This is a genomic window from Pseudomonas sp. BN417 (genome assembly GCF_029871205.1).
In the GTDB taxonomy this organism is placed as follows: Bacteria; Pseudomonadota; Gammaproteobacteria; order Pseudomonadales; family Pseudomonadaceae; genus Metapseudomonas.
This window is the reverse complement of record NZ_SSOJ01000128.1, coordinates 1-57,671: the sequence shown is the minus strand read 5'-3', so window position 1 is coordinate 57,671 and position 57,671 is coordinate 1. Positions and strand designations below refer to the sequence as shown.

General features: G+C 62.6%; 49 protein-coding genes and 2 pseudogenes (1 of these 51 running past the window's edge). 29 read left to right on the top strand and 22 right to left on the bottom strand.

The genetic code is table 11. The features are described from left to right. On the bottom strand, positions 1-477 hold the 5' portion of the coding sequence (locus E8F11_RS16645) for a diguanylate cyclase (protein WP_280289943.1). Its footprint begins 417 nt before the window's first position; the window shows 477 of its 894 coding nt (coding positions 1-477); it begins with the start codon at positions 475-477; its stop codon lies beyond the left edge, outside the window. Positions 478-982: 505 nt separating this feature from the next. Between E8F11_RS16645 and E8F11_RS16640 the strand changes: the two genes are divergently transcribed. From E8F11_RS16640 to E8F11_RS16625, 4 genes are all read left to right on the top strand, one after another. After that, positions 983-1,510, top strand: coding sequence for a hypothetical protein (locus tag E8F11_RS16640; protein ID WP_280289942.1), 528 nt, complete (start codon positions 983-985; stop codon positions 1,508-1,510). A gap of 68 nt (positions 1,511-1,578) precedes the next feature. Next, positions 1,579-2,427, top strand: coding sequence for a DUF692 domain-containing protein (locus E8F11_RS16635; RefSeq protein WP_280289941.1), 849 nt, complete (start codon positions 1,579-1,581; stop codon positions 2,425-2,427). Continuing rightward, complete coding sequence (locus E8F11_RS16630) at positions 2,420-3,178, top strand: putative DNA-binding domain-containing protein (protein ID WP_280289939.1); 759 nt, start codon at positions 2,420-2,422, stop codon at positions 3,176-3,178. Before E8F11_RS16635 ends, E8F11_RS16630 begins: the two co-directional genes overlap by 8 nt. 47 nt (positions 3,179-3,225) lie before the next feature. After that, positions 3,226-3,648 carry an organic hydroperoxide resistance protein gene (locus E8F11_RS16625; protein WP_280289938.1) on the top strand — a complete coding sequence of 141 codons (423 nt, stop codon included), beginning with the start codon at positions 3,226-3,228 and terminating at the stop codon, positions 3,646-3,648. A gap of 721 nt (positions 3,649-4,369) precedes the next feature. On the opposite strand, the gene E8F11_RS16620 is transcribed toward E8F11_RS16625, so the two are convergent. The 3 genes from E8F11_RS16620 to E8F11_RS16610 form a co-directional block, all read right to left on the bottom strand. After that, complete coding sequence (locus E8F11_RS16620) at positions 4,370-4,867, bottom strand: DoxX family protein (protein ID WP_280289937.1); 498 nt, start codon at positions 4,865-4,867, stop codon at positions 4,370-4,372. Positions 4,868-4,989: 122 nt separating this feature from the next. Further along, positions 4,990-6,297 (bottom strand): HAMP domain-containing sensor histidine kinase, encoded by a 1,308-nt coding sequence (locus E8F11_RS16615; protein ID WP_280289936.1) that lies wholly within the window; start codon positions 6,295-6,297, stop codon positions 4,990-4,992. Further along, on the bottom strand, positions 6,297-7,037 hold the full coding sequence (locus E8F11_RS16610) for a response regulator (protein WP_280289935.1): 741 nt from the start codon (positions 7,035-7,037) through the stop codon (positions 6,297-6,299). The genes E8F11_RS16615 and E8F11_RS16610 overlap by 1 nt, the downstream gene beginning before the upstream one ends. 281 nt (positions 7,038-7,318) lie before the next feature. Between E8F11_RS16610 and E8F11_RS16605 the strand changes: the two genes are divergently transcribed. The 3 genes and pseudogenes from E8F11_RS16605 to E8F11_RS30190 form a co-directional block, all read left to right on the top strand. Beyond that, positions 7,319-8,536 (top strand): redoxin family protein, encoded by a 1,218-nt coding sequence (locus E8F11_RS16605; RefSeq protein WP_280289934.1) that lies wholly within the window; start codon positions 7,319-7,321, stop codon positions 8,534-8,536. A gap of 197 nt (positions 8,537-8,733) precedes the next feature. After that, positions 8,734-9,822, top strand: coding sequence for a class C beta-lactamase (gene ampC / locus E8F11_RS16600; RefSeq protein WP_280289962.1), 1,089 nt, complete (start codon positions 8,734-8,736; stop codon positions 9,820-9,822). 165 nt (positions 9,823-9,987) lie between these two features. Continuing rightward, a pseudogene (locus tag E8F11_RS30190) lies at positions 9,988-10,080 on the top strand (NAD(P)-dependent oxidoreductase); the annotation flags it as partial. A gap of 60 nt (positions 10,081-10,140) precedes the next feature. Here E8F11_RS30190 and E8F11_RS16595 read toward each other — a convergent pair. The 11 genes from E8F11_RS16595 to E8F11_RS16545 form a co-directional block, all read right to left on the bottom strand. Then, entirely contained in the window at positions 10,141-11,013 is an 873-nt protein-coding gene (locus E8F11_RS16595) for a CAP domain-containing protein (protein WP_280289933.1), read from the bottom strand. 427 nt (positions 11,014-11,440) lie between these two features. Then, on the bottom strand, positions 11,441-11,665 hold the full coding sequence (locus tag E8F11_RS16590) for a VF530 family protein (protein WP_280289932.1): 225 nt from the start codon (positions 11,663-11,665) through the stop codon (positions 11,441-11,443). Positions 11,666-11,851: 186 nt separating this feature from the next. Next, complete coding sequence (locus E8F11_RS16585) at positions 11,852-13,051, bottom strand: NAD(P)/FAD-dependent oxidoreductase (protein WP_280289930.1); 1,200 nt, start codon at positions 13,049-13,051, stop codon at positions 11,852-11,854. A 458-nt stretch (positions 13,052-13,509) separates the two neighbouring features. Then, the gene (locus tag E8F11_RS16580; protein ID WP_280289929.1) at positions 13,510-14,538 is read right to left on the bottom strand and encodes a GlxA family transcriptional regulator; all 1,029 of its coding nucleotides are present in this window, start codon (positions 14,536-14,538) and stop codon (positions 13,510-13,512) included. A gap of 214 nt (positions 14,539-14,752) precedes the next feature. Next, positions 14,753-16,162: a GABA permease gene (gene gabP / locus E8F11_RS16575; protein WP_280289961.1), complete on the bottom strand. Its 1,410-nt coding sequence runs from the start codon at positions 16,160-16,162 to the stop codon at positions 14,753-14,755. Positions 16,163-16,422: 260 nt separating this feature from the next. Continuing rightward, positions 16,423-17,337 carry a DMT family transporter gene (locus tag E8F11_RS16570; protein ID WP_280289928.1) on the bottom strand — a complete coding sequence of 305 codons (915 nt, stop codon included), beginning with the start codon at positions 17,335-17,337 and terminating at the stop codon, positions 16,423-16,425. Between the two features lie 237 nt (positions 17,338-17,574). Next, a complete protein-coding gene (locus tag E8F11_RS16565) occupies positions 17,575-19,068 on the bottom strand; it encodes an aldehyde dehydrogenase (protein WP_280289927.1) in 1,494 nt (497 codons plus the stop codon). Beyond that, positions 19,061-19,972, bottom strand: coding sequence for a dihydrodipicolinate synthase family protein (locus E8F11_RS16560; RefSeq protein WP_280289926.1), 912 nt, complete (start codon positions 19,970-19,972; stop codon positions 19,061-19,063). Before E8F11_RS16560 ends, E8F11_RS16565 begins: the two co-directional genes overlap by 8 nt. A 77-nt stretch (positions 19,973-20,049) precedes the next feature. Then, positions 20,050-21,375, bottom strand: a complete 1,326-nt coding sequence (locus E8F11_RS16555) for an MFS transporter (protein WP_280289925.1) — start codon at positions 21,373-21,375, stop codon at positions 20,050-20,052. Between the two features lie 164 nt (positions 21,376-21,539). Then, the gene (locus tag E8F11_RS16550; RefSeq protein ID WP_280289924.1) at positions 21,540-22,859 is read right to left on the bottom strand and encodes an FAD-binding oxidoreductase; all 1,320 of its coding nucleotides are present in this window, start codon (positions 22,857-22,859) and stop codon (positions 21,540-21,542) included. Positions 22,860-23,259: 400 nt separating this feature from the next. Beyond that, complete coding sequence (locus tag E8F11_RS16545) at positions 23,260-24,210, bottom strand: LysR family transcriptional regulator (protein ID WP_280289923.1); 951 nt, start codon at positions 24,208-24,210, stop codon at positions 23,260-23,262. A 237-nt stretch (positions 24,211-24,447) separates the two neighbouring features. Between E8F11_RS16545 and E8F11_RS16540 the strand changes: the two genes are divergently transcribed. From E8F11_RS16540 to E8F11_RS16500, 9 genes are all read left to right on the top strand, one after another. Next, positions 24,448-25,659, top strand: coding sequence for an aromatic ring-hydroxylating dioxygenase subunit alpha (locus E8F11_RS16540; protein ID WP_280289922.1), 1,212 nt, complete (start codon positions 24,448-24,450; stop codon positions 25,657-25,659). A 73-nt stretch (positions 25,660-25,732) separates the two neighbouring features. Then, positions 25,733-26,680: a DMT family transporter gene (locus E8F11_RS16535; RefSeq protein ID WP_280289921.1), complete on the top strand. Its 948-nt coding sequence runs from the start codon at positions 25,733-25,735 to the stop codon at positions 26,678-26,680. Positions 26,681-26,927: 247 nt separating this feature from the next. Then, complete coding sequence (proV, locus tag E8F11_RS16530) at positions 26,928-28,100, top strand: glycine betaine/L-proline ABC transporter ATP-binding protein ProV (protein ID WP_280289920.1); 1,173 nt, start codon at positions 26,928-26,930, stop codon at positions 28,098-28,100. Between the two features lie 52 nt (positions 28,101-28,152). Then, complete coding sequence (proW, locus tag E8F11_RS16525) at positions 28,153-29,106, top strand: glycine betaine/L-proline ABC transporter permease ProW (protein WP_280289919.1); 954 nt, start codon at positions 28,153-28,155, stop codon at positions 29,104-29,106. A gap of 56 nt (positions 29,107-29,162) precedes the next feature. Then, positions 29,163-30,203, top strand: coding sequence for a glycine betaine/L-proline ABC transporter substrate-binding protein ProX (proX, locus tag E8F11_RS16520; protein WP_280289918.1), 1,041 nt, complete (start codon positions 29,163-29,165; stop codon positions 30,201-30,203). A gap of 68 nt (positions 30,204-30,271) precedes the next feature. Next, positions 30,272-31,618, top strand: a complete 1,347-nt coding sequence (locus E8F11_RS16515) for an MmgE/PrpD family protein (protein ID WP_280289917.1) — start codon at positions 30,272-30,274, stop codon at positions 31,616-31,618. Positions 31,619-31,762: 144 nt separating this feature from the next. Then, positions 31,763-32,800 carry a GlxA family transcriptional regulator gene (locus E8F11_RS16510; protein WP_280289916.1) on the top strand — a complete coding sequence of 346 codons (1,038 nt, stop codon included), beginning with the start codon at positions 31,763-31,765 and terminating at the stop codon, positions 32,798-32,800. 121 nt (positions 32,801-32,921) lie between these two features. Continuing rightward, positions 32,922-33,806 carry a DMT family transporter gene (locus E8F11_RS16505; RefSeq protein WP_280289915.1) on the top strand — a complete coding sequence of 295 codons (885 nt, stop codon included), beginning with the start codon at positions 32,922-32,924 and terminating at the stop codon, positions 33,804-33,806. A gap of 438 nt (positions 33,807-34,244) precedes the next feature. Then, entirely contained in the window at positions 34,245-35,156 is a 912-nt protein-coding gene (locus E8F11_RS16500; protein WP_280289960.1) for a LysR substrate-binding domain-containing protein, read from the top strand. A 148-nt stretch (positions 35,157-35,304) separates the two neighbouring features. Here the strand turns inward: E8F11_RS16500 and E8F11_RS16495 are convergent, their stop codons facing one another. Beyond that, the gene (locus E8F11_RS16495) at positions 35,305-37,011 is read right to left on the bottom strand and encodes a BCCT family transporter (RefSeq protein ID WP_280289914.1); all 1,707 of its coding nucleotides are present in this window, start codon (positions 37,009-37,011) and stop codon (positions 35,305-35,307) included. Positions 37,012-37,412: 401 nt separating this feature from the next. Between E8F11_RS16495 and E8F11_RS16490 the strand changes: the two genes are divergently transcribed. The 7 genes and pseudogenes from E8F11_RS16490 (at position 37,413) to E8F11_RS16460 (ending at position 44,346) form a co-directional block, all read left to right on the top strand. Then, positions 37,413-38,600, top strand: a complete 1,188-nt coding sequence (locus E8F11_RS16490; protein WP_280289913.1) for an aromatic ring-hydroxylating dioxygenase subunit alpha — start codon at positions 37,413-37,415, stop codon at positions 38,598-38,600. 10 nt (positions 38,601-38,610) lie between these two features. Continuing rightward, positions 38,611-40,056 (top strand): aldehyde dehydrogenase family protein, encoded by a 1,446-nt coding sequence (locus E8F11_RS16485; RefSeq protein ID WP_280289912.1) that lies wholly within the window; start codon positions 38,611-38,613, stop codon positions 40,054-40,056. Between the two features lie 12 nt (positions 40,057-40,068). Then, positions 40,069-40,230, top strand: a pseudogene (locus E8F11_RS16480) (rubredoxin); the annotation flags it as partial. After that, positions 40,219-41,454 carry an FAD-dependent oxidoreductase gene (locus E8F11_RS16475; protein ID WP_280289959.1) on the top strand — a complete coding sequence of 412 codons (1,236 nt, stop codon included), beginning with the start codon at positions 40,219-40,221 and terminating at the stop codon, positions 41,452-41,454. The pseudogene E8F11_RS16480 and the gene E8F11_RS16475, both read left to right, overlap by 12 nt. Before the next feature lie 10 nt (positions 41,455-41,464). Beyond that, positions 41,465-42,793, top strand: coding sequence for an FAD-dependent oxidoreductase (locus tag E8F11_RS16470; protein WP_280289911.1), 1,329 nt, complete (start codon positions 41,465-41,467; stop codon positions 42,791-42,793). Further along, positions 42,790-43,161 (top strand): ethanolamine utilization protein EutQ, encoded by a 372-nt coding sequence (locus E8F11_RS16465; RefSeq protein WP_280289910.1) that lies wholly within the window; start codon positions 42,790-42,792, stop codon positions 43,159-43,161. The genes E8F11_RS16470 and E8F11_RS16465 overlap by 4 nt, the downstream gene beginning before the upstream one ends. Positions 43,162-43,182: 21 nt before the next feature. Beyond that, positions 43,183-44,346 carry an MFS transporter gene (locus E8F11_RS16460; protein WP_280289909.1) on the top strand — a complete coding sequence of 388 codons (1,164 nt, stop codon included), beginning with the start codon at positions 43,183-43,185 and terminating at the stop codon, positions 44,344-44,346. 320 nt (positions 44,347-44,666) lie between these two features. Here the strand turns inward: E8F11_RS16460 and E8F11_RS16455 are convergent, their stop codons facing one another. Together E8F11_RS16455 and E8F11_RS16450 are read right to left on the bottom strand one after the other, a co-directional pair. Beyond that, a complete protein-coding gene (locus tag E8F11_RS16455) occupies positions 44,667-44,984 on the bottom strand; it encodes an MATE family efflux transporter (protein WP_280289908.1) in 318 nt (105 codons plus the stop codon). Positions 44,985-45,258: 274 nt separating this feature from the next. Beyond that, positions 45,259-46,179: a LysR family transcriptional regulator gene (locus tag E8F11_RS16450; protein WP_280289907.1), complete on the bottom strand. Its 921-nt coding sequence runs from the start codon at positions 46,177-46,179 to the stop codon at positions 45,259-45,261. A gap of 84 nt (positions 46,180-46,263) precedes the next feature. On the opposite strand from E8F11_RS16450, the gene E8F11_RS16445 reads away from it, so the two are divergent. The 4 genes from E8F11_RS16445 (at position 46,264) to E8F11_RS16430 (ending at position 50,286) form a co-directional block, all read left to right on the top strand. Next, complete coding sequence (locus tag E8F11_RS16445) at positions 46,264-47,325, top strand: LLM class flavin-dependent oxidoreductase (protein ID WP_280289906.1); 1,062 nt, start codon at positions 46,264-46,266, stop codon at positions 47,323-47,325. A gap of 64 nt (positions 47,326-47,389) precedes the next feature. Continuing rightward, positions 47,390-48,388 (top strand): flavin reductase family protein, encoded by a 999-nt coding sequence (locus tag E8F11_RS16440; protein WP_280289905.1) that lies wholly within the window; start codon positions 47,390-47,392, stop codon positions 48,386-48,388. Positions 48,389-48,461: 73 nt separating this feature from the next. Further along, complete coding sequence (locus E8F11_RS16435; RefSeq protein WP_280289904.1) at positions 48,462-49,847, top strand: MFS transporter; 1,386 nt, start codon at positions 48,462-48,464, stop codon at positions 49,845-49,847. 25 nt (positions 49,848-49,872) lie between these two features. Then, positions 49,873-50,286 (top strand): GFA family protein, encoded by a 414-nt coding sequence (locus tag E8F11_RS16430; protein ID WP_280289903.1) that lies wholly within the window; start codon positions 49,873-49,875, stop codon positions 50,284-50,286. Positions 50,287-50,642: 356 nt separating this feature from the next. On the opposite strand, the gene E8F11_RS16425 is transcribed toward E8F11_RS16430, so the two are convergent. From E8F11_RS16425 to E8F11_RS16410, 4 genes are all read right to left on the bottom strand, one after another. Continuing rightward, entirely contained in the window at positions 50,643-50,975 is a 333-nt protein-coding gene (locus tag E8F11_RS16425; RefSeq protein WP_280289902.1) for a YMGG-like glycine zipper-containing protein, read from the bottom strand. After that, positions 50,882-51,262 (bottom strand): hypothetical protein, encoded by a 381-nt coding sequence (locus E8F11_RS16420; RefSeq protein ID WP_280289901.1) that lies wholly within the window; start codon positions 51,260-51,262, stop codon positions 50,882-50,884. Before E8F11_RS16420 ends, E8F11_RS16425 begins: the two co-directional genes overlap by 94 nt. 189 nt (positions 51,263-51,451) lie before the next feature. Next, the gene (locus E8F11_RS16415; protein ID WP_280289899.1) at positions 51,452-52,999 is read right to left on the bottom strand and encodes a lytic transglycosylase F; all 1,548 of its coding nucleotides are present in this window, start codon (positions 52,997-52,999) and stop codon (positions 51,452-51,454) included. A gap of 439 nt (positions 53,000-53,438) precedes the next feature. Next, complete coding sequence (locus E8F11_RS16410; RefSeq protein WP_280289898.1) at positions 53,439-53,912, bottom strand: DUF2252 family protein; 474 nt, start codon at positions 53,910-53,912, stop codon at positions 53,439-53,441. Positions 53,913-54,267: 355 nt separating this feature from the next. Between E8F11_RS16410 and E8F11_RS16405 the strand changes: the two genes are divergently transcribed. Both E8F11_RS16405 and sulP read left to right on the top strand, forming a co-directional pair. Beyond that, positions 54,268-55,356 (top strand): hypothetical protein, encoded by a 1,089-nt coding sequence (locus tag E8F11_RS16405; protein WP_280289897.1) that lies wholly within the window; start codon positions 54,268-54,270, stop codon positions 55,354-55,356. 226 nt (positions 55,357-55,582) lie between these two features. After that, complete coding sequence (gene sulP / locus E8F11_RS16400) at positions 55,583-57,349, top strand: sulfate permease (RefSeq protein WP_280289895.1); 1,767 nt, start codon at positions 55,583-55,585, stop codon at positions 57,347-57,349. Positions 57,350-57,671 lie beyond the last annotated feature (322 nt).

Here is a 57,671-nt window from a genome sequence, read left to right as displayed (position 1 = left end):
CAATCGCTGCCGCCGATGCCGCTCGAACTCCAGCGACAGAGCTTCATCGAAGTAGCGGCGGTTGTACAACCCGGTCAAGCCGTCACGGTTGGCGAGCTGGCGCATCTGGGTCGTCTGTCGTTGCAACCGCAGGTGCGTCTGAACCCGAGCCCGCACCACGGGCGGATTGAACGGCTTGGTGATGAAATCCACCGCACCGGCCTCCAGCGCCCTGATCTCACACTCCATGCCGGTGTTGGCGGTGACGATGATGACAGCGCAATCCTGGGTGGCCGGATCGTTTTTCAGCACAGCACAGACCTCGTAGCCGTTCATGCCGGACATCTCGACATCCAGCAGGATCAAGGTCGGCTGCTGCTGTTGCGCCAGCCGTATACCCGTTTCCCCGCTGGTGGCGAACAGGATCTGTCCCTGATCCTTGAGCATGCTGCTCAGCAGGCGAATGCTATCGGCGCTGTCGTCGATGATCAGGATCACGCTCGGTCCATCGTCAAGCCCAGACATAAGGGCATCCCTTTTGCGAAGTTTGCTGGCGGTTTCGACTGAATCGCCAGGCGCATTGTAGTTGTTGTTCTGTGAGCGTAGGGACCGGCTTCATACCCTTTGCCACTGTCGCCTGACCCGCCCCCAGCAGGGTAATGCCTGCCGGAATGCCTTGGTAGAGCTCGTGAGGCGGTATTCACACGGTAGCAAAAAAGGGGCTGGTCCATCATTCCTGCTCCACGAGTCTCCCCCGCAAGCCATCTGGAGGTGCAACCGCTTCGTGGACGGGCGCCGCGTTCGATGTATCGCTGTGTATCCGGCCCCGGCGCGCGGCGACTGGCTTACAAATGCTCCTGGCGGCGGATACGTCGTGGATACATGGCTACGGCGAAATGGCCACACCCGATCGAGGACCGCCCAGGCGCCTCGCTCCAGGGTTCCAAGGCCGTTTTGGCATGACCCGCGCGGTCTGGCCGCGCCCAGTATCCGGAGAAACACCATGTCCCGTTCCCATATCTCGAACAAGACCCGTATCGGCCTGATCGCTGTCGCCCTGGCCGGCGGCATCAACCTCGCCTCATCCACCGCCTTCGCCGTGGAGGCGTTGCCCCAGGGCTACCTGCTGGCTGCTGCCGACAAGGCGGGTGAAGGCAAGTGTGGCGAAGGCAAGTGTGGTGCCGCCGAGGCCAGCGACAAGGCCACCAACGCCGAAGGCAAATGCGGGGAAGGCAAGTGCGGTGCCGCCGAAGCCAGCAGCGCCAAGGCGGCCGAAGGCAAGTGCGGTGAAGGCAAGTGCGGCGACGCCTCCTTCGCCCGTACCGACACCGATGACGACAGCCGCGTTTCGCTCAAGGAACTCCTGGCCGTGGCCCCGAAGGGTGGTGCGGAATTCAAGGCGATGGACACCAACGCGGACGGCTTCCTCTCTGAGGGCGAGGTCTACAAGTTCCGCACCAACCAGTACATCTCCAACGGTAAGAAAGTCCCCACTGAGCTGTTCACCAAGCTGAGCCAGGCGAAGAACTGATTCGACATCGATGGTCCATCCTCCCTGTGCCCGTGGCCGGGGAGGGTTCCACTCCCTGGAGAATGCCCATGACCACTGCCTCCTTCCCCCATGGTGCGGGCCTCGGCTTGCGCCGCGCATTGCTGCCGGAACTGCTGGCGATGGATGCCGGTGCCGTGGATTTCCTGGAATGCACACCGGACAACTGGATCAAGGTCGGTGGCCGCCATGGTGACGGCCTGGCGCGCCTCGCCGAGCGTTTCCCGCTGGCCTGCCACGGACTGTCGCTGTCCCTTGGCGGTCCGGCACCGCTGGATCGCGAGCTGCTGCGGCGCACCCGCGATTTCCTCGACAGTCATAAGGTGGCGTTCTTCAGCGAGCACCTGAGCTATTGCTCGGACGACGGACAGCTCTACGACCTGCTGCCGCTGCCCTTCACCGACGAAGCGGTACACCATGTCGCCGCGCGCATCCGCCAGGCACAGGATGCCCTGGGGCGGCGCATCGCGGTGGAGAACATTTCCTACTACGCCGCGCCCTACCAGGCGCTGCAGGAGATCGATTTCCTCCGCGCGGTACTGGAGGAGGCCGACTGCGACCTGCTGCTGGACGTCAACAACCTCTACGTCAACTCGATCAACCACGATTACGACGCCACCGAGTACCTGGCTGCGCTTCCGCTCGAGCGAGTCGTGTACATGCATGTGGCCGGCCATTACGACGAAGCGCCGGACCTGAAGATCGATACCCACGGCGCCAGGGTCAAGGGTGACGTCTGGGCCTTGCTGGAACAGGCCTACCAGCGCTTCGGTGCGCTGCCGACCCTGCTGGAGCGCGACTTCAACTTCCCGCCCCTGGCGGAACTGCTGGGCGAGGTCGAGCAGATTCGCGTGCGGCAGCAGGCAGCCATCGCATGGCCGGAGGTGCGTCGTGCATGAGGTACTGCAAGACCAGCTCATGAGCATGGCGCGCTATGTGCGCGACCCGCAGCACAACGCGCCGCCGCCCGGTATCGAGGCGCGGCGCCTGGCGGTGTACCGGCAGTTGTTCTTCGGCAATGTGGAATCCCTGTTGTCCGGCGGCTTCCCGGTGCTTAGCGCCAGCCTCGGGCCGAAACGCTGGCAGGCGCTGATCGAGTCCTTCTACGCCGACTACCGCTGTCAGACGCCCCTGTTCACCGAAATTTCCGGGGAGTTCGTCGATTATCTGGCGGAGGGCGGAGGGGACGCCCTGGACCTGCCGCCCTGGGTGGTGGAACTTGCCCACTATGAGTGGGTGGAGGCCGCGCTGCTCCTGAGCGACCAGCGCGAGCCCGGCCACGACCCCGAGGGCGGCCTGCTCGAAGGGGTTCCGCTGCTGTCGAACCTGGCCTGGCCGCTGGCCTACCAGTGGCCGGTGAGCGAAATCGGCCCCGACTACCTGCCGCATGAGGCCCCGGAGCAACCGACCCTGCTGCTGGCCAGTCGCGGTAGCGACCTGAACGTGCATTTCTCGCGCCTGGCGCCCCTGGCCCATGCGCTGCTCGATTCGCTTCAGGCGCAGCACTGGACTGGCCACCAGCACCTGCAGGCGCTGGCCGAAGCCCTCGGTGCCGACAGCGCCAGCATCCTGCCGCAGGGTCTTGCCTTGCTGGAAAACCTGCGCGCGCAGGGCGTGGTGCTCGGCACCCGCGCCCTGCGTGCAACCTGACGCCGGCTCCCGCCGGCACTATCCCGTACTCCCCAAGGAGACTCAGCGTGACAGATACCCTGGATAACATCATTTACACCGCTCAAACCCGCACCACCGGGGGTCGCGATGGACGCGGCGCATCCTCTGACGGCGAGTTGGATGTACGCCTGAGCAAGCCCGGCTCGGGGCGTCCGGGCAGCAATCCCGAGCAGCTGTTAGGCGTTGGCTGGTCGGCCTGCTTCATCGGTGCCCTGCATCGCGCCGGTCAGAGCTTCGAAATCCGCCTGCCGGAAGATGTGGCGGTGGCCGCCGAGGTGTCGCTGGGCACCGCCGTCGGCGGCGGTTTTGCCCTGGCGGCCAAGCTGACCGTTGAGCTGCCCGGGCTGGCGACCGAGGACAAGGCGCGGCTGGTGGAGGCAGCGCACCAGCTCTGCCCGTACTCCAAGGCCACGCGCGGCAATATCGAGGTGACGTTCGATATTCCCTGATTGGCTTGTACGGAGACCGAAGCCCGCGCGCCCTTCCAGGCGCGCGGGCTTTCTGGTTTTTGTGGGAGTGAATTCATTCGCGAAGGGCGGCGCAGTTGCCCCCTGAGACGCCAAAGGGCGAACCTGCGGTCCGCTTCGCGATTGAAATCGCCCCCACAATGGTTGGTGCTTCCACCTGCGGGAAATGGCTCGGCCCGGGCTTTCTGCTCTTTGTGGGGGCGAATTCATTCGCGAAGGGCGGTGCAGTTGCCCCCTGAGAAGCCGAAGGGCGAACCTGCGGTCCGCTTTCGCGATTGAAATCGCCCCCACAATGGTCGGTGCCACCCCGTGGAAGACGGCTCGGCCCGGGCTTTTTGCTCTTCGTGGGGGCGAATTCATTCGCGAAGGGCGGCGCAGCTGCCCCCTGAGAAGCCGAAGGGCGAACCTGCGGTCCGCTTTCGCGATTGAAATCGCCCCCACAATGATGGGTGCCCCCGGTGGAGGATGGCTCGGCGTGGGCTTTCTGCTTTTTGTGGGGGCGAATTCATTCGCGAAGGGCGGCGCAGCTGCCCCCTGAGAAGCCGAAGGGCGAAGCTGCGGTCTGCTGTCGCGATTGAAATCGCCCCCACAGTGTTGGGTGCCCCCGTGGAAGATGGCTCGGCGTGGGCTTTCTGCTCTTCGTGGGGCCAATGAAAAAGCCCGCGCATCCGTTGGGAGCGCGGGCTTTTCCTGCTTGACGGGGTCAGGCCTTGCGGCGCAGCAGGGCATCCAGGCTGAAGCGCCCGGCGCCCTTGAGCAGCAGGGGCAACAGCGCCACCAGGTAGATCAGCGGCAGCTTGTAGTTGCCGAAGCCCTTATCGCTGATGGAGTAGCCCAGGGCGAGCTCCGACAGACTCGACCAGTGCGCCGGCCAGTGTACGGCGGCGATGGCCACCAGGGTCAGCACCATCAGCACTAGAGTGGCGAAGCGGGTACCGAGGCCGAGCAGCAGGAGAACGGGCGCGATCAGCTCGGCCCACATCGACATCTGCCAGCTCAGGTCGGCCGGGAGCAGGTTGAAGGGGAACGGGAAGGCGGACTGGATATCAACGAACCAGTTCTGGCCATTCCATTTCTCCAGGCCGGACTCGAAGAACTCCCAGGCGAGGAACAGGCGCAGCGGCAGGTCGGCGCTCCAGGCACCGACACGGTCGAGTTGATTGAAGGCGAACTTGAACGGGGAGGATGCAATGCTGGTCATGGGCCGGCTCCTTCGAGCTGGGCGCATCGGCGGGATGCCGTTGCTCTTGTGCCCATGCTGGCAAGGGGGCTTGTCCCGGGTGTGTCTGCCGCAGCCCGTCGTGTATCGCTGTGTACCTTGCCTCAGGCGCTGGCACCGAGCTCCAGTTGTGCGCAGAGGCCGCCGCTGTCGCGATTACGCAGGGTCAGGCGGCCGCCCAGGGCCTGGCTCAGCTGCAGGGCGATGGCCAGGCCGAGGCCCGTCCCGCCGGTGCTGCGGTTGCGTGAGCTCTCCACCCGATAGAACGGCTTGAACACCTCTTCCAGTTCCTCTTCGGCGATGCCCGGCCCATTGTCCAGCACCTGCAGCTGTACCTTGCCCTGTTCATCGCGTTGCACTTCCACCCGGGCGCTGCCACCGAATTTCAGGGCGTTGTCGATCAGGTTGGTGAGTACCCGGCGCAAGGCATGGGGACGGGTTTCCAGCAGCGCGCCACTGGAACCGCCGAAGCTCACCGCCTGGCCGCTGTCCTGATAGTCGCAGACCAGGCTATCGAGGAAGGCGTCGAGGTCCACTCGGCACAGGGCCTCGCTGCTGCCGTCCATGCTGCGCGCGTAGGCCACGCCTTCGCGCACCAGGTGCTGCATTTCGTTCAGGTCGCTCCACAGGCGTTCCCGTTCCAGCGAGGCGTCCATCTGCTCGACCCGCAGTTTCATCCGCGTGATGGGGGTCTGCAGGTCGTGGGAAATGGCGGCCAGCAATTGCATGCGTTCCTTCAGGTACGCGCCGATGCGTCCCTGAAGCGCGTTGACGGCGCGGGCGGCGTAGGCCACTTCCCGTGGGCCGCGATCGTCCAGCACCGGGCCGGAAGCGTCCGGGTCGAGATGGTCGACGGCCTGGGCCAGGCGGGTCAGCGGACGGACTGCCAGGCGCACTGCCAGCCAGGTGCAGAACAGCAGCAGCGCCAGTTGTAGCACCAGGACCAACGGCAGCCACCGGGCCACCGGGATGGGGCCAGGGGTGACGTCCACCGTCAGCGGGCGACCATCGCTCAGCACCAGGTGCGCCTGGAAGTGGGAGATCGGTCCGGGAATGTTCTCGAAACGAAGGGCGTAGCGTTCGCCGATGGCCCGTTCGATGGAGGTGGCGGCCATATGGGCCTGGTGCATATCCATGGGCACGCCGGGCTGGCCTTCGTCGAGCCGATAGCGGTAGTTGCGCCGCTCCAGCAACGCAAGCCAGGTGGCGCGCTCCTCCGCCGGCAGGCGATCGATCAGGGCCACGGCGGTGCTGACGTCGTGCTCCAGGTTGCCGAGCATGACATTGCGCCCGGTCTGGTAACGCTCGTAGAACTGCGAGCTGAACGACAACCCGTAGGCCAGCACCAGGCCGGTGAAGAAGATCAGCGCCAGGCGTGCGGCCAGGGTCTGCGGCCAGCGGGGCAGGGCCATCACGCCCTCGGCTCGAGCAGTTGCACGGGCAGGGCGAAGACATAGCCCTCGTTGCGCACCGTCTTGATGCAGGCCGGCTCGCGGGCGTCGTCCTGCAGGCGCTGGCGCAGGCGGCTCACCAGCAGGTCGATGGAGCGGTCGAAGACGTCCGCCTCGCGACCCTGGGTCAGGTTCAGCAACTGCTCGCGGCTGAGCACCCGTTGCGGATGGTCGAGGAACACCCGCAACAGGCGGTATTCGGCGCCGCTCAGGGCGACCAGGGTGTCGTCGGTGTCCAGCAGGTGCCGCGCGGTAGTGTCCAGGCGCCACTTGCCGAAGCCGATCAGCCGACTGCTATCGCTGATCTGCAGGTTCGGCGGCAGCATGCGCGTGCGCCGCAGCACGGCGTTGATCCGCGCTAGTAGCTCGCGGGCCGAGAAGGGTTTGGTCAGATAGTCGTCGGCGCCCATTTCCAGGCCGATGATGCGGTCGGTCTCCTCGTTGCGGGCGGTGAGCATCAGCACCGGCGTGGCCTTGTGCTTGCCCACGCGCAACTCGCGGCACAGGCGCAGGCCATCGTCGCCGGGCATCATGATGTCGAGCACGATCAGGTCGACCACGTTGGCTTCGAGAAAGGCACGCATCTGCCGGCCGTCCGCGGCCAGGCTGACGCGCAGGCCGTTCTTCTTCAGGTAATTACCGACCAGCTCGCGGATTTCCCGGTCGTCGTCGACGATCAGGATGTGATCGATATGCTCCATGGGAGGTCCTCGCTCAGGTATCCGGGGCTAGTGTATCGGGCCCGCGCGCGCTTGCCCGCTGCCCTTTGTATTGCAGTGTATCCAGCGTCGGCCTGATACCTGCGCTTGCACGGCCGGCGCGCGTATCCGTCTGTATCCGGGACAGCCGCCGACACCTTGCGCGGCAATGGCCGCTGACGCCGGACATATCGGCGATACCTCCCGCCACTGAAATGGGCACCCTGCGGATGCCGTGGCGCATCCGTTCGCATACTCACTATCTTGCCCATACGAGGTGCCCCATGCTGCTCGTCGCCTTTCTCGGCGGGGTGCTGACCCTGCTCAGCCCCTGCATCCTTCCCGTATTGCCGCTGTTGCTATCGCGTGCCGGTGGTCCGGCCTGGTCGCCACTCATGACTCTGGCCGGCCTGGCCTCGGGCTTTGCCGTGCTGGCAAGCCTGGCGGTGGTTTCCAGTGCGTGGGTGATCGAGGCCAGCCAATGGGGCCGCTACCTGGCGCTGGGCCTGCTGGCCGTATCGGCGCTGGCCTTGCTCTCCGCTCGTTTCGGTACCTGGGTATCGCGGCCCTGGCTGTGGCTGGGCGATCGGCTGCAGGGTGATGCCCGCCGGCTGTCCCCGGCACTGTCGGCTTGGTTGATGGGGTTCGCCGCAGGTCTGCTGTGGGCGCCCTGTGCCGGCCCCATCCTCGGGCTGATCCTTTCCGGCGCCATGCTCAACGGGCCGAGCGCTTCCACCAGTCTCTTGCTGCTGAGCTTCGGGCTGGGCAGTGCCGTGGCGCTGGGGGCCGTGGTCTTCCTGGGCCGTGGTTTGTACCAGCGCCTGCGGCCGTCGTTGCACCTGGTGGAATGGCTGCGGCGCGGCGCCGGCGCCTTGGCCCTGCTGGCGGTCGTCGGTATTGCCAGCGGTACCAGTGCCCAACTGGCCGGCCTCGGCTCCTCGCGGCTGGTCACCGGGTTGGAGCGCAAGGTGGTCGAGGGTGTGCCGGCCTTGCTGGAGCAGTTGGTGGGCAGTGCCCGCGCCGACAGCATCGAGCAGCTGCCGGACCTGGGCCCAATGCCTTCGCTGGAGGGTGCCACCCAGTGGCTCAACGGCCCGTCGCTCGGCAACGAAGACCTGCGCGGCAAGGTGGTGCTGGTGGACTTCTGGACCTACGACTGCATCAACTGCCGCAATAGCCTGCCGTACGTGAACCAGTGGGCCGAGCGCTACGCCGACCAGGGCCTGGTGGTGATCGGCGTGCACACGCCCGAGTATCCCTTCGAGCGGATCATCGACAACGTTCGCGAGGCGACCGTTCGCCTGGGCGTCAAGCACCCGGTGGCCATCGATAACCAGTACCGCATCTGGAATGCCTTCACCAACCAGTACTGGCCGGCACATTACTTCATCGATGCCAAGGGACGAGTCCGCCATCTGCACATAGGCGAGGGCGATTACGAAGAGCAGGAGGCCATCATCCAGCAGTTGCTGCGGGAAGCCGGGGAGGGCGGCGCTCACTGACCATCTGCGGATGAACGCGCGGCGCGCCGGGGTGGCACGCTTGAGCCTGGCGATGAAGGCCTTGGGAATCCCGTGGCCGAAATGCTAGGTTCCCCCACCCCATTCATCAGCAAAGGACGACATCGATGCGCCCGATAGGAAAGTTCTGCGCACGGCTGCTCCTGATTGCCTGCGCTTGCCCGCTTGGCAACTTCGCGATGGCGGGTGCCGGACCGCGTGAAATCGACGCCACCGTGCAGCAGGCCGCCCGCGCGGTCATGCAGCAGTACGGCATTCCGGGCCTGGCCATCGCGGTGACCGCCAACGGCGAGCAGCGGTTCTACAACTACGGCGTTGCGTCCCGGGAAATCCGGCAAGCCGTCACGGCCGATACGCTTTTCGAAGTCGGCTCGGTCAGCAAGACGCTGACCGCCACCCTGGCCACCTATGCCGAGGCCCGCGGGCGGTTGTCGCTCACCGACAGCCCCGGCAAGTACCTGCCACAGCTCCAGGGGAGCAAGCTCGACCAGGTGACGCTGATCAACCTGGCCACCCATACCGCCGGCGGCTTTCCCCTGCAGGTTCCGGAAGAGATCCGCAACGAACAGCAGCTGATGGACTACTTCAGGTCCTGGCAGCCGCAATTCGCCCCGGGCACCCACAGGACCTACGCCAACCCCAGCATCGGGTTGCTCGGGGTGATCGCGGCGAAGAGCCTGGACATGCCGTTTGTAACGGCGATGGAAGCCGAGCTTTTCCCGAAGCTCGGCATGCGCAGCAGCTATATCGAGGTGCCGGCCAGCGCAATGCCGCGCTACGCCCAGGGCTACAACAAGGAAGATGCTCCGGTCAGGCTGAATCCCGGTGTGCTTGCCGCTGAAGCCTACGGGGTCAGGACCAGCAGCAAGGACCTGCTTCGCTTCATCGAGGCCAACCTCGGCCTCGTCGATACCGGCTCCACGCTGAAACGCGCTATCGCCGCCACCCGGACGGGGTACTTCAAGCTGGGCCCGATGACGCAGGACCTGATCTGGGAACAGTACAGCTACCCGGTGGAACTGGAGGCGCTGCTGGAAGGCAATGGCAGCAAGATGGCCTACCAGAGTCATGCCGTCACGGCGCTGACTCCACCGATGCCGGCCCAGGATGCCGCCTGGGTGAACAAGACCGGCTCGACCAACGGCTTCGGTGCCTACCTGGCCTTCGTGCCGGCGAAGAAGCTCGGCATCGTGGTGCTGGCCAACAAGAACTATCCGAACGAGGACAGGGTTCGGCTGGCCCATGAAATCCTTAGCGAACTGGACTGAGTTCGACTGGCTGATTTTCGGCTCTTCACGAATGGCGGGGGAGGGTCGCACCGGATTGGCAAACCGGTGCTATGGGGCTTTAGGTTCTGTTGTTCAGCTCATTGCCGAGTGGGCTTCGGGTCTCTGTTTCGCTTCGCCGGGCGAGCTTGTGGCACGGCTGGAGGTGCGGAAAAAGTGTCGAGATTCGGCCAGGACTCCCCGATGGGCTGTCCTGGCCAGCCGGCCGAAGTGGCGCCGGCGTTCGTCCACCTGGCCAGCGGGGCTCGTCCTGCATGAGCGCATGTGAATGGCGGGGCGGTGGTCAACGGATGACACGCCTTATCGGCCGCCCAGCAGCAGCGTCCAGTAGATGCCGGCATCACTGCGCGGATTGGTCGCGTAGGCGGCGCCCATCTCCGTGAACATCGGGTTCATCAGGTTAGCGCAGTGTCCGGGGCTGGCCAGCCAGCCTCGCACCGCGCTGTCCGGCGAGCCGTGCCCTGCGGCGATGTTCTCACCCAGCTTTCGGCCGCTGTAGCCGGCGGCCCGCGCGCGATCCTTCAGGCTGCGCCCGTCGCTGTCGCGGTGGGCGAAGAAGTTGTTCCTGGCCATCGCCCGGCTGTGCCCTTCGGCCGCCTCGCTGAGGTTGTTATTCCAGCGTAACGGCGCCGCTGCGGCGAAGGACCTGGCACCGCAGCGCCTTGGCCGCGCCCGTGCCGCGTTCACCAGTGCCAGCACGTCGCGCACCTTGTTCTGGCTACTCCCGGCCTTGCCTTGCGGTTGCGGTCGTGCCAGCACGACGAGCCAGTCGCGCCCTGATTGGCTCACGCCGATATCGACGAACTCTTCCTCCAGCAGCGAGTGGCAATAGCGGTCCGTCAATTGCGCCAGGGCCGCCCGCGCCTCTCGCGGCCCGGTCAGGCGGATGGCCTGCACGTTGGTCGCGCGGTAGCCAGAGCGCTTGAGCGCCGATCGCCAGTCACGGCCAGCGCTCGTCGGCAACGCCAGGCGGCGCTCGGCCTTTAGAGGCGGCCGCGCGCGCACCGTGCGCCCCTCGCAGCGCGCTGGCTGACTGCGGTAGTCGTTGATGGCGCGCACCAGCCGGTTGGCCTCGTCGGCCATGGAGGTAGCAGGGAGTGCCAGGATGGAAAGCAGGGGGAGGGCGGCCAGCTTCAAGGTGAAAGTGCACAGGCGCGAGCGAAACGGCGACATGGAAAGCAGAGGTCCCTTGCAGGTGAGAGGAGTGAGCCGGCGTTGGACAGAGCGCCACTGAAAGGGTTCGCCACCTGCCCGGCACGATCGGACTTTCATTTGAACTTGGGCAACCACGTCCTCAGGACGCGGTCATGAGTCACCGACGCGGCCTGTTACGACTCGATGTGTCTGGATAGAGGGACGGAGCTGATTGGTAGGGTGCGCCGTGCGCACCAAGGGTCGAGCGAGGCCCAGGGGCTGATCCCGCGATCGGTGCGCATGGCGCACCCTACGGTGGGGCAAGTACAGGAGGTAGGCCCCGCCCCCTCGTAAGTGGCGGCCGGACCCTTTGTTGCGAGGCGCGGCAGCTATGCGCCCTGGAGGTTTCCATCCAGCCAGGGGCGGTTCACCTTGCCTGCGTTCGGCGCATCGAGCGCCGTAGGGTTCAGCCCTGGCGCTGGCGCAACTGGATGAACAAGGCCTCGACCTTCTCTCGTGCCCAGGGTGTCTTGCGCAGGAAGGTCAGGCTGGACTTGATGCTGGGGTCGCTCTTGAAACAGCGGATATCGATGCGCTGGGCCAGCCCGTCCCAGCCGTAGTGGGCGACCAGTTCGTTGAGCAGCTTTTCCAGCGTGACGCCATGCAGCGGGTTGTTCGGTGTCTGGGTCATGGCGTGCCTCGATCGATGCTTCGGAAGAAGGCGGCAGCTTAGTGCAGAGGCCGCAGCAAGGCCATTCGCGGATTTCATCCGGGCTACGGTCCATCGATTCCGTCGATGACAAGACTGTCGGTCAATAAACCGGAATGGCTCGCCGAAAGAATCGGCGGGCCATTCGGGCAGTTCGCGTCCGCAGGCTCAGGCCACCGGGATCCGCGGGTCGGCAGCGGCCAGGGCGGTGGCTCGATCGGCCGCCGGAGGATAGATCCACAGGGTGTTGATCTGTGTCTTGAGCGCCTTGGCTTCCTGCTTGACCAGTTTGAGCTGGCGGTCCCACCCCTCGGTGAACACCGCGCCCCAGGCGCCCAGGTCCAGGCAGGTCACGTACTTGGGTTGGCGGTAGGGCATTGGTGGAACGCCCAGCAGCGTTGCCGCGGCGTTGTTCCCCGCATGCCGGCCGAGGGAGATCGCGTGCTGGCAGGACATCAGCGCGAAATTCCCGAGCTCGTCGGTGGCGGCATAGGCGACGTCTCCGGCGGCGAATACCCGGTCCTGGCCGAGCACCTTGAGGTGCTGATCGACGTGCAACCTGCCCTGGGTGTCACGCTCGCCGGTCAGTTGCGCGGTCAGCGGGCTGGCGCGGAAACCGACCGTCCAAATCACCGTTGCGGCCTCGATGCGTCGCCCATCGGCCAGGGTTACGCCGTTGGCGTCCACCGCCGCAACGGTGGCATCGAGCACCCATTCGATGCCCAGGTGTTCCGAGGCTTCGGTGATCGAGGGACGAATCCCGTCGCCCATGGCGGCGGCGATCCGCGGGCCGCGGTCAACCACTATCACGCGGATGTCCTCGGCATCACCGAGCACGGCTTTCAAGCGCGCCGGCATCTCGGTCGCGGTCTCGATGCCGGTGAATCCACCGCCGGCGACCACCACGGTATTGCGGGCGCGGCTGTAGGTTCGGTGCTTGAGGGACGCGAGGTGGTTCTCCAGGCGCACGGCGGCTTCGATCTGGTCGACATCGAAGGCGTAGGCGTCCATGCCAGGCACAGTCGGGCGGACGAGCTGGCTCCCGGTCGCCAGTACCAGGCGGTCGTAACCCAGTTCCCCTTGCCGGCCCTCCTCGTCGGTGTAGCCGACGGTCTGCGCCTGCTCATCGATGTGGCTGGCCGTGCCCTTGACGAAGCGAACGCCCACCGAGTCGAACAACTCGTCCAGCGGCGCGTACATCCGGTGAACGTCCGGCTCGTAGAAGCGCGGACGTATCCGCAGCTCCGCCTGGGGCGCCAGCAGGGTGATATTCACGTCTTCACAATCGTACTTGTCCAGCAGGCGGGCGGCGCTCAAGGCGCTCCAGACCCCTGCGAATCCTGCACCGACAATCAGAATATTTTTCATGGTCTGCTCCGGAAACGAGGTTGGGTGATGTCCACGACAGCAACTTCGAGAGGACAGCGAATTTCGGGGCGCACCTGGGCGCTCCCCGGATCTTCAGGTCAGGTGGTTGCGGGTAACGCGAGGGAGCCCCGGGAGGCTGCGGCGCTTGCGAGTGAGGGGAGGGTTCGGTCGTTGGCACTGCGACAGGCGCTTGAGCGCACTGCGGGATTCGAGATTTTCATTGGATCCATCCCGTACTGTTCTGGGTGATGCGGGGTGGCCTTGGCGGCTCACGGGCAAATCTTCAGTTCTGTCCCGGAACTCCACTACTCGATTCGATTGATAGTTGGTCTTGGGCGAAATGATGGTTCGGCGGGCGATGCGTGCTATGGGCCGAAACCACAAGGGAGGCGCTGCGCATCGACTCGGATCAAGCGCCGGGGAGTGCTGACGCCCGACAGGGAGATCAGTAGTGACGGCTACTTCGTGGATTTCACGCAGCCGTATCGCACCTCCTTGGATGGGGCGTACCCATAGAAGGCGGCGTAGCATTTGCTGAAGTGGCTGGCGGAGGCAAAGCCACAGGCAACGCTGACCTCGGAAACAGGAAGGTCCGAGTATTGGAGCAAACGGCGGCTCTCGGTAATGCGCAACTCCAGGTAGAAGCGCACCGGCGTGGTTCCGAGCTGCTGCTGGAACAGCCTTTCCATTTGCCGCTTGGAGCGACCGACATAGCGGGCGAGCTGGTCTTGGCTCAGGGGCTCTTCGATGTTCGCGCCCATCAGCGTGATGGCATCCCGGACAGGCTCGCTCATTTTCTCGTGCAGCGATGGATGCACTCTTCGATAACGAGACTCCTCGAAGGCCAGGATATCGACTATGGCATCGACCAACCCGCGACCGTGGATCGTCCCGATCCAGGCAAGGACCATGTTGAAGGCACCCGTAGGACTCGCGGCGGTCAGCCGATTGCGATCGACCACATAGCTCTCGCATGTCACCTGGCTGTTTTTCGCTGTCTCGGCCAGAGCGGCCCGATTCTCCGGATGCACTGCGCACTTGTACCCATCGAGCAACCGTGCCTGTCCCAGGAACCATGCGGCATTCCATAGCCCGCCCAGTACGACCCCCTTTTCGTTCGCAACCCGCAGCAAATCCGTGAGCTCAGGTGTTGGTCGCAGCGCCGTCCTCAATCCCCCACAAACCACGAGTAGATCAAGCTCGGGCAAATGGTCGCTGTGCAGTGTGGCGCTCGGGGAAATGACCAGGCCGAGATCACTGGTGACCGACTTGCCGTCCAGGCTGAAGGTTCTCGTTGCGAAGGCGCCCGGCCGGATCAGGTTGGCGGTGACCAGGGTGTCGAGCGCTTGCGTGAACGCTGGAAGGGAAAAAAACTCGAGCAGGACAAAGCCTACTCGAGCATGAGGTAAAGACTCACCTTTCTGTTCACCAACAAATCGGAGGTTGCGTCCCTGCAACGCGTCGCTGAATTGCCTCCGGTCTCTCAATCTTTTCCTCTTTGCATTGCAACAGGCCTCATAAGAATCCAGCCGCCCCGGGCGGCGACGGCAATTACACCGGGGCTGGGCCCCGGTTGCAGGAGAGGCGCCCTGACATTGCCAGGGCGCTCTCGTTTGTGATCACGTGCCACGACTCAGTCGTTCGAACAGTTGATCACGGGTAACCCTTCACTCTCGCTGCGACTCTCCCGGACCGTTGCGGTCAAGCTGTTTTCCCAACCGCACCGAGGCGTCCTGGTTGAGCGTGTTGTCGACTGGTGAAGACGCCGATGAGCAGGATCACCACGGCCAGCGCCATGGTCGAAGTCACCTCTAGACGGTGCTGAGGCATGACGAACATGACGCCCAGGGCGAAGAGGATGAAGGCGATGACGGCCCAGGTCAGCCAGGGGAACAGCCACATCTTGAAGGCGATTTCGGCGTTCTGCTTCTGCAGCATCGAGCGCATGCGCAGCTGGGAGAAGGCGATGACCAGATAGACCAGCAGGGCGATTGATCCGGAGCTGGCCAGCAGGAATGCGAACACCTGGGAAGGCGCGAAGAAGTTCAAGGCAGTTGTCAGCATGCCGATGAGGGTGCTGGCGATGACGGCGGCTCTGGGCACGCCCGCCGCGGATGTCCGCTGGATGAAGGCCGGCGCATCGGAACGCTTGCTGAGCGAGTAGATCATGCGCGAGGAAATGTAGATCGAGGAGTTCAGGCAGCTGGCTACCGCCACCAGTACCACCATGTCGACCAGGAACTTCGCGTAAGGGATGTTCATGATTTCCAGCGCACGCTGGTAGGAGCCTTGCACCGGCAACAGCGGGTCGTTCCAGGGCACGACGGAAATGATGACGAAGATCGACAGCAGATAGAACACGCTGATCCGCCAGATCACCGAGCGGGTGGCTTTGGCGATGTTTTTGGCAGGGTTGCTGGACTCGGAAGCGGCAATGGTCACCGCCTCCGTGCCCATGTAGCTGAACATGGTCGTCAGCAGGGCGCCGATGATCGCGGTCCAGCCATTGGGCATGAATCCACCGTGGTCCACCATCAGGCGCTGCAGGCCGCTTACCTCACGATCGGGCAGGGCGCCGAGGAGTGCGGCGCCGCCCAGGGCGATGAATGCCACGATTGCGATGATCTTGAGCATCGCGAACCAGAACTCGAACTCGCCGTATTTCGCCACGCTGAAGAGGTTGGTGGCGGTCAGCAGCACGGTTACCGTCAGTGCGAAGAACCAGGTCTCGACCTGCGGAAACCAGTTGTTCAGCACAACGCCTGCGGCTATCGCTTCGATGGGGATTACCAGTACCCAGAACCACCAGTACAGCCAGCCAATGGTGAAACCGGCCCACCGGCCGATAGCCCGGTCCGCATAGGTGGAAAAAGAGCCGGTGTCAGGGCTGGCTACCGCCATTTCCCCCAGCATGCGCATCACCAGGACCACGAGGGTCCCGGCCAATGCATACGCCACAATTGCGGCAGGGCCGGCAGACGCGATGGCGTGTCCCGAGCCGACGAACAATCCCGCGCCAATGATGCCGGCGATCGAGAGCATGGTTATATGGCGAGGCTTGAAGCCTTGCGCCAATTCGCCGCTTGCGCTTTCCGCTCTGGTAGTTGTCATTCTGATCTCTTCTCTTGGACTTATTATCGGAGGCGCGAAGCTGCCATCAGGTCGCTGGACAGCTTGGAGTCGGTACTCCGAGCATCTTCCCGTTTCGCCGATCGGCTCAACGGTAAACCAGCGTTGAAACTCACTTCTGGCAGGCATCACGCGAGGCCAACATAGTCCACATGGATTGGAGATCGGTTGGCCCTACTCGCCACCGCGTTGAGGAAAAGCGACATCGACTTGTGTACTCGCGGCATGCGGTGCACCGACCATCAGGTAGTTGGGGTTGGCTCGGCGGACCCGCTCCGTGCCGACAGGACCGTAGCCACAATGATCAAGGCCGCCCCGGCAACCATGAGCAGCGAGGGCTGTTCTCCGAACAGCCACCATGCGCAGGCAATGGCATACACCGGCTCCAGCGCGATGATCATTCCTGCGCTGCGTGCATCGAGTCCGTCCAGGCTCTTCACGAACAAGTACTGCGACAGACCTGTGCAGAACACGCCCAGGAGGCCGAGGTAGACCCAATCGGCCGTCGCCAAGCCGTCGTTTACGAAGCCTTCCAGCGAAAACGGTGAAATCAGCAACGCGACGGTAACGTTCTGCCAGAAAGCAACCTGCATTGCGTCCATCCCGCGCGTGGCGCGGCGGTTGATCATCGCCAGCATGGCGAAGGACAGGCCGGAGGCAAGGCCCCAGAGCAGGCCGATGGTGCCTTGGTTGCCCAGGTCGAACGACGGTGTAACGAGCACCAATCCAGTGGTGATCAGCATCAAGAGGACAGCTTCACGTGCGCCGATTCGCTCACGGAACACCAGCATGTCCAGCAGGGCGATGAAGGCGGGGAAACTGGCGAAGCCAAGTGTGGCGACCGCGACTCCGCCCACCTTGATGGCGATGAAGAAGGTGACCCAATGGGCGGTGAGCATTGCACCGGACAGGAACAGGATCGCCAGTTTTCGCCAGCTCAGGCTGCGAAACAGCGAGCGTCGTTGCACCTGCGAAACGACAAGCAGGGCAAGGACCGCAAAGGCCGCGCGACCATAGGTAATGACCGCTGCATCGGCATGGATCAACGCACCAAGGATACCGGTCAAGCCGAAGAGCACCGCGGCGATGTGGGCAACGGTCAATGAAGCACGATGGCTGCTCGAAGGAGCAACCTGAGTTACATCTACAGAAAGCATGGGCAGTTGGTCTTTACGAAAAAGCGTGGCCGACACACTCCCCTGTGGCCGTGCGCACTGGTTTCGATGACGAATGGGGATTGGGGATGACATCCGGACTTGGCGGATGCCTGGTGCGGCAGCATTGGTGACGCTCTTCCATGAGCTACTGGCTGCTTGAGGGCGGGTAAAGCAAAAAATCTCCGACTCGACCACCGCACAAACGGCGGTGGCGAATCGGGTCAATCAACGCATCAGTTATGCAGACGCGTTGATCCAGATGGTTTTCAGCTCGGTGTACTGGTCATGTGCCCAGATCGACTTGTCACGCCCACCAAAGCCAGACTCCTTGTAGCCACCGAACGGCGTCGAGGCATCGCCTTCGCCGAAGCAGTTGACTGTCACCACGCCCGCGCGGATCTCCCGCGACAGGCGCAGGGCATTGCGCAGGCTGCCGGTATAGGCCGACGCGGCCAGGCCGTAGACGGTGTCGTTGGCCAGCTCGATTGCCTCATCGATGGTCGAGAAGCTGGTGACGCTCAGCACCGGGCCAAAGATCTCCTCGACGAACAGGCGGCTGTCGCGGGCCACGCCGTCGACGATGGTCGGCTGCACGAACACGCCCGACTCAGTTTCGCCACCCTGCACCACAGTGAGCTTCTGCTCGGCGGCGTATTCCAGGTAGGAGCGAACCTTCTCGAAGTGCGACTTGCTGACCATTGCGCCCAGACGGTTGTCCGGGTCTAGCGGGTCGCCCAGTTTCCAGTCCTTGAGGTGTTTGACGATCAGCGACAGCAGCTCGTCCTTGACGTCCTTATGGACGATCAGACGCGAGGATGCCGAGCAGTTCTCGCCCATGTTCCAGAACGCACCGGCGGTGACGAACTGGGCGACTTCGTCCAGGTCCTCGCAGTCGTTCATGACCACCGCCGGGTTCTTGCCACCCAGTTCTAGCACGATGCGCTTGAGGTTGGACTCGGCGGCGTACTTCAGGAACAGGCGGCCGGTGTCGGTCGAGCCGGTGAAGCTGACCATGGGGATGTCCATGTGGCGACCGATGGCTTCGCCCACTTCACGCCCACCACCCGGGACGAGGTTGAACACACCCGCAGGAATGCCCGCCTCATAGGCGAGCTCCACCACGCGCAGGGCGCTCAGGGTGGTTTCCTTGGCCGGCTTGACCACGATCGAGCAACCGGCTGCCAGCGAAGGGGCGATCTTCCAGGCCAGCATCAGCAGCGGGAAGTTCCACGGCAGCACCAGGCCGACTACGCCGATTGCTTCGCGCACAACCATGGTCACGGCCGCGTTGCCGGTCGGGGCGGTGTTGTCGTAGATCTTGTCGATCAGCTCGGCGTGCCAGCGGATGGTGTGGATGGTTTCCGGCACGTCGACGTTCTGGCACTCGCTGACCGGCTTGCCGCTGTCCAGCGATTCGAGCACCGCCAGTTCATGGGCGTTGTCTTCCAGCAGCTGGGCGAACCTGAGCAGGATGTGCTTGCGCTCGCCGGGCTGCAGCTTCGACCAGCGGCCGTCGTCGAAAGCCTGCTTGGCGGCGGCAACGGCCACATCGACATCCTGCACGTCGCACGCGGCGATCTCGGCCAGTAGCTTGCCGGTGGCCGGGTTGGTGGTGACAAAGGTACGGCCCGACAGCGCATCGCGGAATTTACCGTCGATGAAGGCCTGGGTACGGAATTCCATTTTGGCGGCGATTGCCGCGTACGCCTCTTTGCTCAGCAACTCAGCCATTGTTGGAACCCTCGGTGATTTTCGCGATGTTGCGCTTGAGAACCGTGAGGACGTCCTGCAGCGCCTGCTTCTCCTCGCTTTCCAGCGGCTGCATCGGCGCGCGTACGCCGCCGGCGCGCAGGCCGATCAGCTCGCAGCCGTGCTTGATGGACTGCACGAACTTGCCGCTTTCCAGGAAGTCCATCAGCGGCATCAGTTCGGCCATGATGCGGCGGCCCTTGTCGAAGTCCTTCTCGAGCACGCAGGCCTCGTACAGGGCCACGTGCTCGCGGGGAATGAAGTTGGAGCCGGCACACACCCAGCTACGGGCGCCCCAGGCGAAGAACTCCAGGGCCAGGTCATCCCAGCCGCAGGACAGGGCGATATTGGGGTGTTGCACGGCCAGGCGATGCAGACGGGCCGTGTCACCCGAGCTTTCCTTGATGGCGACGATGTTCTTGCAACCGGCCACCTCGGCGAAGAACTCGTCGCCCATGCCGACCCCCATGCGGGCGGGGTAGTTGTACAGCATGATCGGCAGGTCAGCCGCGCGGTCGACGGCCAGGACGTGGGTAGCAATTTCTTTCTGGGTCGGCAGGGCGTAGGGCGGCGAACCAACCAGGATCGCGTCGGCCTTGATGGCCTTGGCGGCTTCGGCATAGGCGACCGACTCTTCGGTACGGACGGCGCCGGTACCTACCACCAGGGGCAGGCGGCCATTGATCACATCCTTGGCCTGGGCGGCGAGATCGAAGCGCTCCTGGGCGGTGTGGGCGTAGTACTCGCCAGTGGAGCCGCCGATGACGATGCCGTGAACCTTGGATTCGATCAGGTGTTCCAGCACTTGCGCGAAGGCCGATTTATCGATGGCTCCCGCGGCGGTCAGGGGAGTGATTGCCGGGGTGAAGATACCGTCAAAGTTCATCTTGGATTCTCCTTGGGTGAGGGGCTTGTCTATTCACCGCGCCGCTGTGTTGTGCAGCGGCTGCGCATGTTCAGTTTTCAGGCCAGTGACGCTGCTTGTTGCAAGTTGAGCGAACGGGTTTCCGGGGCCAGGGCCCAGGCGACCAGCAAGCCGATGAAGGTCACCACGGCGGCGGCAACCATGGTCTGGGCGATGCCGAGGGTTTCCAGCGAGATGGGCACGAGGTAAGTGCCTACCGCAGCTCCAACCCGCGACAGGGAGGTGCCCACGCCGACGGCAAACGCGCGAATCTCGGTGGGGAACAACTCGTTGGGGTAGACCAGTTGCAGCACCTGGGCACCGCCGATGAACAGGGCATAGGTGCCGAACAGGAACAGGATCAGCACTTCCGAGCCGGTGTGGAACGCACTCAGCCCCAGCAGGGCCAGACCGGACCAGAGGAAGCTGTGGATCAGCATGCTGCGGCGGCCGACGGTATTGATCAGGCGAGTGGCGATGATGCAGCCGACGACGAAGAGGAAGGTGATCGCGACCGAGCCGAAGGAGGCCCAATCGCCCCTCAGGTTGAGCGCCTGCAGGACCTTGGGTGCGAAGGCGTAGACCGCAAATACCGGAATGATCGAGCAGGTCCAGAACACCGTGACGAACAACATGCGCTTGCCATAGCCGGAGTGCAGGAGGTTCCACACGGAAAGCTTCTTCACTTCCAGTTGTTCGGGCAGGTTCTTCAGCGAGAACTCATTCCCGTACACCTGCTTGATGATGCTTTCGGCCTCCGCGGCGCGTCCCTTGCTCAGCAGCCAGCGGGGCGATTCCGGCGTGCCCATGCGCAGGGCAAACAGGATCGCGCCGATCACGGCGGGGCTGGCCAGGACCAGCCGCCAGGCTTCGTCGCCACCGACCCGCAGGATGAAGTCGCCGGCAACGTAGGCGAGTGCGGCACCGGCGAACCAGAGAATGGTCAGGGTGGCCAGGCGCGGTCCGCGGTACTTCTTCGGCAGGAACTCCACCAGCAGGGAAGTCGCCACCGGGTACTCGATGCCGACGGCCATGCCGATCAGGAAACGCAGCAGAAAGAGTGCCGCGGCCGATTCGACCCAGTACTGGGCCAGCGAGCCGACGATGAACAGGGTCGGGCCAACGAAGAAGACTTTCTTGCGGCCCAGCCTGTCGGTCAGCCAGCCGCCGAAGAAGCCACCGCAGAAGATGCCGATCAGCGCCGAGGCGGCGATGAGGCCTTGCCAGAAATCGCTGAGGTTCAGGCCAGTGGTCAATTGCAACATGGCAACGCCAATGATGCTGAGGACATAGCCATCAACGAAGGACCCGCCGCCGGAACGGAGGGTCAACAGCTTATGGAAGCTGTTCAGAGGGACATCCTCTACTGATCTAGGAATTGTCATTGTTATTTCCCGTTTATAAGTGTTCGGTTGAATCTGGGCTGCACCAAAACCGCGAGCCTCGAAAGTTCAGGGAGACCATTTGAATCAATCAACAGGCAACAGGACCCACGGGCCTATTGATAATCGGCCCTGGTACTTGCCCTGAGCTTTGAAATAAAAAGTACTCAGCTCTCTTTTCCTGCCCGGTACTGTCCCCACTTGAGGTTGAGATTCACGCCTGCAGAAAGGAAAGGTTCTGGCGGATTCCTGTTGGGTCCGGAGGTGCGTAGCAGGAAGTCGATCAACTCGTTTCGATCGCTTGCCAGCCAATCAGCGAGTAGCTTGCCCGTGGCAGTGCCACGCGTTACACCAAGTCCGTTGCAGCAGAGTGCGCCGTAGACGTTGGGCGCCAGCTCGCCGAAATGACCCATGTGGTTTCTCGACAAGGCCAATGCACCGCCCCAGGTGTATTCGAACTCAACGCCGGGAAGCATCGGGAATCGACGTTCAAAAGAGGTGCGATGCCGCTTCACGAAGCGATCGAGGTACTTGGTGTTGCTGCGACCATCCGGGTTGAAGCTGAAACTGTTGCGAATCAGCAGGCGGTTGTCCGGCGTGCGACGTACCGTGGTGCCAAATGGATCGGCCGGTATCAGTCCCCAGAAGGGCTTGCCGCCAAGACGCGCTTGTTCATCCGCAGTGAGTTGGCGAGTGATGCTGGCGTAGGTGAAGACCGGGAGCATCTTGCCCTTGAGGAAGCCAAAGCTCATGCCGAAGGCATTGTTGGTGAGCACCAGCTTGTCGGCGGTGATACTGCCAAAGGCGTGGGTGAGGACGCTCTTCTCACCGTATTCGACTCCCGTGATGGGCGTGTTCTCGTAGAGGCTGACGTTGGCCGGAAGGCTGTCGGCCAAGCCTTTGACCAGCGCCGAGGGCTGGATGAGCACTGTTCCCGGGGTGAACAGGGCCTTGCGGTAGAAGTGCGTGCCGATGTGCGCGGGGAGGTCGTCGGCCTCGATCATCTCGTAGGCCTGGCCGAGTTTGTCCAGGCCACGCCGGTAGGCATCCAGCACGGCGATGCCACGATCTTCGATGGCAGCCTGGTACTTGCCGCAGGCTTTCATCTGGCAATCGATGTCGTGTTGCGCTACCAGGTCCTTGAGCAAGGACTGGCCGGTGAGATTCAGTTTCAGGCTGATCTTCGCGGTGTCGATATCGCCGATGTAGTCATCGGCCCCGATATCGTGGGGCAGGTCGATGGCAAAGCCGGCATTTCGGCCTGAGGTACCGAACCCGACTTCCTGCGCATCGACAAGAACGATTTCATCATTGGGAAAGTTGAGCGCCAACTGTCGGGCGGCGGCGAGGCCGGTGAAACCGGCACCTACTACAACCCAGCGAGCCGAGCTGTTGCCGTAATGGCTAGGCCTTGGTTGCCGAGGTTTGCTGAGGTGGTACCAACCACAGCTCTTGTCATCGGCAGGTAAAGACGTAATTTTTGTCATATCAGAGACCTAACTTTTTTATTTCAGCTTGATAAACATCCCTTGCGGGCGATGACTCTCTGGACTATGAGCGCTCGGTTACTACCTGACTCTTGATCGGCAAGTGCCACCTTGATCCGTGCGTCGCGAAATCAGCTCGCTCGATGGTGGCTCTCAGGTCCCGTTATATGGGGGATGTCGGCATGAAGATTAATGACACGATCAAGTCGCCAACAAGCAACATTTAGGGGTGGCAATCAATGATCAGAGGTTATGGTTTTTTCGGCGGGGTAATAAAAATAAAAAAACCTGCGCAGGGCAGGTTCTTGTGGGGTTGATTACAATTTAACTCTTTATGTTAGCAATATCGTGTTGGAGAATTAAGCAACGAAATGTGGAGGATAATAATAACGCCAGGTCATCAGGGCTGCGCGAGCAGCCAGTCGCGCAGGCGACAACAGGCGTCGTCATCCTCTTTGTCTTCGTCGAACGTCAGGTAGTGCAGGGTGTCCTTGAGCACCAGTTCCTGCTCGACGGGCCTGATCAGCAATCCCTGCTCGACCAGGCGGCCCACCAGATGATTCCAGCCCAGGGCGACGCCCTGATGATTGAGAACCATCTGGATCAGCAGGATGTAGTCGTTGGCGTTGAAGAAATGAGGGGCGTTGGCCGCGCGTGCCTCGAGATCGATATCGTGGAATGCCAGCCAGACCTTCCAGTCGACATGCTCGGCGACCTGCGAGCGGCCGTAGGGGCTGAGATTCAGCAACACGGTGTCGCGCAGGCCCTCCAGCGTGCGTATTTCCGGGTGTTCCTCGAGGTACTTCGGCGTGCATACCGGGTAGATCACATCGTGCATCAGGGGGTAGCTGCGATAGCCCTCGCGGATCTTGGCGATCTTGGTGACGAAGATGTCCGGGCGCACACCGGGTTCCATGGATAGGAAGTTCTGCGTGGTGATCAGGTTGAGGTCGACGTCCGGGTTCGCGCCGAAAAAACTTGGCAACCGAGGGGCAAGCCAGTGCGCGGAGAATGCCGGCGAGCAGCAAAGGGTGAGCACGCGTTTGGTGGCGCTTTTGTTGCGGATGCGCTCGGCGGCCTGGGAGATGTTGACGAAGGACAACTGCACCGCATCGAAGAAAATCGAGCCGGCGGCCGTGAGCTCCACGGCGCGTCCCTCGCGCTTGAAAAGTTCGGCGCCCAGATAGATTTCCAGCTCGCGAATCTGCCGACTGATCGCAGCCTGGGTCACACACAAGGCTTCAGCTGCTCGCGTGAAATTCTGATACTTGGCTGCCGCGACGAAGGACTTCACGGCGCGTAACGACGGCATCTTGATCAGGGTCTGATCGGGCTCGGTGTGCTTGACCATAACTACAAGTAATCAAAATCCTGAATAAAAAGTCGGTTCTGCCGACTGGCGACCTCGTCCTAGACTCCGGCCTGCTGCAATCGCGGCGGGGCGGCTTAGCTGAGGTTATCCGAAAGGGCACTCATGCAGATAGCCCTGACCTTGGAAAGGGCGAGTTGATGAGTCCATGACTCCATTTTTCGCCGAATCAAGCAAGCACCGACAATTTCCCGGGCCTGTTTCGGAGTGCCTATAACAATGGATAAAAACACCGCTGTATTAGCCCTGATCCGCCAACGCAAAGAGCGTCATGCCCTTCCTCGCGCTGTTTACAGTGACTCGGAAGTGTATCGCCAGGATCTTGAGCATATCTGGCACAAGGAATGGATCTTTGCCGGACATACCTTTGAGCTGGAAAAGCCCGGCCAGTACCTGACCCTGCAAGTTGGCGACTATCCGATTGCGGTGGTGCGTGGCGGCGATGGCCAGGTGCGGGCGTTCCACAATGCCTGCCGGCACCGGGGCTCCAAGGTTTGCACCGAGAACAGCGGCAAAGTTGCCAAGTTGGTTTGCCCCTACCACAAATGGGTTTTCGACCTGGATGGCAAATTGCTGTTCGCCGGTAACATGGGGCCGGATTTCAACGTTGCCGACTATGGCCTCAAGCCGGCGCATTGCGAAGTGGTGAACAGCTACATATACGTCTGCGTGGCCGATAAGGCGCCGGATTTCGAGCAGTTCCGCAAAGCCGTTTCCCCCTTCCTCAGTCCGCACAATCTGGATGACTGCAAGGTGGCGTTCGAGTCCAACCTGATCGAGCGGGGTAACTGGAAGCTGGTCTTCGAGAACAACCGCGAGTGCTACCACTGCGACGGCACCCATCCGGAGTTGCTCAACTCCTACGTTGAGAACCTTTCGGTAGCAGGTGTGGGTGGCGAGGATGACCCCGAGCTGGTGGCGCACTGGAATCGTTGTGAGGCAGCCGGCCTGCCCAGCCGCCTGGTGATGGACGAAGCGGGGCAGTATCGCATGACGCGCATTCCGCTTTCGGCCGGCGCCGTGAGCTACACCATGGACGGCAAGCCCGCGGTGGCCGGTCGTCTCGATCGCAGCGGCGAGAACAATATCGGCGCGCTGCTGTACTTCAACTATCCCTCCACCTGGAACCACTTCCTTGGCGACCATGCCCTGAGTTTCCGTGTGTTGCCGCAAGGCCCCAACGAAACCCTGGTGACGACCAAGTGGCTGGTACCGAAGGACGCGCAGGAAGGCCTCGATTATGACCTCGATCGCCTGACCCGGGTCTGGATTGCCACCAATGACCAGGATCGTCGCCTGGTCGAGGGGGCTCAGGCGGGTGTCAGCTCTCCCGCCTATGAGCCCGGGCCTTACTCGTCGATTGCGGAAAACGGAGTCTGTCAGTTCGTGGATTGGTACTGCGCGACCATGACCAGCCGGTTGGTCGACTGAGCCACGTACAGCTTCGACTTGGCCCCGTTCACCCGTCTGGTGATACGGGGCCTTTTTTATTCTGGAAGGCCCTGTGGCCAACAACCTGGTGATGCAACCCATGATTTCCCTTTCTCGGCGAAATGGTCATGCCAAGGGCTTCTTGCTCGTACTGCTGGCTGCGTTCTGTTACGGCCTGCAGCCTCTGTTCGCCCAGTATGCCTACGCCGGCGGTGCCGACCCGGTGGGGCTCCTTCTGGCGCGCTTTTCGATTGCCGTTGGCTTATTGCTGGTGTTCCTGCGCTGGCGGGGCATAGCCCTTCCCGTAGGCCGCTTGGCGGGACAGAACCTGCTGCTCGGACTCGGCTATGGGCTCGCGGCATTGGGGTACTACAGCGCTGCCCGATCCACATCGGTCAGTCTGGCGATCATCCTGGTGTACAGCTTTCCGGCCTTCGTCACGGCGGTATCCATAACCTGGCTGGGGGAGCGGACCAGCGCCCTCAAGTTGGTCAGCCTGGCGTTGGCCCTGGGTGGGGTAGTGATGGCCACGGGGCTCAGCCTGTCTGGCGCATCGATGGGGGCGCTATGGGCGCTGTTCGCCGCGGTGTGCTACGGGGCATCGATCATCTACGGCACCCATCGGGTCGTCCATGAGAACCCACTGGCATCGGCCGCCATGTTGCTCCTGGGCTGCGCATTGACCTTCGCCCTGGCGGCCCTCGTGCAAGGCGCTTCCTTGCCTTCGACCTCCTTCGCATGGGGGGCGACTCTGGGACTGGCGCTGTTCGCCACCCTGGTACCGGTGGCGGCATTCCTGGCCGGCTCGCCGCATATAGGCCCCTCATCGGCCGCCACCTTGTCGACCGTGGAGCCGGTGGTGGCCGTGACCATTGCGGTATTGCTCATGGGCGAGCAAGTCACAACTTCCATGTTCGGTGGCGGACTGATGGTGCTGCTCGCGGCAGTTTTCCTGGCGCGTCAGGGGCCTGTGGAGCCGGAAATTGCTTCGCTGCAAGGCGGCGCCACGGGTGATCAATAACATGAAGTTATGGTTACGGGCGAACAAATGTCGTTGGACGCTGTGAGGGTCTGAACTTAATTTGAAGCTGCAACGCGACATTCATAAATCGATGTCGCTTTTATGGAGCAGGATTTTCTGCGCGCCGGTTTGCCCACGTCAGAGACGAATGGATTTCCGGTTTTGCTGGGCGCTTGTCACAGTCCATCTGGCGACTGGGAAGCGCGAAGTTGACTGATCGGTTAATAAGCATAACAAAGAGGGTTGTATGAATCAGGCCGACGATATTCTTTCGGTAAAGAACATCTTCAAGGTATTCGGACCCCATCCGGAAGTTGCCATGGAGATGTTGAGAAAGGGCGCCGACAAGAATGAAATTTTCCGCAAGACTGGGCATGTCGTCGGGGTATTCGACGCCAGTTTCTCGGTCAGGCGCGGCGAGATCTTCGTCATCATGGGGCTGTCCGGCTCAGGCAAGTCGACCATGGTGCGGCTGTTCAATCGCCTGATCGAGCCCACATCCGGCAGCATCCACCTGAACGGGCGCGAGATCACCGGCCTGTCCGACAAGGAACTGCTCGATGTCCGCCGCAAGGAAATGGGCATGGTCTTCCAGTCCTTCGCACTGATGCCCCACATGAGCGTCCTGGAAAATACCGCCTTCGGCCTGGAAATCTCCGGCGTGGGCGAGGGCGAGCGCCATGCCCGCGCCAGCGAGGCCCTGCGCCAGGTGGGCCTGGCCGGACACGAGCACAGCTACCCGCACCAGCTCTCCGGTGGCATGCAGCAGCGCGTCGGTCTCGCCCGTGCCCTGGCCAACGACCCGACGATCCTGCTGATGGACGAAGCCTTCTCCGCCCTCGACCCGCTGATCCGCAGCGAGATGCAGGGCGAGCTGATACGCCTGCAGGCCGAGCAGCAGCGCACCATCATCTTCATCTCCCACGACATCGAAGAAGCCATCCGCATCGGCCATCGCATCGCGATCATGGAAGGCGGCCGGGTGGTGCAGATCGGCACGCCGCAGGAACTGCTGAATCAGCCCGCCAACGAGTACGTCGAGACCTTCTTCAAGGGCTTCGACAGCTCACGGGTACTCAAGGCCGGCGACGTGGCCCAGTTAGACCCGGCGACGGTATGCCGGGTGAACGGCAAGGCCCCGCGCTTCCAGGCCGGGGTGCCCTACGGCTACCTGATCGACGAGCGTGACCAGCTGCTGGCCGTGGTGGGCGCGGACGAGTCCGGCAGCGTGGCGGCCGGGCAGCCGGAAGCACAGTTCAGCCTGCACAAGCAGCACCCTGTCTACACCGACACTCCCCTGCATGACGTGCTGGATATCGTCGCGGCACTCCCATATCCCGTGCCCGTCCTGGATCACAGCGGTGCTCTGAAGGGCACCATTTCCAAGAATCTGCTGTTGCAAACCCTGAGCCGCCACTGAGCGCATCCCTCGATCACGCAACAGCCGCAACTTCGGAGAGTAGGTAGCCCGCATGTCTGAATTCAGTCTTCTCGATCCGTTCCAGAGCGCCAACATTCCGCTGGGTGAGTGGGTGGAAACCACCCTGAATTTCCTGGTGCACAATTTCCGCGACGTGTTCCGTGCCATCCGCTGGCCCATCGACCAGGTGCTCAACGGGTTCGAATACGTCCTGCAGAGCATTCCGCCCACCATCGGCATTATCCTGTCCTCCATGCTTGGCTGGCAGCTGGCCGGCAAGCGCATGGCACTACTTTGCTTCGTCACCCTGACTCTGCTCGGCCTGATCGGCGTATGGTCGGAGTCCATGACCACCCTGGCGCTGGTGCTGACCTCGGTGTTCTTCTGCGCCGTGTTCGGCATCCCGCTGGGTATTCTCTGTGCCCGTAGCGACCGCCTGGAGCGATTGGTGCGGCCGGTGCTCGATGCCATGCAGACCCTGCCGGCATTCGTCTACCTGGTGCCCGTGGTGATGCTGTTCGGCATCGGCAACGTGCCAGGCGTGCTGGTGACCATCGTGTTTGCCTTACCACCGCTGGTGCGCCTGACCAACCTGGGCATCCGCCAGGTGCCCGAAGACAAGATCGAGGCCGCCCGCGCCTTTGGCTGCACCTCACGGCAGATGCTGACCCGCGTGCAATTGCCGCTGGCGACCTCGACCATCATGGCCGGCCTGAACCAGACCCTGATGCTGTCCCTGTCGATGGTGGTGATCGCCTCGATGATCTCGGTTGGCGGCCTTGGGCAGATGGTCCTGCGCGGCATCGGTCGCCTGGACATGGGACTGGCCACCGTCGGCGGGGTAGGGCTGGTGTTGCTGGCCATCTTCCTCGACCGCCTTACCCAGGCCATGGGTGCGCGCACCAGCGCCGACCCGAGCCTGCGTTGGTACCACACCGGCCCCGTTGGCGCGCTGCTGCGTCTGTGCGGTGCCGGGCAATCCTCCGGGGGGCGCAAGACCGCCTGAGCCGACTGATTCGATCTGCCGAACCCGACAAGAAGCCACAATAAAGGTACGAGACGATGCATCTATCCAAGTTCTCCCGCAACCTCCTGCAATGCGCCACCGCCCTGTCCCTGACGGTCGCCGCCCTGAGTGCCAGCGCTTCGGCCGACAAGCCCGGCGAGGGCGTCGAGGTCACGCCGATCTTCCCCTCCATCGCCGAAGAGCGCTTCCGCGGCGAGGTGGCGATGGAAGGCCTGCGTGAACTGGGCTACGACGTCCAGGAGCCGGAGGAGACCGAGTACGGCGTGATGATGGTGGCCCTGGCCAATGGCGATGCCGATTTCACCGTGCACCTGTGGGAAAAGCTGCACGACAAGTTCTACCAGCAAGCCGGCGGTGACGAGGTGATGGTCAAGACCGGCGACATCCTGCCGGGTGTCAGCCAGGGCTACCTGATCGACAAGAAAACCGCGGACCAATACAACATCAAGTACATCACCGACCTGAAAAAACCGGAGATCGCCAAGCTGTTCGACACCGACGGCGACGGCAAGGCCGATCTGACGGGCTGCAACCCGGGCTGGGGTTGCGAGTTGGTCATCTCCCACCACATGAAGGCGTATGACCTGGACAAGAGCGTGCACGTCAACCAGGGCTCGTACTTCGCCCTGATGGCCGACACCATCACCCGCTACAAGGAAGGCAAGCCGATCCTGTACTTCACCTGGGTGCCGCAGTGGATCGCCAGCGTGCTGGTCGAGAACACCGACGTGGTCTGGCTGGAAGTGCCGAAGACCGACCTGCCGGACGGCAACAACGATGTGGACACCATGTACAAGGGCAAGAACCTCGGGTTTGCCGTGGACAAGGTCGTGGCCGTGCTGAACAAGGACTTCGCCGACGAGAACCCGGCGGCTGTGAAGTTCCTCTCGCTGGTGCAGATCAGCACCGATGACGAGAGTGCACAGAACCTGAAGATGCAGCAGGGCGAGAAGAAGCCCGCCGACATCCAGCGTCATGCCAAGGAGTGGGTCGCCGCGCATCGCCAGCAGTTCGACGCCTGGCTGCAGGCATCGCGAGCCTCCGCCGCGAACCAGGTCAGCCAGACCCAGCAGTAACCCACTCCGGTGCCCGCGTCGCGGGCACCTTTTCCCTTCTTTCCCGACTTCGTCTGTGGAGTGTCCACATGTCGCTCTATTCGTTCGTCCGCGATTTCAGTTTCCGCGACGCCCCGTCCCATACCCGCGAGCTGTTGCAGACCTGCTTGCTGGATATCCTGGGCGTGGCGGCCGGTGCGCGCGACAACACCACCAGCCAGGCACTCAAGCATTACGCGCTGAGCCATTACCCGGCTGGAAAGCTGGCCAGCCGCCTGCTGTTCGATGGCCGCCCGGTGCACCCTCTGGGGGCGGCTTGGGCGGGAGGCTTCAGCGTTGACAGCCTGGATGCCCATGAAGGGCATTTCACCTCCAAGGGACACGCTGGAGCGACCGTGGTGCCCGCATTGCTGGCGCTGGTCGATGCTTGCCGCGAACAGGGCAGGACCATCAGCGGTGAGGAACTGCTCAGCGCCCTCTGCATCGGCTACGAGACGGCGCTGCGGGCTGGCGCCGCGCTGATGGCAACCGCCCCCGAATACCATGCCTCCGGCGCTTTCTCGGGCGTCGGCGTGGTGTGTGGCGGCGCACGACTGCTGGGGCTGGACGAGCAGCGCTTCCGTCATGCCCTCGGCATCGCGGAATACTTTGGCCCGCGCTGTCCGATGATGCGGCTCGTCGATCATCCCTCGATGCTGCGTGATGCCCATGGCGCAGGGGCCTACGCCGGACTCAATGCCCTGTTGCTGGCCGAAGCCGGTGTCACCGGGGCGCCGGCCGAGACGGTGGAAGACGAGGCGGTGGCCGCCCACTGGCGGGATCTCGGCGAGCGCTGGGAGATCGACGCGCAATACTTCAAGCCCTGGCCTGTCTGTCGCTGGGCCCAGCCGGCCCTGACGGCCATGACTGCCCTCATGGCCGAGCATCCGCAGATCCGTGGCGAGAACATCGAGCAGATCCAGGTGCAGACCTTTCATGAATCCATGCGCCTGCAGGGGCATACGCCGGCTAATGCCGACGAGGCCCAATACGCGCTGGCCTTCCCGCTTGCGGCGTTGGTGGTGCGTGGTCAGGTCGGCCCGCTGGAGGTGACGGGGGAGGCGATCCACGCCCCCGACATCCTCGCGGTGAGCCGGCGCATTGAAATCAAAGAGAGTGATGAGCTCTCCGCGCGCTTCCCCAATGAAATCCTGTCGAGAGTCTCGGTCTCGCTCAAGGACGGCCAGGTAATCACGAGTCCGATCACCCCCGCCATGGGCGACCCCGAGACAGCCATGACACGCGCGGAATTCCTCGCCAAGTTCAACCTGCTGGCTGGAATCAGCCTGGGCGAAACGCAGCGACGCGAAATCGAACAGGCGATTGCGGCATTACCGGGGAGTCCCGATTGCAAGAAGCTGTTTGCCTTGCTGTTCGGGGAATCAGGCGCGGCTTGATGACAGGTTGCGGGCTGCTGTGCGGCCCGCACACTGGGGGCGCTTTTGCCCGATGGGGCTGTCCGGCACTTGAAGCCGGGGGATGGGCCGCTGCCAGGAGTGGGGTGGCTTTAATGTGATTCCTGAACAGCTGTGAGTCGAGAGATGAGAACGTCATTCGAGAGTGTATTGAAGTGCAAGAATCTGGCCCATCTGGACAGGGCCAGCCGTGCAGGGCTGACCACGCCCGTACGGCGTGTGGCCTTCATCCTGCGTGAGCATTTCTCGATGATGGCCTTCACCGGTGCGGTGGATGCCCTGGTGACGGCCAACCTCATGAGTTCGACACCGGTGTTCGAAGTTCTGGTCGTTGGCGGCGAAGGCAACCTGGTCACGAGCGACCTGGGCATCGCTATCTCGACCGATTGCGCACTGGCCGAACTGGACGAGAAGCGCCAGGACATCCTTGTGGTGTGCGGCGGATTCCGTGTTCGTCTCCAGGGCGAGCCGCAGCTGAGGGCGAAGCTGCGTCACGCCGACGCGGCGGGTGCGGTGCTTGGCGGTCTCTGGAATGGTGCTTACTTCCTGGCTGAGGCCGGTCTGCTGAATGGCCATGAGTGTGCGTTTCATCCGGACGGCCGGGCGATGATGTCCGAGCTCTTTCCCAAGGTGAGCGTGACCAGTCATTCCCACGTTCTGGACCGCAAGCGAATGAGTTGCGCTGGCGCGAACAGCTCGCTGGGCATGATGTTGGAAGTGGTGGGGCACAGCGCTGGCCAGGAACTGCTGGATGCGGTGGAGGAGGTCCTGGGGTGCGACAAGATGCGGGAAACCGTCGATGTTTCAGTCGTGTCGATCGACTTCGATCCAACCTTGCCGCGAACCCTCAAGCTTGCCCTGGAGCTGATGCACACCAATATCGAGGATCCGATAGAGATAGTTGAGATCGCGCGATATGCGCGTATTTCCAGACGACACCTGGAGCGGCTGTTCCGGCGATACGTCAAGGCCACACCTCCGCGCTACTACATGGAGCTGCGGCTCACGCACGCGCGTCAACTCCTGCAGCACACCAACAAGTCCTTGACCGAAATTTCTGTGGCGAGCGGATTTGCGACTCTTCCGCATTTCAGCCGGTGTTTTCGTGAAAAGTTCGACATCGCCCCCGGACAGTTTCGCGCACGTACCCATTTCAAGATTTAGCCGCCGGATAGTGCATGGGCGTCGGAGAGAGCTTTTCAAGCTGCAATGCAACTCGATTCCAAGACAATTTCTCTCACCACTGACGCCTGCACAGAGTGTCCTGGCCTGAGGTCGCTTGTTCATGAATAGCCAGGTAATGCTCGCACTGCCCCGCACGGAAGCTGCCAGAACCCGCCGCGGAATCGGTCTGTGCATATTGGCAATGCTGGTCTTCGCTTCCCAGGATGGGATCACCAAATACCTCGTCAAGGACTTCTCCATCGCGCAGCTCTTGATGATGCGCTATTGGGTGCTCGTCGTAGCAGCCATCGGCTATGCCGCGTGGAAAGGAGGTCTGAGGATCGCGGCACGCAGTTCGCTCCCCTGGCTCCAGGTTCTTCGCTCGCTGCTGGCAATTGGAGAAGCAGCACTTTTCGGTTGGGGACTCCACTATCTGGGTTTGTCTGAGAGCCATGCCCTTCTGGCGGTGTTTCCGCTGATAACGCTGGCGTTGGCGGGGGTATTCCTCGGCGAAGTCGTTGGTATTCGCCATTGGATCGGTGCGTTGGTGGGCTTCGCCGGCACCTTGGTTATCCTGCGTCCAGGCTTCGGTGTATTCGATGCCGCCGCCTTGTTGCCGCTGCTGGCTGCCCTGGGTTTCGCTGCGTATAACCTGCTTTCACGCAAAACCGGGCAGAGTGATTCCTTTGCCACGAACATGCTCTACATGGCGGTAGTCGGGACCATCGCATCAACCTGCTTCGGTATCCCTGCGTGGCTGCCGCCGTCTCCTGTGGAGTGGGTGCTGCTTGGTGTTTATTCAGTCGCCGGGATGATTGGGCACCTCCTCCTGATCAAGGCCCTGGAGTACGCCCCAGCTGCTGCCCTGCAGCCGTTCAACTACACACTCCTCGTCTTTGCCACGCTGGTCGGTTTACTCGTGTTTGGCGAATTCCCCGACACCTGGACTATCGCGGGGGCAGCCCTGGTGCTTGCAGGGGGTATCTACGCCGCCAGGGTCAGATAGTGCGCAGGGTGGATTCCGCTCCTGGCCGTCGGTCGGAGAGGAGGGCGTCCGTCTAGCAAGGCAGCAGCTCGCAGCGGCTGGTGCGGACAGTCTGTTTTCGGCGGGAAGCGCTAAGAACCTGCCTGCGATCTCTTGATTGTCGGCCATGCTGCATTGCAACGCAGGAACAGCTGCAAGCTGACCAATTAGGCTCTAGTGCGTATTCGCATTCTCTTGACCAGCCAATTGCAACGCCTGCTGAACGTTTTAGCCAATCCGTTGCGTCGACCGGTTGAATCCGCAGCCAAAAGCGGACGGTACCGGTAGGAACCTCACGGGAAACGCTGACACCTCACCTGCAAGTTGGATCAGTACCAGCCACTGTCTTGGGAACACCTTCACGGGACTAAAGGACTAAAATGTTCGACTCATAAAATAAGAATGAGTGAACGCCTCGCCGTGAAAATTCAACCCCTTCCGCCACTCAACAGCCTGCTCGCCTTTGAATCCGCTGCCCGTCATTTGAGTTTTACCCATGCCGCCAAGGAGCTGAACGTCACCCAAGGTGCGATCAGTCGCCAGATCCGGCTGCTGGAGGATTATCTCGGGAAGACATTGTTCGAGAGGACCACCCGAAGCATTGCCTTGACGCCGACAGGTACCCAATACCACGAGACGGTGCGTGATTGCCTGCTCCATCTCGCTCGCTCCACGGGGGAGATCCGGCAATGGCGCGGGGACCAGCAAGTGACAGTGGCCACGAGTACAGCCATGGCCTCGCTCTGGCTGCTGCCCAAAGTGGCAGAGTTCCAGAGTCAGCACGAGGAGATCGACCTGCGGATCATCGCTCTCGATCATGTGAAGGACTATTCCAGGCTCGATTGCGATCTGGCTTTGTACTACTGCAGTACGCCTCCCAGGGATATGGAGGTGACACCGCTCTTTTCGGAAGAAATTTATCTGGTCTGTAGTCCGAGCTACCTGGCCAAAAACCCTCAGCTTTCATCGATCGAGGGACTCTCTTCCTGCACCTGGCTTTGGCTCGAAGACTCGCAGCGAGACTGGATCGGCTGGCCGGAGTGGCTCAAGCGTCTTGGACATGAACCTGTAGTCCCGAAGCACCGGGTCAATATCAACAGCTACAGCATGCTGATCCAGTCAGCGGTGAGCGGGCAGGGCGTGGCGCTTGCCTGGAACAGGCTCGTCGATGAGCCGTTGAGCACGGGAAGTCTCGTGCGGCCGAACGATCAGGTTCTGCAGACCGATGCGAAGTTCTGTCTGCTGGAACCTCTCCATTCACGTGGGCCACGACAAAGCGTGAAGTTGTTCCGCGACTGGCTCATGGGACTCCCCTCCGTTCAAGGGCAGTGATGCCGGCGAGCGGGAGGCCCGTTCTTGTTGATCCGGAACGACCGAGGCCGTCAGCTTGTGGCTGACGGCCTCGGCGCTGTCAGGTGGCGAGTGGCTCCCTACGGTTCATCGCATCCAGAACCGTAGAGGCGCCACGGGATTGCCAATATCAGCCGGCCCTTTGTGCGGTCATTGACGTTGCCGCAGCAGCCCCGCCCAGTACTGGTCCGCGAAGTGGCGAGACACCCTCCTGGGAATGCTCCTGAACGGGTATACGGCCACCCGGGGGTAGGGTGGTATGGCCGTTGAACGACTCCTGACGCAGGCTGCGAATCAGGGTGTAGCTCATTACCATCATCAGGATTGCGATTGGCAGGCCCACGACTATGCTCGCCATCTGAATGGCCTTGAGGCCCCCCGCCAGGAGAAGTCCGGCAGCGACTGCGCCTTCCAGAATGCACCACAGCAGCCTGATCCAGTTGGGCGGGTTGGTGCTTCCCAGGGCGTTCAGTGTGCAGAGCACTTGAGTGCCGGCGTCGGCCGTGGTGACGAAGTGCACGGCCAGCAGTAGGCAGACAAGTATGGAGAGCGCGCCACCCACGACCGGGCCGTCCAGCTTCTCCAGCAGGGTGAACATGGCCGCGGTGGCTTCCTTCTGGGTGGCGAGGAGGATGGAGCCCCCTTCGAACTTCGCCTGTTCCTGGATGAGCTCGGCGTTCGCGGTCACTTTCTCGTATTGCTGGCGCTCGGTCTGTTCGTTCTTCAGTGCGGCGCCGCCAAATACGGACATCCACAGAATCGTGACCAGTGTGGGAACCACCAGGGCGCCGACGATGAGTTCCCGAATCGTGCGTCCCTTGGAGATCCTCGCGATGAACAGGCCCACGAAGGGACCCCAGGTCATCCACCATGGCCAGTAGAAGGCAGTCCACCAGTTCTGCCATTCGGTGTCCTTCTGGGTGTCCATCCAGAGGCTCAATCCGACCAGGTTCTGCAGGTAATCCCCGGTGGATTCGAACATGAGGTTGAGGATGTAACGGGTCGGGCCGATGGCTAGGACGATCAGCATCAACACGAACGAGATGTACATGTTCAACGTCGAAATCCGCTTCATCCCTTTGGACAGGCCAGCCAGGAGCGATATGGACGCGATGATGGTGACCACCAGGATGATGGACAGCTGGAGGCCGATGCTGATGGGAAGCCCGAATACCTGGTGAAGGCCGGTATTGATCTGTGCGACGCCCAGGCCGAGCGATTGGGAGACGCCAAAAGCCGTGATCGCGACGCCCATGATGTCCACGACATGGCCGATCCATCCGTAGATCCGGTCACCGATCAACGGATACAGCAACGACCGAAGGGCCAACGGCAAACCCTTGCGATAGGCAAAGTAAGCCAGGCTCAGGCCGATCAGGGAAAAGATCGCCCATGGATGAAGTCCCCAATGAAACAGGGTTATCCGCATGGCCATGCTGGCAGCTTCATCGGTCAGTCCCTTGGAAAAAGGGTTGTCGGCGTAATGCAGCATTGGCTCGGCTACCGACCAGAAGATCAGCCCGATGCCCATTCCGGCGCTGAACAGCATGGCGATCCAGGAACCGAAACTGAACTCTGGTTCGTCGTCATGGGCGCCCAATTTCAAGGTGCCGAATCTGCTGAGGGATATCCAGATCAGCAGGCAGAGGGCGCCGCTCACCAGGGCCAGGTAGTACCACTTGAAGTTGTTCAGAATGAAGGTCGACGCTGATTCGAAGGCTTGGGCGGCTCGCTCGTCCATGAGCGCGCAGAACAGCACGAACAGCACCACGGTGGCTATCGAAGTCACCGTGACATGGGGGTTGAGGCCTTTGAGAAGACCCGATTCTGCACGCATGTCATTCCCCTTTTGTTTTTGTTTAAGGGTTGAAGGCTTTGCTCGGCGAAGCGGGGCATGTCACCGAGCTGTTGCTCGGGACCACGGTTACCGCTTCTCGGCGGGGCGACCTCGGGTCGTTGCAGGCCCGAGATGTGGCAACAAAATGGTGCAAGCCCGTATCCGCGACAACTCATTTCTCTTCATCAATTAATTACCAAAGCTCATAAATTGATTTGGCCGAAAGCTAGGTTGGGTGCTGGGCCAATTCGATGGATTCATGATTGCAATTAATGATTAAAAGTAATTAATCGGCGCGAAAAAATCGTTTGTCGACTGCTTTCTCTCTTGCCGAAACTCGCCGCCATGCAGCAGGCCCAATCGGCCGCGCATTCCTTCCGTGCTAGCAAGAGAGAACAACAATGACTTCGACTGCTCCCCGCCTCATTCCGACTCAGGCTCTGGAAACCGTCCTGGCTCCCATCCATGAAGCTCACGGCCTGACCAACGAGTTCTATACCGAGCAGCGCTACTTCGAGCTGGACCGGGACCAGGTGCTTGGCCGCAACTGGGCCTGCATCGGTTTTGCCAGCGACCTGCCGAAGAACGGCTACGTGAAGCCAGTGGATTTCATGGGGCTGCCCCTGCTGATGATGCGCAATCGCGAGGGCCTGGTTCAGGTCTTCCACAACGTCTGCAGCCACCGCGGCGTGAAGCTGGTGCAACAGGCGGGAGAAGTGCAGGGTGTGATCCGCTGCCCCTACCATTCGTGGACCTACGATCTGAACGGCGGCCTGAAAGGGACTCCGCATGTCGGTGGCATCAACCAGCACAAGGACGAGCGCTTCGCCTGTGAAAAGCACGGCCTCAAGGCGCTGCGCAGCACCATCTGGATGGACATGGTGTTCATCAACCTGTCTGCCGATGCGCCGGACCTGGAAGAGCAGCTCGCGCCGCTGACCGAGCGCTGGGAAGGCTTCCTTGGCACCGATGGCATGAGCCTGCTGCGCCGCGAGGCCACCAGTGGCGCCATGAGCATCGAGGTCAACTGCAACTGGAAACTGGCGGTGGAGAACTACTGCGAGGCGTACCACTTGCCGTGGGTGCACCCAAGCCTGAATAGCTACTCGCGCCTGGAAGACCACTACAACATCATGTTCGACCAGTTCGCCGGCCAGGGCAGTCACGCATACAACCTTTCGGATGTCGCCGGAACCCACCTGCCGACCTTTCCGTCCTGGCCGCAGGATCGTATGCGCACCGCCGAGTACGTGGCCTTCTTCCCCAACGTCCTGCTGGGTATCCAGGCGGACCACGCCTTCGCCATGATGCTGGAGCCGATCGCACCCGGTAAGACCGTAGAGCACCTGCGTCTCTTCTATGTAGGCGACGAGGCCCTCGACAGCCGTTTCGAGGCGGCGCGCAAAGCGGTCATGGAGTCCTGGCGCGTCGTATTCGCCGAGGACATCGCGTCGGTCGAGGGCATGCAAATGGGCCGCTCTTCTCCGGGCTACAACGGAGGTGCGTTCTCGCCGGAAATGGACCTGCCCACCCACTACTTCCACAAGTGGGCGGCGGAGCAACTGCTCCAATCCGCGCAGAACGCCTGAGGTGATCGCCATGCATCCGATCGCATCGCACTGGTTGAACTTCATCGACGGCCAGTGGACCGACACCGAGCAGCATCTTGCCGTCCACAATCCCGGCACCACTGAAGCGGTTGCCACCGTCGCCCAGGCCACTGTGGCCGACGCGGAGCGCGCCATACTGGCTGCGCGCCGCTGCGCCGATAGTGGCGAGCTGACCCGGGTGCGCCCGGCCCAACGGGTAGCCTGGCTGCTGGAAATCGCCGCGCAGATCCGCGCGGTAACCGAGGAGGGCGCCTGGGTACTGTGCCAGGAGAACGGCAAGAGCCTGCGCGATGCCCGCGACGAGTTCATCGAGGCCGCTCGCTACTTCGAGTACTACGCCGGTATGGCCGACAAGATCGAGGGAACCTCGATCCCCCTCGGCAACGGCTACATGGATTTCACCGTCTACGATCCGATGGGCGTTTCGCTGCAGATCGTGCCCTGGAACTTCCCCGTGTCCATCTGCGCCCGCTCGCTGGCACCGGCACTGGCGGCCGGCAACGCGGTGGTGGTCAAGTCGCCGGAGCTCTCGCCGTTGGGCCTGTGCGTACTGCTGCAAGCGATCGAGCGCGCCGGACTGCCGCGCGGTGCCGTTAACCTGATCTGCGGTCGCGGCCGGGAAGTCGGCGCCTATCTGGCGGGTCATCGCAAGGTCGACCAGATCGTTTTCACCGGCTCCGTTGGCACCGGCCAAAGCATCCTGCGTGCCGCAGCGGAGCATGCCATCCCCAGCGTCATGGAGCTGGGCGGCAAGTCGGCTGCGCTGGTCTTCCCCGATGCCGATCGCGAGCAGCTCTTGAACAGCGTCAGGAACGGAATCTTCTTCAATGCCGGCCAGGTCTGCTCGGCCATGTCCCGCCTGCTGGTTCATCGCTCGGCATACGACGAGGTGGTCGCTGCTGTGGCGGCCATGGCCGAGGAGCTGAAGGTCGGCCTGGGCCAGGATGATCCGGACCTGACGCCGGTGATTTCGGCCGGCCAACTCGAAGGCATCCAGGCCATGTGCCGGCGCGCCGAGGAAGAAGGGGCGGTGATTGCAACCGGCGGCGAAGCGATCAGCGGCTTGCGTGGGCATTTCATGGCCCCCACGGTGTTCCGTGACGTCAGCCCGGACATGGAAATCGCCTGCTCCGAGGTGTTCGGGCCGGTGCTGGCGGTGATTCCGTTCGATACCGAGGAGGAGGCCATTGCCATCGCCAACGGTACCGAGTTCGGGTTGGTCGCAGGGGTCTTCACCCAGGACCTGAATCGGGCCCTGCGCTGCGCGCGCCGCCTGTGCGCCGGCCAGGTGTTCGTCAACGAATGGTACGCGGGCGGGATCGAGACGCCGTTCGGCGGGGTGGGGCTGTCCGGTTTCGGCCGGGAGAAGGGGCAGGAAGCACTCTACAGCTACGTCCGGACCAAGAACCTGGCGCTGCGGATCAAGGGCGAGTGAGGAGGTGGGGCGATGAAGAAATGGCTCTGCATCATCTGTGGCCTGATCTATGACGAGGCCATGGGCTGGCCGGACGACGGCATCCTTCCTGGCACTCGTTGGGAAGATGTGCCGGAGGACTGGCTGTGCCCCGACTGCAAGGTCGGCAAGGCCGATTTCGAAATGATCGAGATCAGCGAGCCGGTGACTGCCGTCGCCGCGCCGCTAGCTGTGGCGACGCAACCCCTGGTGGCGGCTGTGGCCGCCCAGCCGGTGGTCATCATCGGCAGCGGCCATGCCGGTTATGGCCTGGCCCAGGAACTGCGCAAGGCCAACCCGCAGCTGGATATCCGTGTGCTGACTCAGGAGTGCGGGCATGGCTACTCCAAGCCGGCACTGTCCATCGCGCTGGCGCAAGGGCGCAGTGCGGCGGCGCTGGCAACAGAGAGTCCGCTGGCACTGGAGCGGCGCCTGGATATCCGTGTCTACACCCATTGCCGGGTCGAGCGTATCGATACCGAGGCGCAGCGGCTGTACACCAGCCTGGGTGAAATGGAATACGGCCAACTGGTACTCGCCAGCGGTGCCTCGCCAGTGCGGCTGCCCATCGAGGGTCGCGCCGATGCGTTGCTGAGCGTCAACAACCTGCAGGATTACCGGGAGTTCCGCGAGCGGTTGGAGGGCGTGCGCCGCGTGGCGATCCTCGGCGATGGACTGATCGGTTGCGAGTTCGCCAACGACCTGGCGAACAGTGGCTACCAGGTGCGGGTCATCGGCCTGGGCGCATGGCCGATGGCGCGCCTGTTGCCGGAAGCGGCGGGCCTGCACCTGCGGCAGGCGCTGTCCGGGCTCGGCGTGCAATGGAACCTGCGCACCACCTTGCAGCGTGTGGATCAGGGTACGGACGGTTATCGGTTGACCCTGTCCGACGGTCAGGTCGTCGAGGCTGACCTCGTACTTTCCGCCGTCGGCCTGCGGCCCAACCTGCAACTGGCCGTGGACGCCGGCCTGGCCTGTGGGCGCGGCATACAGGTGGATGCCTGCCTGCAGACCTCGAAACCCGGCATCTTCGCGCTGGGGGACTGCATCGAAGTCGACGGGCAGTTGCTGCCTTACCTTGCGCCGATCAACGAAGGAATCCGCGCGCTCGCACGGACCCTGGCCGGGCAGTCGACTGCCGTCAGCTACCCCCTGATGCCAGTGACGGTCAAGACGCCGGCGGCACCGCTCTGCCTGCTGCCGCCACCAGTCGATTGCGAGGGGGAGTGGAGCTGCGAGGCGACCAGCGATGGATTGCGCGCGGCCTTCCATGACTCAGCCGGCGCAATGCGTGGATTTGTCCTCCTCGGGCGGCAGGCGCAACTAAAACGCAATGCCTGGCTGCAGAACTGCCAGGACATCCAACAGAACGTGGCGTGAGAGCCGAACCATGAACAGTATCGTTAATCTGCCTCATGATGACCGCAGTTGTGGATGGTATGCCGCTCTGCCTGAACCCCTTCCCGCCAAGCGCCTGAGCGGCGAGCGTACAGCCGACCACGTGGTGATCGGCGCTGGCTTCGCCGGCCTCGCCGCGGCGCGCCGACTGGCCGAGCACCTGCCGCAATCCCGCATCCTGCTGGTGGATGCCCAGCGCATCGGCTACGGCGCCTCGGGCCGCAACTCGGGTTTCGTCATCGACCTGCCGCACAAGTTCGCACTCGAGCATCCCGATCCGCAGCACAAGCAGCGCCTGCTCGGACTCAACCGGGCCGCCATCGACCAGCTGCAGACGCTGATCGGCCGCCATGGCATCGACTGCCAGTGGTCCCATGCCGGCAAGTATCAAGGCGCAGTGGGCGAACGCGGTCTCGCCTATCTCGATCATTTCGAGAAACTGATGGCCGACCTCGGCGAACCCTACCGTTTAGTGGAGCGCGATGAACTGGCCGGTGTGCTCGGAAGCCGCTATTACAGTCGCGCCATCTTCACCCCGGGCTGCTACCTGATGCAGCCGGCCGCACTGGTACGCGGGCTCGGCGCATCTTTGCCGGAGAATGTCGAGGTGCTCGAGGAGTCGCCCATCCAGCGCCTGGAGAAGGATGCTGACGGGCAATGGCTACTCCATGGCAATGGCGGATCGATCCGCACTCCGCGAGTACTGCTGGGCACCAGTATCTTCACCCAGGAGTTCGGCTACCTCCGCAACCGCCTGCTGCCGGTAATGACGTTCGCCAGTTGGACGCGCCCGCTCACCGATGCCGAGATGAATGCCATTGGCATCCAGGCCGATTGGGGCCTGACCCCGGCCGATCATGCCGGCACCACTGTGCGGATGACCCAGGATCGCCGGCTGATCATTCGCAACACCTACAAGCATGTGCCGCGATACGGGCGCAGTGTCGGCGAAGGGACACGGGCGAAGGTCCGAGACGATCACCGCAAGGCTTTCCTCGCGCGATATCCGCAGCTCGCCGGGGTGCCATTCACCCATACCTGGGGTGGTGCCTACGCCATCTCGAGGAACTTCACCAACTTCTTCGGCCAGCTCGACGACGGTGTGTTCGCTACCGCTTGCGACAATGGCGTCGGTGCGGCCTGGGGCACCATTTCCGGAACGCTGCTGGCCGACAGGGTGGTGGGGGCAGAGTCTTCGTTGCTCGGCGACATCCAGGCCGTGACCGGCATGCCCTCGCTCAATCCTCCAGAGCCTTTCCTCGGCCTCGGGGTGCGGACGCGTATCCGCTGGGCGGCCTGGAGCAGCAGGAGCGAACTATGACGATGGCACCGAGTGGAAGAGGGCCGGTGCTGCTGGTGGATCACCGGGACCTGGTGTTCACCCATCGGGGTGAGCCACCGGGTGGTGCCAGCGTGGCCCGTGCCGTCAGCAATGAAGTGTCGCCCGCGCTGGGCATCGGCTTCGCGCGATGGGAGGGGGCCGAGGTCGCATGGACGCTGCTTTACGACGAAGTGATCTTCGTCATCGAAGGCTGTTTCGAACTCAGGGCGAATGGCGAGCTGTATCGGGTGGAACCGGGGCAGTTGTTGTGGATTCCCGAAGGGACCGAACTCGTCTATGGAGGCCACGCATTATTCGGCTATGTCGTTCATCCGGGTGACTGGAAACAGCGCCATGGCCTCGCCTGACAACTGACCTGGGGACCCCAATTGTTTGCACTCACCAAGGCATTTGGATCGATCTATGCCGCGACCCTGCTGATGCAACTGGGGTCCAGCCTGCTGATGACTTACCTGGCACTGCGTCTGGATGCTGGGGGAGTCGCGGAGTTGTGGGGCGGCGGGCTCATGGCAGCCAATGCGCTGGGGATGGTGGTGGGAGGGCGCATCGGTTACTGGTTGATCGGCCGCGTCTCCCACGCACGTGCCTTCGTGGCAGGCGCCGGCGTGATCGTGACTGCGGTGCTCGGCCATCAGCTAAGCGATTGGCTACCACTCTGGCTCGCGTTGAGGTTCATCGTAGGCGCGGCAATGATGTGCCAGATGATGGTCATCGAGAGCTGGCTCAACGACTGCGCACCGGCAGAGCGTCGGGGCGGCGCCATGTCGTTGTACATGGTGGCGAGCTACATCGGCATGATGCTGGGGCAACTGTTGCTTAGCCTCGACGATGGGCTGGGCGCAATGGCCTTGTCCGGCGTGGCTATCGCCTTTGCCATCGGAATGGTGCCCATGGCCCTGCATACCGGCGCGCAGCCGAGTGCCATCAGCCAGGTGCGTATTCAGCCGATGCTCTACATCCGCAGATTGCCGCAGGCTCTGGGCGCCGTTCTCGTCTCGGGACTGTTGAACGGCTGTTTCTATGGGTTGACGCCGATCTTCGCTGCGCAGCTGGGATTCACTCCCTCGGAAGTCGGTCAGTTCATGGCACTCGGCATCGCCGCCGGGCTCGTCGCTCAACTTCCGCTTGGAATGCTCTCGGACCGGTATTCTCGTGTCGCTCTGATTCGAGTGATCTCGATCCTGCTATGCGTCGCTTACCTGCCTTTGGCTGTTCTCGACGCACCAGGCGCGAGCTGGGCGATGTTGGCCGGCGCGGTCATCGGCTTCCTGCAGTTCTGCCTTTACCCACTCGGTGTCTCGCATGCAAATGACAACCTGGAAGTTGAACTGCGGGTGGCCGTGGCCGGAGTGCTGCTGGTGGCCTTCGGCATTGGCGCGGCCATTGGGCCGCTAGTCGCAGGCGCGCTCATGGAGCGGTTTGGTCCGCAGGCGCTGTACCTGTTCAGTATTGGCGTAACGGCGCTATTGACCCTGCTCATCAGAGCGGGACGGGAAAGCTGTACTTCAACTGTCCTGGCTAATGGCCGGTAGCTGCCATTAACTACCGGCTACTTTCGGCCGAGGTTGTGTAAAAACTCCCGCGCAAATTTGAGGGGTGCGGCGCTACGCGAAATCTGGAGAATTCTTCGCATCGAGCCTGCTTGGATTTTCCGGGAGAGCGCCAAATTTGATCATTGCTTGATCAGGGACTTGTCCTTGAGGCGTTTTTACACAGCCTGGGCCAGAAGCGGCCGGTCACAAATAGCCCGAACCGAAGCAAGAAGTGCAGTGGATACATGCAGGAATGATCAAGTCGGCTGGATGCGCCGCATCAAAGCGGCAGTGCTGCGCGGCCAACTCGCGCGGCCGAACTACGCACCACCGGCTATCGTGGCAGTGATGACGAGGCCATACACCACGAACGCCATGCCCCAGCGCAAGGCAAGCCAGCCTCCAAGACTAGCCACAACCAGACGTGCGAGGTTGCCAATCACAGGCCAGAACAGACGCCAAGCGCCTTGCAATGCGAAATGCAACACCTGTCCCAGGCCGAAGAAGCCGTACAACGGACCGACCACTTGCAGGTATTGGGTGCCAGCCTCAAGCATTGCCGGCTCATTGCCACACAGCATCAGCCAGGGGCGCGGGAAGATTGCCGCTGCATGCCAGCGGAACAAGCAAGTATTCAAGACGTGCGTAGCCAGCAATCGCGTCCGGGCCGAATTGCCCCGACAGCGCCGTCGCGATGCCGATTGACAGGTTAATGGCCACCGTTGCAATCAGGCCACCCCGACCTTGAAACACACAGCGTCATCTGCCCAGGTGCACATGGTGCGCCATTCAATGCCATGGGCTATGCATCAATGAAAAACCTGGCTGGCAAAGGCGTGGTGATTCCCACTTTCGCCAACGACATCCGCGCCAGCCCAGCAATCACTCAAAACGGTGCATAGGCTGAGTCACTCACGGGAGCTGAACCGCGCAGCTCTTCACCTGTTCGCGCAACCACTGCAAGCCCGGATCGGCATCGAACCGCGAGTGCCAGTACGCCACCAGCTCGGGCGCGGGGAAGTCGACTGGCGGCTCGTGGCAACTGAGGCCGAAGGTTGTAGCGAACGCCTCGGCGATGGGCCCCGGCAGGTTGCAGATGTAGCCGGTCTGGGAGGCGATCACTGGCATCGCCATGAAGTTCTGCACCAGTACGCCAATGCGCCGCGCCAACCCTTGGGCCTGTAGCGTCTGGTCGATAATGTTGCCATCCCGTTGATGCATCTCGATCATCACCTGCGGCCTCTCCAGGTAGAGGTCGAGCGGGAAGCGCCCAGGCGGAAGGCCTTCACGCTGCCAGATCAGCGTAAGCAACGAAACGGTGGTGATCGGCTCATGGCGCAGGGCCGCGCCAAGCGTCATCGGCGCGCTGATGACCAGGTCGATCTCGCCGCTTTCCAGCAGCACTGAAACCGTATTCTTCGTCGGCAGCGGCACTACCTCGATCATCACCCCCGGCGCCTCGCGCGCGATGTGCTGGATCAGCCGCGGCAGGATCAGGAACTCGACGAAGTCACCGGAGGCGATGCGGAACTTGCGCTGCACCGCTGCCGGCACGAAGGGCGCAGAACCTTGCAGAACGTCGTCCAGACGGGACAGCGCGTCGCGCACCGGACCGATCAGTTCGGCCGCGCGTGCCGTCGGCACCAGGCCGCCGCGCCCAATCACGAACAGCTCATCGCCGAGGCGCTCACGCAAGCGGCGCAGCGCATGGCTTACAGCCGATTGGCTGAGCGACAGGCGCTCGCTGGCGCGAGTGACGTTCTGGGTTTCCCACAGCGTGGCGAAGACCACCAGCAGGTTCAGGTCGAGGGTTCTGGTATTAATATTGTGCATTCATCGAATGCTACATATTCACTTCCTTCATCGCAAAGGCTTTGGTGTAGTGGCTCCACAGTTTCACTGCGCGAGAGCCCCACCATGAACAACAAGAAACCCCTGCAGATGGGTTGGTTCATTCCAACCATTGGCGATACCACTGCCTTCAGCGATCCGGGCAAAAGCATTCCCCAGTCCCTCGAGCATTTCGAGCGGGTAGCCTTCGCCGCCGAACAGGCCGGGTTTGATTACGTACTGGTCCCCGTTACGCCCTTCTGCTGGGATGCCTGGGTGACCGCCTCGTTCGTGATCGCCCGTACCCAGAATCTCAAAGCCCTGGTGGCGGTGAAGCCCGGCTTCATCCACCCGGTCGCCCAGGCCAAGATGTTCGCCACCTTCGATCAACTGTCCAAGGGGCGTATCTACATCAACCTGATCGCCGGCCTCAGCGAGAAAGACGCCTACGCCGAGGGGCAGATCGCTTCCAAGGAAGGACGCTACGAACAGCTGGAGGAAGAACTCGAGCTGATGAAACGCCTGTGGACCGAGGAAGGCGTGGAATACGAAGGCAAGTACCACCAGGCACACGGCCCGAAAGTCATCCCAGCCCCCTTCCAGCAACCGCACCCGCCGTTCTTCCTCGGCGGTGGTTCGGAGCACGCGGCAGAGATTTCCGCCAAGCACTCCGCCGTACACCTGTTCTGGGGCGACTACCCGGAGCGCATCGCCGAACAGATCAAGGAAATGCGCGAACGCGCTGCCAAGTACGGCCGTGGCGAGGAAATCGAGTTCGCTATGCGCCTGCAGATCATCTGCCGCGAAACCGAAGAGGAAGCCTGGGCCGCAGCAGATACCCTGGTCAACGGCGCCGATCCGACCTGGACCGAACAGGTCAAGACCATGATGGCCGAGTCGGTTGCCAACCAACGAATGAAAGAGCTCTCCAAGACCGTCGGCCGCAAGATGACCCCACACCTGTGGACCGGCATCACCGAAGTGCGCCCCGGTGCCGGTATTGCCGTGGTGGGCAATCCGCAGCAGGTCGCCGACCAGTTGCTGGCGTTCGTCGATGCCGGTTGCAGCGGGTTCTGCCTTTCCGGCTACCCACACCACGAAGAAGCCGAGCGCTTCGGCCGTCTGGTCATGCCGCTGCTCAACCGCTGAGCCACTCCGATCCAACAACAATCAGCCGCCTCCGGCCCGTCCGGCGGCGGTGGAGTACCCGTCGATGAACACTTCTCCCTTCGACCCCAAACAATTCCGTCAGGCGCTCGGCGCCTTCACCACCGGCGTGACCATCGTCACCACACGAGGTCCGGACGGCCAGGACTATGGGCTGACCGCCAACAGCTTCAACTCGGTGTCAATCGACCCGCCGATGGTGTTGTGGAGCATCAACAAGGATTCCTCGTCGGCACACGCCTTCACCGAAGGTTCGCACTTCGCCGTGCACATCCTGGCAACCGATCAGGAACCGCTGTCCAACCGCTTCGCCAAAAGCGGCACCGATAAGTTCGCCGGTCTCGACCTGCAACGCGGCCCCAGCGAAGTTCCGCTGCTGGATGGCTGCTCGGCGCGCTTCCAGTGCAAGACCACCTATCAGTACGAGGGTGGTGACCACATCATCCTGGTCGGTGAAGTGCTGGCGTTCGACCGCTTCGACAAGGCGCCGCTGGTGTTCCACAGCGGCGGCTACCGACGCCTGGTGCCACCCGCCCCACGTGGCCAGGAAAGCGTCATCTATGGCGAAAACTGGCTGGGTTTCCTGCTCGGCCGCGCCTATTACCAACTGCAACTGCCGATTCGCCAGCAACTGAAAGCGATGGGCATGCAGGACAGCGACTTCGAGCTGCTCGGCATCCTCAGCTTCAGCGAAGGACGGACCCAGGACGAGCTGCGCCAGCTGTTCGAATTCACCGGCAAGGCGCTGGCCCCGGAGCAACTGGCCGCCTGGCTGCACAACGACCTGCTGACCCTGCACGAACAGCGCGTGATGTTCACCGACAAGGGTCGTCAACTGGCGATCCAGTGGCTGGCCTTCGCCAAGGCCGCCGAGATGAGTGCCCTGGAAGCGCTGTCCTACGACGAAGCGCAGCAACTCAAGCTGCTGATCGGCCGCGTCATCCAGCACACCGGTGCCGAGCTGCCGGCGCACTGGCGCAAGGAAAATATCTGGCAGGACAACAACCTCTGGCAGCAGGCCGACGCCATCCCGGCGGCGCGCTGACGCAGTACCGCGACGGCGGCCCGCCCGCCGCGCGGCCTCGATTACAAGAACAAGCCATTGAGGTGAACTGTCGATGTCCAGCACAACGACTATCCAGGCTCCGGTCACGCCCTGCGCCGCACAATTCCTGCCCAGCCGTGGCCGAGCCAACTACGCCCTCGGCGTACTGCTGCTCGCCTACGTCTTCTCGATCATGGACCGCCAGGTGCTCAGCCTGCTGGTCGGGCCGATCCAGCAATCGCTACACGTCAACGACTCCTGGATGGGCCTGCTCCATGGCTTCACCTTCGCCGCCTTCTACTCCTTGGCCGGCCTACCGATCGCGAGGCTGATCGATCGCGGCAACCGCCGAATGATCATCGCTACCGGCATCGGCCTGTGGTGCCTGGCCACGGCCGCCAGCGGCCTGGCCACGGAATTCTGGCACCTGCTGCTGGCACGCGTCGGCGTGGCGGTCGGCGAGGCGGTGCTGCTGCCGGGCGCCGTGTCGCTGATCAGCGACCTGTTCGTGCCGGAGAAACGCGGCCGCGCCCTCGGCGTATTCGGCGCCGGCGGCCCGGTCGGCGTTGGCGCCGGTCTGCTCGCCACCGGTCTGGTGCTCGGCTACTTCAGCGCCCATCCACTGACCCTGCCCTTGCTCGGCACCCTGGCGCCCTGGCAGACCACGCTGATGTCGATCGGCCTGCCGGGCCTGTTCGTGCTGTTGCTGATGTGCGGCGTGCCGGAGCCGCGACTGGATCGCGCCGGACGGACGACGCCCCCGGTGGCGCGAAACGTGCCACTGGCTGAAGTGCTGGCGTTCCTGCGCGCCAACCGGCGCACCTTCGTCGCCATTATCATCGGCATGGGCTGCTACAACGCCGCGGTGTACGGCGGCGGCGCCTGGGTCCCCAGCTACCTGGTCCGCGAGTTCGGCTGGAGTTACGCCAAGGCTGGCACGGTGATGGGTCTGGTCATGTGCGTCAGCTCGCCGTTCGGCGTGCTCGGCGCCAGTTGGCTGGGTGAATACTGGCGCCGCCGCGGCGTGGCCAATGGCAACCTGCGCGTGGCGGTCCTTGCCAGCCTGCTCCTGCCGCTGTGCGCCACACCGCTACTGCTGGCGCCCAGCGCCCTCCTGGCCCTGCCGTTCCTGGCGCTCTCCGCCGCCCTCTGGGTCTGCCTGTTCGGCATCGGCCCGGCGCTCATCGTCGAAATAGCGCCCGCGCCGATGCGTGGACAGTTCATTGCCCTGTTTACCGGCGTACTCAACCTGGTCGGTGTTGGCATCGGCCCGCTGGCTATCGGCGTCATCACCGACTACGTGCTGCTCGACCCCGCCGCCATTGGCTACTCGATCCTGGTCGTCACGCTGATCGCCTGCGCCCTGGCGTGCCCGCTGCTGCTCTGCGCCCGACACAGCTTCCGCAAAACCATCCAGCAGGCCCGCGAGTGGCAGCCCGCCGCGGCAGCTGCGGCATAACCCCTTCCACCCAACGAGAGCGCTCATGAACACCATCCAAGGCAGCTGCCTGTGCGGCGGCATCCAGTACTCCACCCACGTCGCCCCGCTGACCACCGCCGTCTGCCATTGCAGCGACTGCCAGAAGCAGTCCGGTAGCGCCTTCTCGGTCAACGTCATGGTGCCCGCCGAGGGCTTCCTGGCTGAGGGGCAGACCCTCGCCAGCTACCAGACCCGAGGCGGCAGCGGTCTCCCGGTACGCCGATTCTTCTGCAGCCACTGCGGTTCAGCGCTGTACACCGAAATGACCGCCCTGCCCGGAGTGCTGGCGGTCAAGGCCGGTACGCTGGCCGATGCCGCGATCGCCACACCCAACCTGCACCTGTGGTGCGCCTCGGCGCAGCCCTGGGTGGCCATCGACCGCAGCCTGCCGTGCTTTGAGCACGCGGCAACGGAGTGAAGAACAGCGACCCGGCTGGCGGCCTGCCGCAGCCGGGCGAGCACGAGATAACCACGGTGATCAAAGACGCACACTGCGCCGGCCCCGTCAGCGCAACGCGACGAGCTGAAGGGTACGAGCCTGGAGTCGCTTCGCCAGCTGCTTGCCTTCAGCATCGACAGCACCTGGCTGTCCGCCTTCGTCGTCGACGCCTGCCGCCGCATTGGCCTTGTGTGGCGCCCGCTACCTGGACGAGCAGACAGTACGCTGGCTGGCGGAGCTGACCATGGCCAACCTGTCCCCCGGCGTCGAGGCGACGCGCGGCTGAACGGGCCTGCCGATGAGGGAGGCCCGTGCCATAGCGCGGAGTGGCCCGCCTACTTCTGCTGCTTGCTGCCTCTGATGTTGCCGGCAACCCCACCGGCGACGGCGCCGACCGCCGCGCCGGTCCATCCACTGCCACCGGCGATCGCGGCAATGCCGGCGCCGGCCGCGGCACCAATGGCCGCGCCGCTCATCGTCCCCTGCTGCTGGGGTGTCATAGAGGTGCAGCCGATCACGCCCGCTGCGGTGAGGACTGCGGCAAACAATAGGGACCGCTTCATGTTCACCTCCGCTACTTGTTCTTCTGCAGACCGGGCACGACCATCTCGAACCAGATGGTCTCGATGACGGGCCGTTTCACACGGTCGGGATTGGCGGCGTACCACTGATTGAGCCCTTCGCGCACTGTGTCGAGCGTGTGGCCCTTCAAACCTCTGCCGAAACGCGGAATCAGGCTCTGCTCATCGGACAGCGGCTTCGACCCATGGTAGGCCGCCTCCACCTGGTAGGCGTTGGCGATGCCGACGAGATAGGCCTTCTTGAGCTGTTCCGACGACTGCATCCATTGCTCGCCGGTGATCATGGGCACCTCGTCGGCGCGGGCAATGCCCGATGCCGCCGCCAGGGTCACGCATGCTGCCAATACCAGCGTGCCCATTCGCAATGTTCTCATCGTCTTCCCTCCTCGCTAGGCTGAACCTCAACGCCGTGACGCGGCCTGCACCGGCGGCCCTGGGCCGCTTCGCCGGATCGCACTTCGAGCCGGTCGAACACGCCAGAGCTTCAACGGACTCTTGTCGGCCCCGCATGTCAATGCCCGCGCCCACAATTGCACCTGCTGCCCGCGAGCTACACAGCAGTCTTACTCAGGCTGCACCGTAATCTTTCCCGCAGCTCGTTGCTTCGCCGCCTGCGCTTCCAGGATCAGCCGATAGGCGATGTAGTACTTGTAGATATTGCTGACGTAAGTCACCGTCTCCGCGCCGATTCGCTCGGCTGCGACGTACTCAACGTTATGGAACCAGACGTTGGGATCCAGCCCGCGGCTGGCGGCTTCCTCGCGCAGCCGCGCAACTCTGGCCGGACCAGCGTTGTACGACGCGAAGGTGAACAGGACCTTATCCAACTCGGTCATCGGTTCGTCACCGTAGTACTTGTCTATCATCACCCGCATGTACTTGACCCCAGCCTCGATATTCGACTGGGTTCGCTTGATATCACCGACTTTTAGCTCCTTGCCTGTTGCCGGCATGACCTGCATCACGCCGATGGCTCCCACGGGGCTTCGAACGGACTGGTCAAGCCGCGACTCCTGGTACCCCTGAGCCGCCATCAGCAGCCAGTCCACGCTGTACTTGTCACCGTATTGCTTAAAGAACTGAATCAAATCGAGAAACTTCTTCCGCTCCGACTCAGAGGCAGCGTCCTTGATATATTTCGCGCTCTTCAGATAGCGCGTCAGAATCATATTTCCCGTTGCGGTCCCTTTGCGGTGACGAGTGACGAAGTCATCGACAGCCGTTCTGAGTTGCGGGCTCCCCTTCCGTATCGCCCAGGCAATCTCTCCCCCCGTGCGTATGGCAATCCCTTCATGGACCGTGACCTTGGGAAAGACCTGCTTCCAGAGGTCCGCCTTGTGCTTGTCCATCACGATGAGCGAGACCAGTCCCGCATTCAGCATCTCGACCAGGTCCTCGTCCTCCAACTCCTCCGGGGCCAACCTGATGTTCACCTGGGGCCGATTCTCTGCGGCAAAGCGCTTGTTCAGCGCAACCAGACTCTCGTGGTAGCTGGAGGACTTGCGAACAAAGACCTCCTTCCCTGCCAGATCGTCGAGGCTTGCTACCTGGGGTGAGGCGGAACCGGACAGGATCACTTCGCTGACATTGGTGTAAATTGGCACGGAGAAGTCCACCAGCTCCTGTCTCCCGGGCGTGATGGTCAAGTTAGACGCCGCTATGTCGCCTCTGCCGGCAACTAGCGCGGAAAGTAGTTCGTCCCTACTAACCGGGACGAAGACCACGTGAACCTTTAGATGTTTTTTGGCCTTCGACTTGGCGGACACCATCTTCTTGTTCAGTTCCTTCTCGAACAGGATAAACGCGTCGTAGGTTCCGCCGCGTTGAGTGCCCTTGTCGGTGAAGTAGAAGGTTTTGCTATAGATCGTGAGGACTCGAATGATCCTCCGTTCTTTCATTTCCTCAAGATCACCGGTCCACGGCTTCTGAATCTCTGCCGGATCGACGGTGAGCGTCTCCGCTTGCGGCGTTTCCGACGATTTGATCGCATCAGCGGCCGGGGCAGGGCCGCTATACAAAGCCCCGAGAAGTGCCGGCAGACCAAGAATGATCAGCCGCAAGTGCGTCGCGCGATACGCCACGGGGTGAAGTTGCAGCGACAGGTTCAGCATGATCGCGTTCCGACTGTGTAGTGAACGGCTCCACTACTGCGATGAGCAATCCCTCGCCCTGAGCCTTGGCGGTGGTTGAGGCATGGGGCTCGCGGCAGAAATAGTGCCCCGCGACTGCAGGAACATCACAAGCCAATCCCTACGGCTAAATGCACGCTTACGAATCCCCGTTCCAACAAACAAGTTTAGGTGCAGGAGTTGGAAAGTTAAGGACCTCGACGTCGTTGACCCATGCTTGAGCCGTTGCGACAACTGGCCGGCACCTTCGACGCGCCCCAAACCATGCAACCGCACGATGAGCTTCCACCAGGTTTTGTAGGCGTCAGTAGGCAACCGTTGGAACCGCCTCTGGCGATTCACCGTGATTCACCGCTGGTATGCGTGAGCCAAAACGAAAGAGCCGCCAAAGTGGCGATTGGCTGGCGGTGCGCTCCAGACACTATTCCTCCTCCAAAAGGACCTCCAATCGCCCGGACTTCACCGCCTTCACCAGGGCCGCATGGTCCCGCTCCGTCTGATCGGCATAGGCGAGGGCAAAGTCGCCCAATGCCTCATCGAAGCTGTCTCCGTTGCCCAGATAACCCGTAATGGTCGCGCTATCGCCCGACTTGGCATGGGCGCGGGCCAGGGTCAAGCCGCAGTGTCCGGCATAGCGCTTGAGTCGTGTAGCGGAAACACCCTCGATCGGCACCGACATCTTCATGTCGCGCATTTGGCGGACAAAATAATCATGTCCCCCCCGGCCTCGCGTCCAACCCAGGAAAATGTCGCTGGAGGACTGCATGAGCCGCTGCCCCATGACGACACGCTGTCCCTGGTTCGTATAGTGGCTTTTCCCCGCATAGGGTTCGAGGACCGAACGACAGGATTCCTTGAACTGGAGAATCAGGGGGTGGTTTTCTTCGGAGAACATCAATCCGATGAACCTTCGGTCTTGTGCACGCCCATCACCCAAATTTCCCAGGCGAGCGGGCTTTGCGGAGCGACGATGGCGCTGACAGACCTGGGCTAACCTTTGACATTGGAGCGCATGCTCGGAGTGCCAATCCTGTCGGCGAGGGTCATCGATATCCGAGTAAATGTACCGGGCGGTACATCACAGCGTGACGTGGCATCAACCTGGACCGCTGACTCAGGGCCGAACTGGAGAAGGGCATGACTCTGGCGGGCATGGTGTGGTGGAACCGATGCGCGAAGTTCGATTGCGGGTCCGTTTCTGCCAGCGCTGGCGTCCGGTCTCCATCTGAGGAAGGCGACGAAAGGGGGCCGTGCTATTGACTCCGAACAGGAAGAACTTCCTCGTTACTGCCGTGATGGTTTCGCTGGCGCTATCCGGTTGCGCGAGCATCGGCCCCAATACCGTAACGGTGGATCGCTTCGATTACAGTTCGGCGATAGCCGACTCATGGAAACAGCAGACTCTGCTTAACATCGTCAAGCTGCGCTATATGGACATGCCTGTGTTTGTCGACGTTGCGTCGATTGTCGCCGGTTATTCGCTGGAGACCGGAGGCAACATTGGCGGGCAAATTTCCTCGGCCGATGCCGTCCAGGGCAACAGCGTCGTGCTGGGTGCCAACGGCAAATATACCGATCGCCCCACGATTACCTATGTGCCAATGACCGGTGAGAAGTTCCTGGTCGGACTACTGACGCCCATCGATCCGAAGAATATTTTCTCCTTGCTCCAGTCAGGCTATGCGGCGGACTTCATCCTCGGGCTGACGGTCGAATCACTCAACGGTGTACGCAATCGCTCGGCATTGGCTGGCGCCGTGCGCGAGGCGGAACCGGAGTTCCTGCGTGCCCTGGGTTTGCTGCGCGACATCCAGATCGCAGGCGCCGTGGGACTGCGCGTGGAGGAAGACAAGGCCACGGGCACGACCGCGCTGCTGGTCATGCGTCGGGATGATGTAGAGCCGGAGATACTGGAAAAGCAGAAGCAGCTCCGTCGCTTGCTGCATTTGCCGGAAGACAGCCAGCGGTTCGTGCTCAAGTATTCGCCGGCACGCGGCGAAGAAGGCGAACTGTCGGTCAACAGCCGTTCGATGCTGCAGATCATGACGGCTTTCTCCAGTTACATCGAGGTGCCCCAAGCGCACATCGAGGACCAAAGTGCCGTGCCGACTATCGTCACTGGTAGCACGGAAAATCGCATGTCGCGGATCTTCGTTCGCAGCGGCAAGGAGAAACCCGAGCACGCGTACACGTCGGTGCGTTATCGCGACCACTGGTTCTGGATCGATGACAGCAACTGGCAGGCGAAGCGGGCACTGGCCGCCATCATGCTTTTCTTCTCGCTGTCGGAGGCCAAAGTGAAAAACAATCTGCCACTGATCACCATCCCGGCGCAGTGATTGCGTGTGGCAGCAAGGCCGCCCCCCACAACAGGTCAAGAAGTTCCGCCACCTTCACCGACCTCTTGGTATCTGGGCAACCGCGATACCTTCTACGCGGCAGTGGAACGCTGTTTCCTCGCTTTTGCTGGCCCAAACGGGGCGGTCTAATCTGCATCGATAGATGAGGCCTGCCGCGATCACGTCGCAGCCGTGGTTATGCTCTGCATGCAGGCCGGATGGACTTATGCCGAAAAGCGATGGCCCCGTAACTGATAGTGCGACGCCCTCGGCGAACCTTGCCGCCAGCGCTCCGGTTCGCGGCTGGCGCGCGGCCTTCCCTCCTGCCGAGTGGCTCCCTGCGTACCGGGCGCAATGGCTTCGGAATGACGCTATCGCTGGTGTTACCCTCGCGGCCTATGGCATTCCGGTGTCCCTCGCCTATGCCTTGCTCGCGGGTCTTCCGCCGCAATATGGCATTTACTGCTATATGGTCGGCGGCCTGTTCTATGCGCTGTTCGGCTCAAGTCGCCAGTTGGCCATCGGCCCCACATCCGCGATCTCGATGCTCATCGGCGTCACGGTTGCGGACATGGCGGGGGGCGATCCGGGACGCTGGGCCGACATCGCGGCGCTGACAGCGCTGGTCATCGCCGCCATGTGTGCATTGGCGTGGCTGCTGCGCCTGAGCTCTCTGGTCAACTTCATCAGCGAGACCATTCTGCTTGGTTTCAAGGCCGGCGCAGCGCTGACCATTGCGATGACCCAGCTGCCCAAGCTGTTCGGGGTCAAAGGGGGCGGGGAAGACTTCTTCGAGCGCGTCATCGTCCTGGTCGGTCAACTTCCCGATACCAACCTCGCCGTGCTGATGTTCGGCCTTGCGGCCATTGCAGTGCTGGTGCTTGGGGAAAGATTTCTGCCGGGCCGCCCGGTGGCCTTGTTCGTGGTGGCGATATCGATCATCGCCTTGTCAGTGACACCACTGAGTGGCCTTGGCTTCAAGGTTGTCGGGGCGCTCCCGACCGGTTTGCCTGCCTTCCAGCCCCCGGGGCTGCGGCTGCCGGACGTGGACGGGGTGATTCCGCTTGCCTTCGCTTGCATGCTGCTGGCCTATGTGGAAAGCGTTTCAGCGGCTCGAGCCCTGGCCCAGGCCCACGGTCAGGAAATCGATCCACGCCAGGAACTGCTTGGCCTGGGGGCGGCGAATCTGGGGGCGGCCTTGTTCCAGGCCTATCCGGTGGCCGGCGGGCTGTCCCAGTCCTCGGTGAATGACAAAGCCGGTGCCAAGACGCCTCTGGCACTGGTTTTCGCCTCGATCACCATCGCCTTGTGCCTGATGTTTCTAACGGGTTTGCTCGCCAATCTGCCCAGTGTGGTGCTTGCAGCCATCGTGCTGATGGCCGTCAAAGGCTTGATCAACATCCGGGAGCTGCACCACGTCTGGCGCGTGAGCCGCTTCGAATTCAGCGTGTCGATGGTGGCCTTCGCTTCAGTGCTGCTGCTGGGGATTCTCAAGGGCGTGATATTGGCGGTCCTGGTATCGCTCCTGTTGCTGATACGGCGCGTCGCGCACCCCCACGTGGCGTTTCTCGGCCAGATTCCCGGCACGCGAAGTTATTCCGACATGGATCGCAACCCGGAGAACCTGGCCGTACCGGGCGTGTTGGTGTTCCGCGTCGACGCGTCGCTGCTTTACTTCAACGTCGAGCACGTGCGTGATGCGCTCTGGCAGAGAGTCCGTTCCACCCCCGGCGCGTTGAAGCTGGTGGTCTGCGACATGTCTGCCTCCCCCCTCGTCGACTTGGCCGGCGTACGTATGCTTGAGGCCTTGCATAGAGAACTGCAGGCTTTGGGGATACGGCTGCGACCCGTTGCAGCCCATGCGCGGGTACGAGACATACTGCGCGCCGAAGGACTGGAGGAACGCTTCGGCAACTTCAGTCACACGGTCTCCGTGGCCGATGTCATCGACGAGTTCCAGGGCAAGGCCGTAACTGGGGCTCGCTCTGATTGACCTGGGTGCGCGTAATTCAGCCGAACATGCCTTGGCATTGATTTTGGCTATGTCTGCGTTAGCTGTTGCAGCACCGAATAGAGGCGTCTAGTACGGCTCTTTCAGACCTCCGCGCCTGCCTGATGCATCCCTCTCCCCCGGCCCCTCTCCCTGAAGAGGAGAGGGGGGACTCGCGCCGGACTGGGCGCAGCAATCCTGATGCCTGGTCATTGCCTGAGCCTGTGCAGAAGAGGTGGGGCGAGGACTCTGCCCCGTCAGGAGGCCGAGCGGAAGCGTTGCGCAGGGGGATGAGCGGCATGGATGCCGCGAGAGGCGTGTGGGG

What these genes read in the sequence shown, in the direction of transcription:
- E8F11_RS16435 (WP_280289904.1), top strand. Translation starts at nt 48,462, where the DNA reads ATGTCCAGCACAACGACTATCCAGGCTCCGGTCACGCCCTGCGCCGCA.
- proV (WP_280289920.1), top strand. Translation starts at nt 26,928, where the DNA reads ATGAATCAGGCCGACGATATTCTTTCGGTAAAGAACATCTTCAAGGTA.
- E8F11_RS16410 (WP_280289898.1), bottom strand. Translation starts at nt 53,912, where the DNA reads ATGTTCTCCGAAGAAAACCACCCCCTGATTCTCCAGTTCAAGGAATCC.
- E8F11_RS16505 (WP_280289915.1), top strand. Translation starts at nt 32,922, where the DNA reads ATGAATAGCCAGGTAATGCTCGCACTGCCCCGCACGGAAGCTGCCAGA.
- proW (WP_280289919.1), top strand. Translation starts at nt 28,153, where the DNA reads ATGTCTGAATTCAGTCTTCTCGATCCGTTCCAGAGCGCCAACATTCCG.
- E8F11_RS16605 (WP_280289934.1), top strand. Translation starts at nt 7,319, where the DNA reads ATGCTGCTCGTCGCCTTTCTCGGCGGGGTGCTGACCCTGCTCAGCCCC.
- sulP (WP_280289895.1), top strand. Translation starts at nt 55,583, where the DNA reads ATGCCGAAAAGCGATGGCCCCGTAACTGATAGTGCGACGCCCTCGGCG.
- E8F11_RS16495 (WP_280289914.1), bottom strand. Translation starts at nt 37,011, where the DNA reads ATGCGTGCAGAATCGGGTCTTCTCAAAGGCCTCAACCCCCATGTCACG.
- E8F11_RS16610 (WP_280289935.1), bottom strand. Translation starts at nt 7,037, where the DNA reads ATGGAGCATATCGATCACATCCTGATCGTCGACGACGACCGGGAAATC.
- E8F11_RS16545 (WP_280289923.1), bottom strand. Translation starts at nt 24,210, where the DNA reads ATGGTCAAGCACACCGAGCCCGATCAGACCCTGATCAAGATGCCGTCG.
- E8F11_RS16445 (WP_280289906.1), top strand. Translation starts at nt 46,264, where the DNA reads ATGAACAACAAGAAACCCCTGCAGATGGGTTGGTTCATTCCAACCATT.
- E8F11_RS16415 (WP_280289899.1), bottom strand. Translation starts at nt 52,999, where the DNA reads ATGCTGAACCTGTCGCTGCAACTTCACCCCGTGGCGTATCGCGCGACG.
- E8F11_RS16450 (WP_280289907.1), bottom strand. Translation starts at nt 46,179, where the DNA reads ATGCACAATATTAATACCAGAACCCTCGACCTGAACCTGCTGGTGGTC.
- E8F11_RS16440 (WP_280289905.1), top strand. Translation starts at nt 47,390, where the DNA reads ATGAACACTTCTCCCTTCGACCCCAAACAATTCCGTCAGGCGCTCGGC.
- E8F11_RS16570 (WP_280289928.1), bottom strand. Translation starts at nt 17,337, where the DNA reads ATGCTTTCTGTAGATGTAACTCAGGTTGCTCCTTCGAGCAGCCATCGT.
- E8F11_RS16465 (WP_280289910.1), top strand. Translation starts at nt 42,790, where the DNA reads ATGACGATGGCACCGAGTGGAAGAGGGCCGGTGCTGCTGGTGGATCAC.
- E8F11_RS16565 (WP_280289927.1), bottom strand. Translation starts at nt 19,068, where the DNA reads ATGGCTGAGTTGCTGAGCAAAGAGGCGTACGCGGCAATCGCCGCCAAA.
- ampC (WP_280289962.1), top strand. Translation starts at nt 8,734, where the DNA reads ATGGCGGGTGCCGGACCGCGTGAAATCGACGCCACCGTGCAGCAGGCC.
- E8F11_RS16490 (WP_280289913.1), top strand. Translation starts at nt 37,413, where the DNA reads ATGACTTCGACTGCTCCCCGCCTCATTCCGACTCAGGCTCTGGAAACC.
- E8F11_RS16595 (WP_280289933.1), bottom strand. Translation starts at nt 11,013, where the DNA reads ATGTCGCCGTTTCGCTCGCGCCTGTGCACTTTCACCTTGAAGCTGGCC.
- E8F11_RS16590 (WP_280289932.1), bottom strand. Translation starts at nt 11,665, where the DNA reads ATGACCCAGACACCGAACAACCCGCTGCATGGCGTCACGCTGGAAAAG.
- E8F11_RS16620 (WP_280289937.1), bottom strand. Translation starts at nt 4,867, where the DNA reads ATGACCAGCATTGCATCCTCCCCGTTCAAGTTCGCCTTCAATCAACTC.
- E8F11_RS16475 (WP_280289959.1), top strand. Translation starts at nt 40,219, where the DNA reads ATGATCGAGATCAGCGAGCCGGTGACTGCCGTCGCCGCGCCGCTAGCT.
- E8F11_RS16430 (WP_280289903.1), top strand. Translation starts at nt 49,873, where the DNA reads ATGAACACCATCCAAGGCAGCTGCCTGTGCGGCGGCATCCAGTACTCC.
- E8F11_RS16555 (WP_280289925.1), bottom strand. Translation starts at nt 21,375, where the DNA reads ATGACAATTCCTAGATCAGTAGAGGATGTCCCTCTGAACAGCTTCCAT.
- proX (WP_280289918.1), top strand. Translation starts at nt 29,163, where the DNA reads ATGCATCTATCCAAGTTCTCCCGCAACCTCCTGCAATGCGCCACCGCC.
- E8F11_RS16540 (WP_280289922.1), top strand. Translation starts at nt 24,448, where the DNA reads ATGGATAAAAACACCGCTGTATTAGCCCTGATCCGCCAACGCAAAGAG.
- E8F11_RS16510 (WP_280289916.1), top strand. Translation starts at nt 31,763, where the DNA reads ATGAGAACGTCATTCGAGAGTGTATTGAAGTGCAAGAATCTGGCCCAT.
- E8F11_RS16485 (WP_280289912.1), top strand. Translation starts at nt 38,611, where the DNA reads ATGCATCCGATCGCATCGCACTGGTTGAACTTCATCGACGGCCAGTGG.
- E8F11_RS16420 (WP_280289901.1), bottom strand. Translation starts at nt 51,262, where the DNA reads ATGAGAACATTGCGAATGGGCACGCTGGTATTGGCAGCATGCGTGACC.
- E8F11_RS16550 (WP_280289924.1), bottom strand. Translation starts at nt 22,859, where the DNA reads ATGACAAAAATTACGTCTTTACCTGCCGATGACAAGAGCTGTGGTTGG.
- E8F11_RS16470 (WP_280289911.1), top strand. Translation starts at nt 41,465, where the DNA reads ATGAACAGTATCGTTAATCTGCCTCATGATGACCGCAGTTGTGGATGG.
- gabP (WP_280289961.1), bottom strand. Translation starts at nt 16,162, where the DNA reads ATGACAACTACCAGAGCGGAAAGCGCAAGCGGCGAATTGGCGCAAGGC.
- E8F11_RS16635 (WP_280289941.1), top strand. Translation starts at nt 1,579, where the DNA reads ATGACCACTGCCTCCTTCCCCCATGGTGCGGGCCTCGGCTTGCGCCGC.
- E8F11_RS16515 (WP_280289917.1), top strand. Translation starts at nt 30,272, where the DNA reads ATGTCGCTCTATTCGTTCGTCCGCGATTTCAGTTTCCGCGACGCCCCG.
- E8F11_RS16560 (WP_280289926.1), bottom strand. Translation starts at nt 19,972, where the DNA reads ATGAACTTTGACGGTATCTTCACCCCGGCAATCACTCCCCTGACCGCC.
- E8F11_RS16585 (WP_280289930.1), bottom strand. Translation starts at nt 13,051, where the DNA reads ATGAAAAATATTCTGATTGTCGGTGCAGGATTCGCAGGGGTCTGGAGC.
- E8F11_RS16615 (WP_280289936.1), bottom strand. Translation starts at nt 6,297, where the DNA reads ATGGCCCTGCCCCGCTGGCCGCAGACCCTGGCCGCACGCCTGGCGCTG.
- E8F11_RS16640 (WP_280289942.1), top strand. Translation starts at nt 983, where the DNA reads ATGTCCCGTTCCCATATCTCGAACAAGACCCGTATCGGCCTGATCGCT.